The following is a 57,671-nucleotide window of genomic DNA, read 5'->3' as shown; positions in this document are numbered from 1 at the left end:
CGATAGTTTGGACATCTGCCTTGATAAAGTTCATGGTATCAACGATTGCCAAACCAGCTGATACAGACCCACCTGGTGTATTTACATAAAGGTAAATATCTTTTGTACTATCTTGGGCATCCAAGAAGAGCAATTGGGCGATGACTGAGTTTGCCATATTGTCTTCGACTGGTCCAGTCAACATGATTATACGATCTTTTAAAAGACGTGAGTAAATGTCATATGAACGTTCTCCACGACTTGTTTGTTCAATAACTACAGGAATCATTCTTTTCTCCTTCTGATTGCAATATTTCTTAGTCAAACGACTCGATACAGGATTATTATATCTTTTTGGTCAAAAAAGGTCAAATTTTTGCTCCATTCTAAAGACAGACACAAAAATTCAACCTCCTTTCGAGACTAAAACCAATGAACAGTTTTAGTGTATGCTTAGAATCTTATTTCGTACCGAACAAGCGGTCTCCAGCGTCTCCAAGACCTGGAACGATGTAACCATGTTCGTTCAAGCGTTCATCCAAAGCTGCTGTAAAGATTTCTACATCAGGGTGAGCTGCTTGAAGTGCCTTCACACCTTCTGGAGCTGATACAAGGCAGACAAACTTGATGTTTGAAGCTCCACGTTTTTTGAGGGAGTCAACAGCCAAAATCGCTGATCCACCTGTTGCAAGCATAGGGTCAACTACAAAAATTTGACGTTGGTCAATATCTTCAGGTAATTTTACTAAGTATTCTACTGGTTGAAGGGTTTCCTCGTCACGGTACATACCAATGTGCCCAACTTTGGCCGCTGGAACCAAACTCAATAGTCCATCAACCATACCAATACCTGCACGTAAGATTGGAACAATCGCTAATTTTTTACCAGCCAATTGTTTTTGAACTGTTTTTGTGATAGGTGTTTCGATTTCAACGTCTTCAAGCGGAAGATCACGAAGTACTTCATATCCCATCAACATTGCAATCTCGTTAACTAACTCACGAAAAGCTTTTGTAGAAGTGTCAGTGCGACGCAAGATTGACAATTTGTGTTGAATCAGTGGATGATTAATAACTTCAAGTTTTCCCATTTTCAGAATTCCTTCTTTCAATTTATTCTTCTTATTATATCAAAAAATGGCTTAAAAAGCTTTTTAAACCATTTATTTTTTTACAAATTCTAGATCAGGTGAGCTTCTTGGAGAGCTGCTTGCACTGTTTCAAGTGGTAAATGAGTCAACTCCGTTCCTTTTTCATGATAAAGATGCTGGGCATAGTCATCCATACGGTATTGATTGATATAAACAACACGTTCACATCCCACCTGCAACAGTTGCTTGGTACAGTTAAGGCATGGAAAATGAGTAACGTAGGCTGTAAAACCCTTTGGAACGCCACGCTCTGCCCCTTGTAAAATAGCATTTACCTCTGCATGAAGAGTGCGGACACAGTGACCTTCAATCACCAGACAATCGTGGTCAATACAATGTTCTGTTCCTGATACAGAGCCATTATAGCCTGTTGAAACAACCTTGTTATCCTTAACTAAAACGGCTCCTACTTTGGCACGCTTACAGGTTGAACGATTGGCAATCAATAGAGCTTGAGCAGCGAAATACTCATCCCAAGCTAGTCTTTTTTCTGTCATAGTTTTTCTCCTCTTAACTTATTTTTTGAAAAATGGCAAGCGTAAATCTGCAATTTTTTCAGCAGGTATCTTCATCCCATCCTTGATCCATTTTAGCAAAACCGATACGATAGCAGAACTCCAAAAAGAATGCATATAACTGCTAACACCCTTTGATTTTCCATAATATTTTTCCAAAAATTCCTGCATAGCTTGAACAAAGATTTTTTCCAGGTGATAGTCCAGGGCAAGCTGAATAACCTTGGCTTCTTTCTTAGCTTCTCTAAAGAGGTGAACCCAAACTAGATAGAGTTCCGTCTTGACATCGTAATGGCTTAGTTGCTCCATGATATTATGGACGCTTCGTTTAAAGACACTTTCTAAAATTTCTTCTTTTGAATCATAGTTTCGATAAAAAGCTGCACGAGAAACGCCAGCACGCTTGACTAACTCAGAAATGCTAATCTTAGCCAACTCCTTTTTCTCCAAGAGTTGCAAAAGAGCTGTTTCAATCGCTTCTCTGGTTAGCAAATTAGATTCTTGATTTGATTTTCTAAGGTTTTCAAGCGATTTTTCAGATATTTTTCGTTCAGACATAACAATTTCTTTCTACTTGTGACAACAGAGAGGTACTACTTTTGTTTCAAGGGCTTTCATGATATAATTGTAAAAAAAGACAGAACCTTTGTCAATGTATAAGTGATAAAGATGGAGAATTTCTATGACTTGGAAGATTGTAGCTGACTCTGGTTGTGATTATCGTCAACTGGCAAATCCTGCTTTTGATACTGAATTTGTCAGTGTCCCATTAACGATTCAAGTAGCGGACCAGGTCTTTGTCGATGATGCCAATCTGGATATTGATCAGATGATGGAAACTATGTATGCGACTTCTGAAGCTTCTAAATCAGCTTGCCCTAGTCCTGATGATTATTTACGAGCATTTGAAGGTGCCAAACATATTTTTGTAGTGACCATCACAGGAACTCTCTCTGGTAGCCACAATAGCGCGCAATTAGCTAAAAACATTTATCTCGAAGACCACCCTGACACTCAGATTCACGTTATTGATAGTTTGTCTGCTGGTGGAGAGGTAGACTTAATTGTTGAGAAAATCAATGACTTGATTGACCAAGGTCTTTCTTTTGAAGAAGTGGTTGAAGTTATTACTACTTATCAAGAAAAAACGAAGTTGTTGTTCGTTCTTGCTAAAGTTGATAACCTGGTTAAAAACGGCCGCTTGAGTAAGCTTATTGGTACAGTTGTCGGGCTCCTCAATATTCGTATGGTCGGGGAAGCTAGTGAAACCGGAACCTTGGAACTCCTCCAAAAAGCCCGTGGTGCTAAGAAATCCCTCCAAGCTGCTTATGATGAGTTGATTAAAGCCGGCTATGCTGGTGGTCGTATCATCATGGCTCACCGCAGTAATGAAAAATTCTGCCAGCAGCTCTCAGAGCTCTTGCGAGAAAAGTACCCGCAAGCTGAAATTAAAATTCTCCCTACTTCTGGTCTTTGTAGTTTTTATGCAGAAGAGGGTGGACTTCTTATGGGATATGAAATTGGCTAATCAATCAAACAAGGGATGACTTATCATCTCTTGTTTTTTTATGGTACAATACTTTTATGAAACATTTTGATACTATTGTCATCGGAGGTGGTCCTGCTGGAATGATGGCTACGATTTCCAGTAGCTTTTATGGGCAGAAAACTCTCCTTATCGAAAAAAATCGGAAACTCGGAAAAAAATTAGCTGGTACTGGTGGAGGGCGCTGTAACGTCACTAACAACGGAACTCTAGATGACCTACTAGCTGGCATTCCTGGAAATGGGCGCTTTCTATACAGCGTCTTCTCCCAGTTTGATAACCATGATATTATCAACTTTTTTACGGAAAATGGTGTCAAACTAAAGGTAGAGGATCACGGGCGTGTCTTTCCTGCTAGCGACAAATCTCGGACTATTATCGAAGCTTTAGAAAAGAAAATCTCGGAATTGGGCGGACAAGTTATGACTCAAACAGAGATTGTTTCTGTTAAAAAGATAGACGACCAGTTTGTCCTCAAGTCAGCAGACCAGACTTTCACTTGTGATAAACTCATTGTCACAACAGGTGGGAAGTCCTATCCTTCCACTGGTTCGACTGGTTTTGGCCATGAGATCGCTCGTCACTTTAAACATACCATTACCGAACTTGAAGCGGCCGAGAGTCCTTTGCTGACAGATTTTCCACACAAGGCTTTGCAGGGAATCTCACTAGACGATGTGACTCTAAGCTATGGCAAGCATGTCATTACTCATGACCTACTATTTACCCACTTTGGTTTGTCAGGTCCTGCTGCTCTACGTATGTCAAGCTTTGTCAAGGGTGGTGAAATCCTCTCTTTAGATGTCTTGCCACAACTTTCTGAAAGTGACTTAGTTAACTTTCTAGAAGAAAATCGTGAAAAATCCTTGAAAAATGCCTTGAAATCGTTATTGCCAGAACGCTTGGCAGAATTCTTGGTGCAAGGCTACCCTGAAAAAGTCAAACAGCTAACTGAAAAAGAACGAGACCAACTTATCCAGTCTATCAAGTCCCTCAAGATTCCTGTGACTGGAAAGATGTCATTGGCTAAATCCTTTGTGACCAAAGGTGGCGTTAGTCTCAAGGAAATTAATCCTAAAACTCTGGAAAGCAAACTGGTTCCTGGACTTCACTTTGCTGGCGAGGTACTGGATATTAATGCCCACACAGGTGGCTTTAACATCACTTCTGCCCTCTGTACCGGATGGGTGGCAGGAAGTCTACATTATGATTAAGAAATACGAAGGAGAAGCCTATGAACAGAAGAGAATCAGTCGAATTTGTTAACATGTGTATGATTCAAAACGGAGACAAGGTTCTAGTTCAAGACCGAGTTAATCCTGACTGGCCTGGCATTACTTTTCCTGGTGGGCATGTTGAACGTGGTGAATCCTTTGTCGATGCCGTCATTCGTGAAGTGAAAGAAGAAACTGGTCTGACCATTTCCAAACCTCAACTCTGTGGTATCAAAGACTGGTATGATGCCGATTTTCGTTATGTCGTCCTCTTATACAAAACAGAACACTTTACTGGCGAACTCCAGTCTTCAGATGAAGGAAATGTCTGGTGCGAGGATTTTGAAAATCTATCTCATCTTAAACTAGCTACTGAGGATATGTCTGATATGCTTCGTGTTTTTCTTGAAGAAGATCTAAGTGAGTTCTTTCACTACAAAGAAGGAGACAACTGGTCCTACCAACTAAAATAATAGTAGTAAATAGACGGAGCTATCTCCATCTATTTTTGCTTATTTGAAATTTCATCTTTATCTATATAAGATAGTCTTTCCTAGAAACCATGACTTATTCTTAAAAACCTTGAAGATAAATACTTCCCCAAGTCTGGCTCTTCCTTCTTCGTTTCATCATTCCAATTATCATCATCGTGGTCTTTATCACCCAATTTATGTAAATACAAAAAAGGACTTGAGAATATCTCTCAAGTCTTTTCTTTTTATGGATGACTAACAATCAATTCCAAATCTTGTCCCTCTATCGTCCAAGCTTCAACATCACTTGGTAAGATAAAGTGGCTACCTTTTTGGATTGGATATTCCTTATCGTCAACAGTCAGTTTCCCTTGACCTGCCAAGACACTCAACAAGCTATAGTCAGCTGTTTTTTCAAAGTCAACTTTTCCTGTGATTTCCCACTTGTAAACTGCAAAAAAATCATTAGATACAAGAAGAGTTGAACGCAAATCATCTGCTTTAACAGTCACAGGACGGCTATTTGCAGGCTCACCAATGTTCAAAACATCGATAGATTTTTCAAGATGAAGCTCGCGCAAATTGCCATTATCATCCTTACGGTCAAAGTCATAAACTCGGTAGGTGGTATCACTAGACTGTTGCGTTTCAAGGATTAAGATACCTGCACCGATGGCGTGCATAGTCCCACTTGGTACATAGAAGAAATCTCCAGCCTTAACCGGGACTTTGGTAAGCAAGGAATCCCAGTCCTTATCCTCGATTTGCTGACGGAGTTCTTCTTTAGACTTAGCATTGTGACCATAGATAATCTCTGAACCTTCATCTGCTGCGATAATATACCAGCACTCTGTCTTTCCAAGTTCGCCTTCATGCTCTAGTCCATAAGCATCGTCTGGGTGAACTTGAACACTGAGCCAGTCATTGGCATCGAGGATTTTAGTTAAGAGTGGAAATACTGGCTCTGGACGGTTGCCAAATAACTCACGGTGTTCCGCATACAAAGTAGCTAGGTCTGTTCCCTCAAAACGGCCATTAGCTATCTTAGAAACACCATTTGGGTGAGCTGATATTGCCCAATACTCACCAATCTTTTCGCTTGGAATGTCGTAGCCAAACTCATCACGAAGTTTAGTACCACCCCAGATTTTTTCTTGCATTACGGAATTTAAAAATAATGGTTCTGACATGTTACATCTCCTGTCTAATTTTTCACCCTCATTATAGCAAAAAAAGAGTCCTAATTGAACTCTTTTTCTTATCTTATAAAGTAGGGAGAAGATTTTATAAAAATAGTAACGATATAGACTTCTTATTATATCGAAGGACTTTAATTGACAAGATTTGGAAGAATGAACACGATAAAGAATGCCAAGGCAATCATCATAAAAACAAGGAGATAGACAGCACATTTAGTCAACCATGCATAACGACCTGGTTTTAAAGGTCTTTCTACGTAGGAATGTTTTGGTTTTTTAGGATCGTAATAAACAGTTACCTTTCCTCCAATTGGAAATCGTTCCATTAAAGGTGATTTTGTTAAAGAGATGAAACTGTTCCTATAAATCTTGTATCTTAAAACCTGAGGAATTTCCCCATCTTCAAAATTATCCATTTTGACATCAGATACGATCGAACCCAAGGGAGTACTGATTATATTTGAAATAGCCATAAGAAATTTGGGACCTACAACCTTGTATTGGTTCCCGTCAACAGTATACTCAACCACAGGGAGGCTTATCCCGTTATAAAGAGCATAAGAGTATCTAATAATAACTCCTTCGGTTTTTTCCGTACATCTCTTGGCATTTCTGAAATTACTAAAGATAAATATGTCGAACATGAAATAGGTGAAGGCAGCAAAGCCTAAACTCATTAAGCCAAATAATAGAAAGAAAGTAGTTGGCATCATTTTCTCCTTAAAATATCCTAATGAATCTATTTTAACAGAAAAGACATAAAAGAAAAAGACCGGATGACTCCGATCTTTTAATAGTTCATATGCGCACATTCTTTTTTAAGAATCATTATGGTTAACTTCAAATGACTAAGCATCCTATTTCATACGATAAAAATCAATGACTAGACCAGCAGGGCCACTTACTAGCAGGGATTCGGTTCCCCAATCAGTTACAACTGGCCCATGTAAAATCTCAATCCCTAATTCTTTCACACGCTTTTGATTCTGTTCCAAATCTTCAACTTCAATGTGTAGAATGATTCCTGACTGAAAATTTTCCAAAGGTATCAAATGATTTTGTGATAACATGAGGCAGTGACTGCCAATCGTAAACTGAGCAAAACTATCATCAACATAGTCTGCCTTTTTATCCAAGATAAGCTCAAGTTCCGCACAAACTTGGGGAACATTTGAAACGATAATATCTAATTGATTTAAATTCATTTACTATCCTCCAGAAAAAGACCGGATTGCTCCGATCTTTTAAGTTTCTCTCTAAGAAAATCAAAGAATAAACAAGGTGGAACCAAGTTTGATAGCAAATCTTTGCTCATCAAACTACGAAAAATCCTTTGGGACTTTTTCTAGACTCCACACTAGATTCCATCATTGAAATTTATGGTTTCAGTGATGGAATCGTCGGCAGTAACCTAATAAAGAAGTCTACAAATTTGTCTCTGTTTTTCGACGAGAGGAATTATTTGATTGCGCGTGATTGCAATCCTTCTTCTTCCAAGAAGAGGCGGAATGGTACGAGTTCTTCTGCTTCGTATTTTTCTTTGAAGGCTTTAATAGCTTCTTCTGAGTGTTGTTTTGGATCCAACTCAAGTACTTCTACTGGAAGTGGACGATGTGGAGTGATGTGAGCATCGATAACAACAGTTTTACCTTCTTTGTTCAATTTAACAGCTTCAGCAACGACTGCGTCGATGTCTTCGATACGGTCAACTGTAAATCCAATAGCTCCTTGAGCTTCAGCGATTTTCGCATAGTCAGCATTAGGGAAGTCACAACCAAACAAGTGTTTGTTTGTGTCTTCGTATTTGTCCTTGATGAAGGCATATTTACCATTTGAGAAGACAACGTTGATAACTGGAAGGTCGTATTGAACGTTTGTGATAACGTCTGGGTAGCACATGTTGAATGCACCGTCACCCATGATGTTCCATACTTGGCGATCTGGATTGTCTTTCTTAGCAGCGATACCACCAGGAAGGGCAATACCCATTGTCGCAAAAAGTGGAGATGTACGCCACATGTTCTTAGGTGTCATGTGAAGGTGACGAGTAGATGTCTGAGTAGTGTCACCTACGTCGATTGAATAGATAGCGTCTTGATCAGCATGTTTGTTGATTGCATTGTAAACTTGATACAATTGCAATTCACCCTCAGTTTTACCTTCGAGTTTGTTCATGTAATCACGCCAGTTTTGGTTATTCTTAACGTTTGCACGCCACCATGGAGTAGATTCAACTGGATTCACTTTGTCAAGAATCGCTTTCGCTGCTTGACCTGCATCACCAAGGATTGAAGCGTCTAGGGCATGACGTTTACCAAGTTTGTATGGGTCGATATCCACTTGGATGAATTTTTCAGTGTTCTTGAATGCTTCGTAAACTTCAGCAAATGGGAAGTTTGAACCAAGGAAAAGAACTGTGTCTGCTTCAAAGACCACTTCGTTGGCTGGTTTCCAACCAACACGGTAAGCAGAACCTGTCAAACCTTCATAGTTCCATTCGAAAGCTTCAAAGTTTTTACCAGTTGTGATGATTGGTGCTTTGATTTTACGTGACAATTCAGTGATCACTTCACCAGCTTTAACACCACCGTAACCAGCGTAGATCACTGGACGTTCAGCATTGTTCAAGATTTCAACAGCTTTGTCGATTTCAACTTCGTTCAAAGCAGGAGCGATGAATGAGCGCTCGTATGAACCTGAACCGTAGTATGAGTTTTCGTCGATTTCTTGGAAACCAAAGTTTACTGGAATTTCAACGACAGCTGGACCTTTTTTAGAAACGGCAGCACGGCAAGCTTCGTCAATCACTTTTGGCAATTGCTCTGCGTAAGCTACACGTTTGTTGTAAACAGCGATACCGTTGTACATTGGGTTTTGGTTCAATTCTTGGAAGGCATCCATGTTCAATTCGTTAACTGGACGTGATCCAAGGATAGCAAGGAATGGAGTGTTATCCATAGCTGCATCGTAAACACCGTTGATCAAGTGAGTTGCACCAGGTCCACCTGAACCAACTGCAACACCGATAGATCCGCCAAATTTAGCCTGCATAACCGCTGCAAGAGCACCTGTTTCTTCGTGGCGAACTTGCAAGAAACGGATATCTTTGTCTTCAGCCAAAGCGTCCATAAGTGAGCTGAGTGTTCCTGATGGGATACCGTAGATTGTGTCTACGCCCCATGTTTTCAATACGTTAAGCATTGCTGCAGATGCAGTGATTTTCCCTTGAGTCATAATGATAACTCTCCTTAAAGTTAATTTGATAAAAGATAAAAGCGCTTTTATATTTTTTTTGAAAACGATTCAGTAAATTTACAATCCTAATTTATCACATTTGATTTCAGATTCATAAGAATGTGCTCACAAAACTCCATTCTCTATTACAGTACAGATTGAAAACGTTTTGAAAATCTGTTTTAGAATAGCAAAAAAGCGGTTAAAACCGCCTTTTTATACTCAATGAAAATCAAAGAGCAAACTAGGAAGCTAGCCGCAGGCTGTACTTGAGTACGGCAAGGTGAAGCTGACGTGGTTTGAATTTGATTTTCGAAGAGTATTAATCGACTTTAGTAAAATTAAGCATAAGAGAGCTGATTAGAACAGAGACTGAACTAAAGGCCATGGCTAATCCTGCAAGTTCTGGATTGAGTACCAAACCAAGAACAGAAAACACTCCTGCTGCAATCGGAATACCAATGAGGTTATAGATAGAAGCCCAGAAAAGATTGAGTAGAATACGATTAAAGGTCTTCTTACTCATATCAAAAGCACGTGCCAATCCTAGTAAATTATTGGTTGTAAGGACAAGATCTGCTGATTCAATGGCAATATCTGTCCCAGAGCCCATGGCAATTCCGACATCCGCTACACTGAGGGCCGGCGCATCATTGATACCATCTCCAACAAAGGCCAATTTGCCATTCTTTTGAAGCTTGTGAATTTCATGTGCCTTTTCCTCTGGCAAGACATTTGCAATCACTTCTTCTATCCCAATTTGCTCTGCAATCGCATGGGCTACTCCAGCATTATCTCCAGTAAGCATGACCGTTCTAAGGCCACGTTTTTTCAATTTGGCAATAGCTTCTTTGGCATTTTCCTTAGGGACATCTTGCAAGGCAATTAAGCCTTTTAACTGACCATCTACGGATAGGAAGACAACTGTTTTTGCTTCTTTCTCAAGCAAATCAAATCGTTCTTGATAATCATGTGGAATAGCAAGATCATCTAAGAGTTTGGCATTCCCCAGCAAGACTTGTTTACCATTAATAATCCCAGTCACACCTTTTCCATGCAAGGCTTGGAAGTTTTCCACTGGGTAAAGGCTAATTCCTAGTTCAGATGTACGATTAACAATAGCTTGAGCTAGCGGGTGTTGAGATACATCTTCCAGTGAAGCAGCCAAACTTAGCACTTCTCTTTCATCACCAATAACATCTGTCACTACTGGCTTCCCTTCGGTCAAGGTTCCAGTCTTATCAAAAACAATGGTTTGGACTTTTTGGATTTCCTGTAAAACTGTACCATTTTTGAGAAGAATCCCCATCTTGGCACTTCGTCCTGTTCCAACCATGAGTGCTGTCGGTGTCGCGAGTCCTAGTGCACAAGGACAGGCAATTATCAAAACAGCAACTCCGTAGAGAAGTGAAGTCACAAAGCTATCTCCAAGTAAAACAAACCAGACCCAAAAAGTAAGAAGTCCTAAAATGACAACTGCTGGTACAAAAATCCCAGAAATCTTGTCTGTCAAATCTTGAATAGGAGCACGACTGGTTTGCGCTTTTTTCACAAAGTCCACAATCTGAGCCAACATAGTCTCAGAACCAACTTTTTCAGCTCTAAAGATGATCGTACCACTATTATTGATGGTTGAACCAATGACAGCATCTCCAACTGATTTATCGACTGGAATACTTTCTCCAGTCACCATTGATTCATCGATGCTGGTTTCACCTTCTAAGACAATCCCATCAACAGCTATTTTTTCACCTGGTCGAACGCGAATGAGATCCCCAACTTTGACTTGTTCTAGAGGTATTTGAACATAAACATCATCACGCAAAACCTCTGCTGTTTTTGCTTGTAGGTCTAATAATTTTTCGACTGCCTGCGAAGTATTTTTTCGCATTTTTTCCTCAAAAACTGCTCCCAAAAGAATGAAGAAGAGGATAAATGCAGCACTTTCAAAGTAAACGGGCAGACCAGTGAAGAGGGCAACTAAGCTATAGAAATAGGCCACTAGGGTTCCCAGAGCAACCAAGGTATCCATGTTGGAATTGTGCTTTTTAAAACTAGCCCAGGCGCTTCTGATATATGGAACTCCAGCTACCAGCATAATGGGTGTTGTGGCTAAAAAGGTGCCCCAACGCATGACTTGGTGACTAATTCCTCCTGTAGACATCCCAATCATGAGAATCACAAGAGGCACAGTAAAGATACTAGTAATCCAAAAACGCTGTAAAAGACTGAGAGACTTTTTAGTTTTTTCAACAACGGTGTAGGTCCCCTTTTGCATCTTCATGCCACATGAAAATTCATGTTCACCCAAGTCTTGAGGTGTAAAACGAATGATTTTTTCCTCATCTTGAGCGATTGGCTCTAGAATTCCTTCTTCTTCGAAGAGAATTTCTTTATAACAGTTTGATGGTGTCACACGGTGAAAGGTAATCTCAGCAGGAATTCCTTTTTGTAGTTGAATATGGGCTGGATGGTAGCCTTTGTCTGCCGTGATACGGATTTTTTGAACACCATTTTCAAGACTTGCTTTTACAATTTCAGTCATATCATTCTCCTATTCTACAATCATCTTACCGTGCATCATGTTCATTCCACAAGAGAAACCATATTCTCCCGCTTCTTGAGGAGTGATTTCAACCACATATTGGTCTCCCATAGGTAGGTCTGCATGCACACCAAAGTCTGGAAATACGATTTGGTCCAAGCAAGGTGAAGGATCTTTTCGATCAAAAATAATGCGAGCAGGTTGCGATTTTTTGAGGATAATGGTTTCTGGAGTATATCCTCCCATGACCTCCACTCGAATTTCTTGATAGCCATTCTTTTGTTGGGCTCTCTTAGCATCTTCTTGCGGTTTTTTGAAAAACCAAAAGAGGATAAAAGCAATCATTCCTAAAACAACAATAGATACAAATAGATTTAACATAGCGTCTCCTTTACATACAATTACATCTTACTTCTGTTACAGCACTTGCTTTTTTCTTTGAAATCACTTCTTCCAAACCTTCCAAGTCAGCTAGGGTAAAGTCACATTCTTCAATCAAATCAGCTAGCAAGAGCTTTATTCTTCGAGAACAAAGCTTGTCTTTGATATCCTGAACCATTAAGCCCCTACTATCATCTAGCGTTAAAAGGGCCGAATAGACAAAGGACTTGCCCTGTTTTTCCCGAGTCAAACATTCTTTCTCCACCAAACGAGCCAAGAGTGTCTGGATCGTGGATTTGGACCAACTGAACCTTTTCTCTAATACTTTTATGAGATCAGTACTAGTCTGTTCTCCCTGCATCCAGATAATCTTCATGACCTGCCATTCTGCATCCGAAATCTGCATTGTTATTCCTCCTAAATCTACATTTGTCAATTACAATTATCAGTATACTCTTAAAATCTACATTTGTCAATTAAAAAAACCGATGTTAAACATCGGTTAAATCATTTCACTTAAAATTTATCCTAGCCAATTTTCTTGGTCTTCTTTAAAGCGTTTGAGGAGAGCAAGTCCTTCTGGTGTGATGTAGCCTTCTTCTTGGGCTAGGTGAATGAGCTCACTGTAGTTTGAAAGAGTCACCAGTTTGACACCAGCATCCGCAAAGTTCTTATCTGCTTTTGGTAATTGATAGCTGAAAATAGCAACAACACCAAGAACATCTGCACCTTCACGTTTAGCAGCTGCTACAGCCTCAAGAACCGAACCACCAGTTGAAATCAAATCTTCCACAACGACCATCTTTTGACCTTGGGCTACACGACCTTCGATTTGGTTTCCAGCACCATGGTCTTTTGGTTTGCTACGGATATAAGCAAATGGCAGGTTCATCTTATCAGCGATGATGGCACCGTGTGGGATACCTGCAGTCGCTGTTCCTGCAATCACTTCTACCTCTGGGAATTCTGACTTGATGGCTTCTACAAAACCATTCTCAATCAAGGTACGTGTCTCTGGGTAGGCAAGTGTTACACGATTATCCGTATAAATCGGTGACTTGATACCTGATGCCCAAGTGAAAGGCTCTTCTGGTTTGAGGTAAACAGCTTGAATTTTCAATAGATGGCTAGCAATGTCTTTAGCAAGTGTCATGGGATTCTCCTTTGTATTTTATACTTTATTCTTATTTCCAGTCTTGTGTCCATTCATCCTTGATAGCATGATAAGCTACTACTGGATCAGTGGCTTGAGTGATTGGGCGACCGACAACGATGTAGTCACTACCAATATGATAAGCATCTGCAGGTGTCATCACTCGTTTTTGATCTCCAACTGCAGCCCCTGCTGGTCGAATACCTGGTGTCAGGCAAATAAATTCTGGACTGGTAGCTTCTTTGATGAGTTTTACTTCTTGAGCTGAACAAACCACACCATCTAATCCCGCTTCAGCAGTTTTCTTGGCATAGTGAATAACCGATTCTTGAAGACTGGTTTGAATATTTTGAAAGTCTCTCATCTGTTCTTCAGAAGTTGAAGTCAACTGGGTAACAGCAATCAATTTGGCTTCTTTCCCAAGACCTTCACGCGCAGCCTTCATCATCTCTACACCACCTGCGGCATGAACATTGGTCATGTCAACACCCAGATGAGACAAAACCTTCATGGCTGACTTAACCGTATTGGGAATATCATGAAGTTTGAGATCCAGAAAGACACTGTGACCTAAGTCTTTCAAATAAGAAACAATCTCCGGACCTGTGGCGTAATAGAGCTCCATACCTACCTTTAGATAGAGGCTCTCTTCTGCTGGAAATTGTGCTAAAAACTTCTTGACTGCGTCAAAGCTTGGAAAATCAAGAGCAATAACCGGACGAGATTCGCGCATACTTTTCTCCTTTTACCTTTGTCAGCGAGAGAGCATGAAAAAAGGAACCTGCCTACAGCAAGGTTCCACGAAAAATGGGTAGAATTCACCCTTTCACCGTCTAACCTTAGCTGCCTCTCTGGACTGCTTTAAAGGTTTTTTACTATTCTATTATTTAAAGCAATACTTGTCAAGTAAAAACAAGTAACTGAACAAATCATCTGAAACTTAGTGACTCTGTGTTGTTTGAGTCGTCTGTGTTGTTTGATCTTGATTTCCTTGCTCAGCTTGTTTTTTCTTCTCTTCTTCCTGCTTCTTCTTTTCCTCTTCTTTGGCTTTGACTCTTTCGTCATCCAGAGCCTTATCCACTAGACTATAGCTATAGATACCGACTTCCATGTCAATACCACTAGGAACTGTCAACTGTGGTTTTATCTTACTATAGTAAGGTAATTTCTTCCCTAGTTCTGATAATGGCACCAAAATCTCGTCTGTATCATACATGGTAATCTTTAGAAGGTCACTTGTTACCTTACTTGGTGCAAGTTCAATCTTCTCAATCTCTTGCTTAATTTCTGGACTAACTTCATTTAGCTGAGAAATCAATGTTTTTATCTGTTCCTCATCGTTAAACAAAACAGATATGTATTTCTCAGGTAAGTTGTCAGAACTAACGGCAGTTGATTCAATACTTCCGCTTGATAAGATTGGATAATAACTATCACCAGAAACAGAGTAGGCTACAATCCCAAATTCCTTCACTTCAATGGTGAAGTGAACTGGGAATTGATAAACTATCTTTGCCGATTCGATCCAGTGATTTGATTTAACCATTTCCGCATGCTTATCTTTATTTAAGAGTAAGCTGATCGTATAGTCACTGTCACGAATGCCAGACGCTTCTCTAACTTGGTCTGCACTTGTCTGAACGTTACCCATAACCTCAATATGTTTCATTGTAGCCAGAGGGCTCAGAAGATAAATAGATAAGAATAAGATTAGAAAGCTAGGAACGAGGATAGTAACTGCTCGCCAGATATGTATAGAAGGAACGGCCGGTTTTGGAGGTTTACTCTTGGTTTTTACCTTTTTCTGTTTCTTAACCTTTTCGTCAACTTTTTCTTTCTCTACTTGATCCTGACTCTTAGCGTCTTCTTGTGAAATTTTCTCCGAATCTTTCTCTTCATTTGAAGTCTCATCGCTAGTATCCGAATCCTTCTCTTCAGATTTTTCGGATTCTTGGTCTACTTCATCAGAACTTACAGATTCCTCTTCCGTTTTTTTACTCAAATACTCTTGGTTTTGTTTCTGCCATTCTGACAATTCTTGAGTATTTTCAGAAGCAGACTTTGCTGCTTGTTCTTCTTTTTCACGAGCTTCTTCCGCAGCTCGTTTTGCTTCTTCTTCAGCCTTTTTTTGAAGATATTCTTGATTTCGTTTTTGCCACTCTGACAATTCCTTGCCTTGAGTGTCCTGATTCTTTTTATCCTTTGACATCAATTTTCCTTATGATAAATCTTTTTTTAGTAGCTCATAAAAATCTGCCACAGATTTTAATTCATGAGAATTCTTCATCGTGTTTTGATAGATCTCTTTGTTGGTCAAAAGTTGATTTACTTTTTCTTCCAAAGTAGACAAGGTCAAGTCACTCTCTTGCAACTCCTCAGCATAGCCTTTCTTCACAAAATAGGCTGCATTTTCAATCTGATCTCCACGGCTAGCTTCACGACCTAGTGGCACAATGACGTGCAATTTAGCCATAGCAAGAAGTTCAAAAATAGTATTGGCACCACCACGAGTGATGACCACATCAGCCAGATTCATGAGTGGTTGATAGAGTTCCGTCGCATAGTCAACACGGTAGAGGTTTGAACTTAGTTCATTTAAACTAGCATCTCCTGTCAGGTTGATGATATTATAGCGACTAGTCAGTTCTTCCTTGTGGTCTGTAACTAGTTGGTTAAAGACTCTCGCCCCAGCAGAACCACCGACGAAAAGAAGAGTTGGTAGCTTGTCGTTGAAAGAAGTTCGGATATCCACCATTTCTTCAGGTTCTTCCATAACTGGGCCAGAAACCTTGGTCACGGCTCCAACGTGCTCTACCTTAGTGAGACTAGATGCTTGCTCAAAAGTAGAGTACATCTTAGTCGCAAACTTATAGGCAATTTTATTGGCCAAGCCCATGGTGAGGTCAGACTCGTGGATGAAGACTGGTACTCTGCATACTCGCGCTGCGATAACAGGCGGAACAGATACAAATCCACCCTTAGAAAAGAGGGCTTGTGGACGAACTCGAAGCATGATAAAGAGCGATTGAAGAATTCCAAAAGCAACCTTAAAGACGTCAACCATATTTTGCCATGAGAAATATCGACGTAATTTCCCCGTTGCAATCGAATGGAAGGTGACATCTAAACCCGACTTGAGGATTTCATGATGCTCAATCCCGTTTTTATCACCAATATAGTGGACTTCCCAGCCATCTTCGATGAACTTAGGCATTAACAAAAGGTTGAGGGTAACGTGTCCAACCGTTCCCCCACCTGTAAATACTATTTTTTTCATATTATCCCTTTAACTCCGCTACAGTGTCGATGAAAAGATCTCCACGTACTTCAAAGTTAGCATACATATCCCAGCTTGCATTAGCAGGACTGAGGAGAACCACATCTCCTTCTTCTGCAAGTTCATAAGCCTTGCGGGTTGCATCTGCAATATCAGTTGCGTCGACATAAGCCACACCAGCCTTATCCGCTGCACGTTTGACACGTTCTGCAGATTGACCAAGGATGACCATTTTCTTAAGTCCAGTAATATCAGGAACCAATTCGTCAAACTCATTGCCACGGTCCAACCCACCAGCAATCAAGATAACCTTGCTATTGTCAAATCCAGACAAGGCTTTTTGAGTTGCTAAGATATTGGTTGACTTACTATCATTGTAGAATTTCACACCCTTGATCTCGTCTACAAATTGGAGACGGTGTTTCACACCACCAAAGGCTGACAATGTTTCCTTGATGGTTTCATTGTCAACACCACGCAGTTTAGCAACAGCAATAGTTGCAAGAGCATTTTCCACATTGTGGCTACCTGGAACACCGACTTCATCAGCTGCCATGACTTTTTCACCACGGAAGTAGAGAAGACCATCTTCAAGATAAGCTCCGTCAACCTTTTCAAGTGTTGAAAATGGTACTACAGTCGCATTTGTCTTTGCCGCAAGTTCTTTGGCTAATTCCTGATTAAAGTTCAATACTAGGTAATCAGCTGCTGTCATATTGCTTTGGATATTCCACTTAGCTTCAACATAAGCTTCAAAAGAACCGTGATAGTCAATATGTGTTGGCATCAGGTTTGTGATAACAGCAATTTCAGGATGGAATTCCTGGATTCCCATTAATTGGAAAGAAGAAAGTTCCATGACAAGGGTATCCTTATCTGTCGCAGTTTGGGCCACTTGACTAGCAGGATAACCGATGTTCCCTGATAAGAGGCCATTTTGCCCAGCCGCAGTCAGAACTTCTTCAATCATGGTTGTCGTCGTTGTCTTCCCATTTGAACCAGTAATACCGACGATTGGTGCTTCTGAAATCAAGTAAGCTAACTCAACTTCAGTCAAGACTGGAATACCTTTTTCCAGTGCTTTTTCAATCATTGGATTGCTATAAGGGATTCCTGGATTTTTTACCATCAAGGCAAAATCTTCGTCCAACAATTCCAATGGATGTCCACCTGTGACAACCTTAATCCCCTCTTCTAAAAGGCTCTGAGCTGCTGGATTTTCCTCAAAAGGTTTACCATCATTAACCGTCACAATGGCACCTAGCTTGTCCAAGAGACGTGCCGCAGACTCACCAGATTTGGCTAATCCTAGGACTAATACTTTCTTATTTTTAAATTGATCAATTCGTTTCATATCTAGAACTCCATTTCTACTCTTACTATTTTACCATTTTTATGAAAATAAAAAAGCCACAAAGGGCTTTCTTATTTGTTTTTTGTTATAAAAAACCTATTCTACCGACTTGAGGGCTTCTAGCATATCGACCTTTCGGAGATAGTGATTGACAAAAAAACCGAGTATGGTCAAGATGGTACCAACAGCTAAAACTGGGATTAGATACACTTCCCAACCGACCTGTGGTTGAAAACGGAAGGTGCCCGGTGCAATCATCTGAATTAGAAATTGATGGAGATAAAAGCCTGAGACCAAACCTACAATCATTCCAACCAGTGACAGTATGATGGTCTCCCGATAGATATAAAGGGTCACTTCTTTATTGTGAAAACCAAGGACCTTTATGGTTGAGAGTTCACGAATTCGTTCAGCAACATTGATATTGGTCAGATTATAGAGAATCACAACTGCTAGAAGTACCGATACCAGAACCAAAATTGCCATGGTTTGGTTAAGGGAACTGGCAAAACTTTCAAATAGCTGAATGGTTGAAGTATTTTGAACGACACCATTGACAGCTGCCTGCTCCATAAATTCTCTTGCAACTCTTTCAGTATTGCCTTCACTTTTATCCTTGAGTTGGACTAGATAGGTATTCATCTTAGGAGTTTGACCATAAATTTTCTCATAGGTCTCCTGATTCATATAAACAAAATGGCCTACATAATGCTCCGTGATGCCACCTACTTTAAAGGTTTTTCCATCTATTGTAAAGTTTTCACCAACGGAAACTCCTGCCAACTGAGCTAATTTTTCTGTCAAGACAACTCCGTTAGATAAGTCAAGTTTTTCCCCATTTTTTTCTAAACGGACAAATGGAGCCAGGTCATCCTTATCTGTTACCATGATGGTCACTGTCTGAATTCCAGCCTTGCTCGGATACTTCTCTTCAATCTGCTTAGAAAAAATCAAACGAAAATCTTTAACTCCATCGCTTTTCAGTTTTTCTTCTAACTTGTCCTTATCAGTATCTGAAGCTCTAGTATTTACAGAGAGAACCATCTGATATTGTTGCAGGTCCTTAAACTGCCTGTCGGCCACGCCAACCACAGAGGATTGAATCCCAAGTCCTGCAAAGAGGAGGGCAACTGAACCTCCAACCCCAAAAATGGTCATTAACATACGCTGCTTATAACGAAAGATATTACGAGCAGTAACCTTTTGAGTAAAGCTCAAACGTGACCAGATAAATGTGATGCGTTCTAAGAGAATTTTAGAACCCTTGACTGGAGGCTTAGGTAATAATAATTGCGCTGCTTCTTCATGCAATTCTCTACGAGATACAAGGTAGGCTGGTAGGACGCTTGCTACTAAGCTTAGCCCCAGAGCCAAGCAACTATAGGTCCAGTAGAAATATTGCTGACTCTCACCAACAATCATTCGGCCAGTAATGATATGTGAGATTGTAGGTGCTAAGACATAATGGCCATTCAGAATCCCTAGAAGGGTTCCAATAGTACCAGCAACCAGACCATAAATCACAAACTTAGCGATGATGTCCTTGCTATGGTAGCCTAGAGCTTTGAAAATCCCTGCATTGGTTCTTTCCTCATCTACAAATCGAGTCATAGTGGTAAAGGTAACCATGGCTGCCACTGCGTAGAGAACAACTGGAAAGATATTTCCCACGGCACGAATACTCATGGCTGAGTTACTATACATCAGATAACCTTGACCAGTAGGAGAGCTTTTTCGATTGTAGACATGATAGGTTGGCTCTGTTAGAGCATTGACCTCATCCTGACTGGTCTGCCACTTAGCCTTTTCCTTAGTAAGATCTGTTTCAGCTTGGCTTGCTTTTTCTTTTTCTTGTTTTAGCTGTTCTTTAGCTTGGTCTATCTGGCTCGAAACTTGGCTCTTTTGCGGTTCTGGAAGTTGGCTTAACTGTGACTCTTGACCTTGAAGCTGAGTCTCGGTTTCTTGTAGACGTTTCTTGCCAGCTGTCAAGTTGGTTTCCGCTTCATCTAGTTTTTTCTTCCCAACATCCAATTTCTCCTGAGAATCTTCTTTTATTTTCTTCAGCCGGGCTCGACCATTATCAGCAACTAGTTCCTTTAGAGTCTCCTCTTCTTCCTCGAGTTTCTTTTCGTAATCACTAGAAAAAGGATTGACATCTGTTAGACTAGTAAAACGAAGGCGGGCAATCGTGTAAACAGAGCTCTTAAAGTTATCTTTTGTTACAACACCATAGACTGATAAGTTCCCATTACCACTGCCTGCACTCCCCATATCCGTTTTTGAGAAAATATCTGGAGAGTGAACAAAGCCTGTAATGGTATAACTATACCGCTTCAATTGAGAATTGCTACCATTCTTTTGGTTCAAATGAATGACTTGTCCAATCTGATAGCGATCTTTCCAAAAGTCCGCCAAGGCCAGTTCATCTTCTTTTTCAGGCAAACGACCTTGGGTTACTTGAAATTTTGAAATCTTTTCAGTATTTGAAAAAATTCGTACGGCATCTTCACTATCCTCTAATGTCAAATCCGTCATATAACCAAATTCAACATCTGCTCCTGATAGAGTTTGCAATTCTTCCTGGTCTGTCTGATCTAGACCATAATCTCCCATGATGGTCATATCTGCCGCATTAGTATCTTTCAGATAAGCCCAAGCTGTTCGCTCCATATTGGGACTGGCTACTTTAAGACCAACCACAGCCAAAGATCCCAACATCATCAGAGTTAGGATGGATAAAAAGCGTCCCTTTGAACCTGTGAAAGACTGGAGCAGGTCTTTCCAATATGTCTTTCTTTTCATCTTAGTACTCCAAATCATCAATATCCTGTGGTTGAGGATTGAGGACAACACTCTTGACACCAGCATCATGCATTTGAATCACCCGATCAGCTATAGGAGCTAGCGAGGCATTGTGGGTCACAATGATAACGGTAGCCCCCTTCTTACGTGACATATCTTGAAGAATCTTTAGAACCTGCTTACCAGTCTGGTAGTCCAAAGCTCCCGTTGGTTCATCACAAAGGAGAATTTTAGGATTTTTAGCCACAGCTCGAGCAATAGATACCCGTTGTTGCTCACCACCTGACAACTGGGCTGGAAAGTTATTGAGACGATTGCCTAAACCTACATCCTTGAGAACCTGCTCAGGATCTAAGGCATCTGATACAATTTCTGATGCCAACTCGACATTTTCTTTGGCAGTCAAGTTAGAAACCAAGTTATAAAATTGAAAGACGAAACCAACATCATCCCTACGATAGTTGGTTCTCTGATGGGAAGTAAAATTCGAGATATTGGTTCCGTCTATCCAGACTTGTCCTTCATCGTTTGTATCCATACCACCAAGAATATTTAAGACTGTTGACTTCCCTGCTCCAGATGAACCAAGGATAATGACCAGTTCTCCCTTTTCAATCTCGAAGTTAACATCACGATTGGCTACGATTTCTGTTTCTCCAGTATGATACCTCTTATAGCTATGTTTCATTTCAATATAGGACATCTTATTTCCTCCTTTCCTCCCCCTTATTTCACCCTTATTATAACTCTTTTAATAATAGAAAGAAAGTTAATCCCTAAATATAAAACATAAAAAAGCGGACAAGATCTAGTTCTGTTTCTTGAAACTAGTTTGTCCACTTTTTATAGTTGAGATTGTTTTCTTGTCCAATCTCTATAATCTAAATACTGTCAGATTATTTTATTCTTCGTCTTTCTTCTTTCCCATTGCAAAGAGTCCAAGAAGCGCTCCCACAACACCTGCTGTTGCAAGGGTTGCATTTTCCTTAGTACCTGTTTCAGGGAGAATATGTTGACGGCTTGCAGGCGCCTGATAAGTCTTATCTTGTGACATAGCGAGGGCTACAATCGACTGCTCATCTTTGTACTCTGGTACTTCATTGACAGCTGCTTCGGCTGCGTTCACGCCACCAGTATATTCTGAAACTTCGTGAACTGCTGCAAAGACTGCATTGGCACCACCTTTGTACTCTGGCACATCGTTAACCGCTGCTTCGACTGCATTCACACCACCAGTGTATTCTGGAACTTCGTGAACTGCTGGTTCGACTACATTCGCTCCTAAAGTATGTTCTGGTACTTCATGAACTGCTGCTTCAACTCCATTCACGCCTCCAGTGTATTCTGGAATTTCGTGAACTGCTGCTTCAACTCCATTCACGCCTCCAGTGTATTCTGGAATTTCGTGAACTGCTGCTTCAACTCCATTCACGCCGCCTGTGAACTCTGGAACTTCATGTATAGCTGGTTCTTCTCCATTCACACCACCTATGAACTCTGGAACTTCGTGTACAGCTGGTTCTGTCTTAGCGCTTTCAGCATCTGCCTTAGTCAATTGAATGCGGTATTCCTTAATATGTTTACCACTTTCTGAAACAAGATGAATCAAGACTGGAAGTTTATCATCACCACTATCAACAATAGTTGCTGCTACGTTTTCGCCAGTTTCTACTGTTACTTGAGGACGATTTCCACTGTAGGTTACTTGGTAATCCACACGATCTTCAGAGAAGTCAGCAATCTCTTTACCATTCACAAGAAGTTTTGCAGCTGTACTATCCTTAGGTTCTTCACTTGGAGCGATGAAGGCCATTTCTGTAATAGCTACACCCTTGGTATCTGCTTTTCTTTCCATGCGCCATCTCATTGCCTTAGCTTTGACTGGAGCAAAGGTTACATGGATATCGGTTCCCGCTTGAATATCTTGATCCGCACGGTATTCAACTTTCTCCCAGTTAGAAGGAGTGTTGAATGGATGTTCTGGATCGTATGGTTGGTAGTTAGAGTAGTATTCTGGTGAGGCAAATTCTGGTCCCACATAGCGCTCTAAGATTAGTTTAGAAGGTGCATCTGTTCCACCGTCTGAGAAGAATCGAATGCTTCCTTCAGCAACTGTACGTTCAACAATCTTACCAGCTTCTCTAAAGATAACCCCTACTGAAACTTCTGGATTATCAGATGGAGTTGGAGACCAGTTGGTCCAACGACGGGTTTCATCATCAGAACCATCGTTAACATAGTCCACACGGTCATGAGAATTTAGATCAATATCATTGGTTGCAGAAGCAAATGAACGGTTGCTATCGTCATCGAAGTCTGGGTTGTCTGATAGGTTTTCACCGAGTTTATCAGTCACACGTACTGCTACTTCAGCAGTTAAATCAGTACCTAAAACGCGACCATGAACTTTAAATTCACCTGCAGTTGCTAGATTTTCAGCTGGGACTGCTTCCCAATCAACAGCCAAGTCTTTCACTTCATAGTTAGATTTTCCTGTGAAGTAGACAGGAACTTTTGCTGGTAACTCAAGCGTTTGTCCTTTAGCAACCAAGCGAGAGGATTTGGCAACAGCAACAGGTTTACTTGCGAGCAAATCTTTATCATTTGTGAAGTGTAGACGATATTCACCTAGGATATCTCCGTTTTCAGCCTTGACAACAACACGAACTGGATCTCCTTCACCTACGCTTGGTACAACTGTTGCAATACCATTTTCAGTGACACTTGCTGTTACAGTTGGAGCTTTTCCTTGGCTTGCTTCTAGATAGTAGTCAGTCAAGCCTGGGTTAAAGTTTGGCAAATCTTTTCCATCTACTTGAATTTGCGCTTGAGCTTTCTTAGCTGCAGCTACTTGTTTAGAGAAGATTTGAATTTCTGTAATAGAAGTGCCCCATTTACCATCTGGTCTAACCATACGGATACGAACCGCATAGGTATTGACTTTATCAAAGCTAAAGTGAGTCATTTCTCCAGCTCTCACTTGATCTGGAGCTTTAAGATTTGTCACTTGTTTCCAATTATTGTCATCGTTAAAGACGTGGTCTTCACTAGCTACAAAGCTTGGGTTCTTAGGCACTGTTGGAACATCTTTACCTACATAGTATTCGATGACATAAGACTTAGGTGCACCAACACCGTGATCTTCGTGGAAGGCAACATTGAGGTTGTCAACCGAACGTTTAGATAGGATACCCGAATCACCAAAGAGAATACCTACTGACGCTTCACTTGTACGGTTCCAGTTTGTCCAACGGTTAGCTGGTTGGTTGTTGTATGAGATTAGTTTATCATTAACATTTGCTACTGAGTCACTTGGATTTGAGTCTGAAGCAAAGGCAAGTGGCAACTCTGAACCTGTCCATTGGTCAGAAATGTTAGCACCAGTTTCTGTCTGATCAGACACACGAACATGAAGTTTTGTTGGTAACTGAGTCCCTTCGACATGCCCTGTCACTGTAAAGCTACCTTCATTTGCATATTGACTTGGGTCAATAGCATCCCAAGTCACTTTAGCTGAAGATACTTGGCCGTTTGAGTGGTAAGTACGAACACTTTCTGGTAATTGAGGAGCTTCTGAAACTGGAGTTGTTGTAGTCACTTCTTCGACTGCAATGATACCTTCTACAGAAACTTTAGCATGAGCTTCGTTTTCAATTCCTTCTACTTTACCTAGAACATCAAAGCTGTGGTATTTAGCAAGGTCTTCCTTAGCAACTGCTTGCCAAGTCACCTTGTGAACTTTTGGAAATCCTTTATCGTACTCTACGGTTACAGTATCAGGGAGACTTGGTTCTTGGTTCAAACCTGTCACGACGCTAACTGGACGAATGGCTTTGACAACTTTATTTTCAGTATTTGCCTGAATGTTCAAGTCAATCTGACCTTCAGCTCCTTCAAATTGAGCTTTCAGAGTTACTTGACCAGGTTTGTGCAATTCAAGCATGCCTTTACGAACAGCTACGTCTCCTTCACCTGTAGTTGAGAAGGTCACCTTATCGGCTTTCAAGACTGCCTGAGTACCATCTTGATAGTGAGCAAATACCTTGATACCAACTGTTTGGTCTTCTTTCAGAGCATCTGCATTTTCAACTTCTAGGCTCAAACGTTCAATCTGCGGAGCTTCTTGTAAGAATTGGATAGCATATGTTTGAACAGCTCCACCATCATTTGGTTGAATATAAATGCTTGCACGCATACCATTTGCTTCGTTAGCTTGAATAACTGTTACTTGAGCATTTTCAGCTAAAGCTTTGACTTCAGGTAAAGCAGTTCCATAAGCAAGTTTATGGTATAGAACTGGATGGTCAGTTGAGAGACCTTCTACAGCTTTGTCTGCTACTGTTACAGTCGGTACTACTGGACCAGCAGCTTGACCTTCGGCAACTACGAATGTAGCAGCGATTTCATCATCACCTGAAATTCCTTTAACTTGAATGCGAGAACCTGGGATAGCTAGTTTAGCTTGATCTTCAGCTGCAACTTCCCACTTATCAACGTCATAGCTTCCTACAGTACCATCTGACAACACATAGGTAACAGATTTGTCAACTTTACTTAGATCTGTAGTTGGTGCAATTCTCTTAACTACAGGTAATTCTGTTTCGAGTGCCAAGACTTCAACACGCGCTTCTACATCGCGACCATCTGCCACACCTTTAACAGTAAAAATACCAGGTTGGTTGACATCAACTGCTGACCATTCTACTGGAAGTTTTGCACGGCTGCCATCACTGTAGATAAATCCTACTTTTGAAGGCATTTTCGCTGCTTGACCGATTACTGTACGTACTTTAGGCACCTCTGTACCTAAAACAGTCTTTTCCTCTTGGTCTTTCTTACCTGTGAAGATAGTTGTTTGACCAGATTTCAAGAAATCAGAGTGAGCAGTCAAGGTGAATTTACCTGCTTGCTCAGTTGATTTGACAATCACAACACCCTTACCATTAAAGGCTTTGCGAATCCATGAACCGTCTGCTTGTTCTTTGTAACGTTCACGACTAGCTTGTTCTCCGTTGTCTACACCGACAATCTGACCTTGTCCATGCAACTGGAAGCGAACAAGGTTATTGGCTGTAGGAACTACGTTACCTTTACTGTCAACAATTTCGTAGTAGATATAAGTGAGGTCTTTTCCGTCAGCTGCGATAGCATTTTCTTCTTTGACCAAACGAACCCCTGCAGGTTCGCCAGCAGTCACAATCTTATCACGAGCAATAATATTTCCAGCTTCATCACGAGCTACTGCTTCTAATGTACCTGGTTCAAAAGCAACCTTCCATTCAAGGTAGAGCTCATTCGCATTAGCACCTTCTTGGTAAGTACGGCCATCGCTTGTTTGTTTTTTAGTAAATGTCTTCTTGCCTAGAGTTTCACCATTCAAGTATAGTTCTACACTTGCAGCGTTAGAATAGGCACGTACTGGAATCTTACCATCTGCATCCGCTACATTCGCTTTTAGAGTAGGATTTTCCCAGTTCCAGTGAGGAAGCAAGTGAACCATTGGTTTCTTCTGAGCAGAAACCCATTGGCTTTGGTACAAGTAGTAATCATTCTTTGGAATACCAGCTGTATCTACGATACCAAAGTAAGAACTCTTAACTGGAGTTTGGTTTTGGTTGTGCCATGGAGTAGGTTCACCTATATAGTCAGTACCTGTCCAGATGAACTGACCTGCATAGCCAGCATTGTCACGGTCAAAAGTCCAAGAAGCAGTAGCTGTTTTACCCCAACCAACACGGTCGTTACCGTAGTCTGATTGCTCATAATGACGGTAAGCTTGATTGCTATGTACCAATTCACGTTCTGGGCGGAAATAACTTCCACGTGTACGAGTAGCTGAAGACGTTTCAGATCCGTAAATCAACCAATTTGGATGTTTCGCACGAAGTTTCTTGTAGTTATCTTCTGAATAGTTAAATCCAACCGCGTCAAGTTCATTGGCAATCTTTTCATGGTCACCACTACCATCACCAAAGCGGAACTTATCTGCTCCCATAGTGACATAGCGTGTCTTATCAACAGCCTTAATAACTTGAACCAAGCGTTTAACAGTTGCTAAAGAACGAGGTTTCCCGTCTGCTTCACCGATTTCATTACCGATAGACCACATAACGATAGCAGGGTTGTTCTTTCCTCGTTCAACCATGGTACGAAGGTCAAAATCAGACCATTTTTCACCTTTCTTAGCATCTGGGTGAGTAGCATCTTTATCAAAGAAGCGACCGTAGTCATACTGTTTCTTACCACCGTACCAAGTATCGAAGGCTTCTTCTTGGACCAACAAACCAAGCTCTGCGGCGATCTGTAAAGTTTGCTCACTAGCTGGGTTGTGAGTTGTACGGATAGAGTTGACACCCATATCCTTCATTTGTTTCAGACGACGGTATTCAGCCTTATAGTTTTCTTCAGCACCTAGAGCCCCGTGGTCATGGTGAAGAGAAACCCCATGGAATTTAATGCGTTCACCATTCAAAGAGAAGCCTTCATTTGGTGTCCAATTGTAATAACGGTAACCAAACAAATCTTTCTTAGCATCGACCAATTGACCATCACGATAGACACGAGTCACCAATTCGTAAAGAGCTGGTTGGTCGCTATGTACTGTCCAAAGTTTTGGCTTATCAACTTGCAAAATAGCATTCAAGCTAGCTGATTGATGAGCTTTCAATACTTGACTAGCTGTACGTACTAGCTCAGTTACAGCTTGACCATTACGTTCGATAATTTGGTATTCAGCAAGAATTTCATGATCTTTATCATCAGTATTGACAATCTTACTGGTTACATGAGTATCAACCTTGCCGTTCTGTTGTTTTTCAAGGTCTGGTGTTAAGATAGTTGTTCCATTTTTCTCAGTATGGACCTTATCTGTGACTTGAAGAGTAACATCACGGTAAATTCCACTTCCTGAGTACCAACGGCTACTTGGTTGTTTATTAATGGCATGCACTGCTACGACATTTTCGCGACCGTCTTTATGGAGATAGTCAGTGATGTCATATGAGAATTGGTTGTAACCATTTGGATAGTGACCAACTAGCTGTCCATTTACATAAACCTGAGAATCCATGTAAACCCCATCAAATGTGATACGAACATTCTTATTGAGGTCTTCTTCATCGAGTTTAAAGGTCTTACGGTACCAAGCATCACCACCATTGAGTTGGCCACCTTCGTTTTGGGCAGGTGAGTCATGGTCAAAGTCATTGTAGATACTCCAGTCATGAGGAAGGTCTAATTTCTTCCAACTAGAAACATTGGCATCTGGCTTGACCGCATCTTTAGCATTGGCATTGAGCTTGAAATGCCAGTTTTGATTGAATTCTACTTTTCTATCCTCAATCAACTGTTTTACCTCATCATTAGTTGCAGGTTTGAGCTCTGGTTTTTCTGTTTGAGCAGATTGATCCTGAGTCACAGCTGGAGCTTGCTTTTCTACATCAGAGATTTCTTTTTTCTCAGGAGTAGTCTCAGTAGTTGGGGCTTCCTCTTTTTTATCTACTTCATGATTAGTTTCTACTGCTTCACTGGTAACAGTTTCTGTTGTTACAGGTTGTTCAAAAGCTTTTGAATCTACAGCCTCCTCTTTAGGAGTTTCTTTCTCCACTTTTTCTGTAGCAACTGCAATTGGAGTTTCATCAGCTGAAACTGGGGTTGCACTAGCTACACTTGCTCCAAATAAGACTGAGCATGTCCCGATAAGCACTGAGCATGTCCCGACCGTGAATTTACGGATGCTATAGACACTTTTACGATTCCAATGATCTTTTCCCATAGGGTTCTCCTTATTAAGTAACCGCTTCCATTTTTGTCAAAAGCGCTTTACTTTTGTTGTATTTATTACTTCTATTCTATAAAATAATATAGGAAACATCAATAGAATCTCTATAAAAATCATACTTTTGATTCTTTTTTCTATAATTTGTAGAAAACTTTGAAAATCTGAATGTACATTTAGAAAAATACATTAAAACAGCTGTTTCACTTATAGAAACAGCTGTTACTGAAAAACTATTCTGAATTTACCTTCGATTACTGACTATTCTTCTTTTAACATGTTTAGCATTTCATTTTTACGTTCTTCTAGCTCTGCAATTTGCTGGAGTAAAAGTCCCGAAAAATCACAATTAAGCTCTGCCGTTTCTCCACTGTTATACCAATCCAAAGCTACTATGTGATTGTCCTTATCAAAGCAGAAAATTACATCTCCATCCCCGATGACAGACAGAAATGGAATATAATCCTCAAAGCCCAGAGCGTGTAATTCCTTGGTTTTAATTCGAATATCTAAGAAATCTGGGATGCCATTTGCAATTCCAAAAACCTTAATACCTCGGCAGAAGGTCCAAAAAGGGGCTACATCGTAAGCCTTGGCTCTTGGCCATAGCTCTTCCCTGACTTCCATAAAGAGACCTCCCAGAGCTGACATGGTGAATTCTCTGAAATCTTCTGGAAGACGAATGCCATATTGAGTTTCAAAATCCTGAACATCTTCTTCCGATGGTTCATTGCCCATGCAAGCGACAACTTGATAAGTGTCCTTATCATAGTGACGAAAATAATCATAAACTTCCTTGAGTGCCATTATTTTAATCCTTTTTTACTCAGAAATATAGACTACAAATCCATCTGGTAAGATGATTTGTTGTCCTTCCTTAACCTGACAATGACTCGCTAAATCAACTGAATATCTATCCAAGACAAAATTTTCCTTAGACTGATTAAAGATAGCCTGAACTTCTTTTCCTTCGTGGCTCCACTTCAAGGAAAGAATATCTGGTTTCACTTCTTCTAGCTTATTGATTCCATATTGAATAATGCTTGAAATTTCCTTACGGACCTTGATTAATTTCTTCATGAAATTCAGCATATCATTGTCCCCAGAAACACGATCCCATGGCATGACACGACGGCAATCGGGATCTGGTCCACCTTTAAGTGCCAGCTCTGTTCCATAATAGATACAAGGAGCCCCTTTTTGAAGATAGAGGAAGGCGAGAGCAGCTTTGACATGCTGGATATTTCCTTTAGCGGTCGTGAGGATCCGCTCTGTATCATGAGAATCTAAAAGGTTAAACATCACTTCCGAGATTTGTTGCTTGTAGTACATAGACTGGCTATTGATTTCTGAAATGAACTGCTCCGTCTTTTTAGTCTGACGCAAGAAATAGTCCTTGATACTTTCAGAAAGAGGGTAGTTCATGACAGCATGGAACTCATCCCCTTTTAGCCAAGGCTGAGACGTATGCCAGATTTCACCTAAAATATACAAATCAGGTTTTTTAGCCAGAACTGCCTTTCTGAAATCTCTCCAGAACTGGTGGTCAATTTCATTGGCAACGTCCAAGCGCCAAGCATCAATATCAAAATTCTCAATCCAATAGGTCGCAACACTTAAAAGAAATTCTTTAACTTCCGGGTTGGCTGTATTTAACTTAGGCATATAGCTAGCAAAGGCAAAGGTATGATAAGGTAATTCTCTGGCCTTCTTAAGCTTATCCTCAGTAATTGGAAATTCTTGAATATGGAACCAATCCTTATAAGCTGACTTTTCTCCATTCTTCAGAACATCTTGCCACTGAGCCGACTGATAACCGATATGATTAAACACCGCATCTAGCATAATCTTGATGTCACGTTTATGAGCTTCATCGACTAGATTACGAAAGACTTCCTTGTCTCCAAAGTGACGGTCAATTTCAAAATAATCCGTCGTATCATATTTGTGGTTGGTCGTAGCTTCAAAAATCGGACAGAGATAAAGCCCAGTGATTCCCAAATCTTTTAGATAGTCTAGATGATCGATAATCCCTTGCAAGTCTCCACCAAAAAAGTCATCTCTTTCAGGTGCAATCTCTGCATCCCACTCTCGAGCTCCATCTGGAGTTAGGTTTGGATTTCCATTAGCAAAGCGTTCTGGAAAAATCTGATACCAAACAGTATTTGAAACCCAACTTGGAACCTGACAACCATCGATTTCGTGAATGTAAGGAAGCTTGAAACCATTACCTTCAGCATCCAAGTTTTCCTGAGTATATTCTACACATCCCTTATCACCGTAATAAACACCTTGACCTTCTTTATCAAGGAGCTCAAAGAGATATTGAATGCGTGCAAAATCAACGGAGACCGTGACCTGCCAATAATCAAATAAAGCATCCGAGGTTACTTTAGTCATTTCTTTCTTGGCTTCATACTTATCCTCGATGAAGATAAAGGGATCTCCATAATGTAAAATGACCTGCTGGACATCATCTTTCTTGGTTCTGATTCGGATATGTAGCTGACCTTCTTTGTAAAGATAAGCATACTCTGATTCTGGTCTATGATAAATGGCTGTTAATTCCATGTCTTGTCTCCTATAATCAATAAAAACGCAAACGTTTTCATAAACGATATTTCTAGTATACTATTTTACAAGTTAAATTGCAATACTGGGTCAAGTTTCACAAGAAAACAGCTCAAATTAGATACTGTAGACTAATCAAGAAATTTCAGCACCTATCAATAAAAAGCTCCCAAACTCAGCCTCACAGCCTAGTCAATCTGACAAAGAGCAAGTTCTTTTAATCCTCTGTCGTACAGGAAGGTTAAACAAAAGTTGTCTGTTATATTTTGAACCTTGTGTTTACTCATTCCTCTAGGCAAGGCTATATCGCACAATTCTCTTGTTGCCAGAGAAAATAGCTTTTGCTTGCCCTTCCAGTCATCATTTTTAAATAGGGGGCTCAGGATAAGATAAGGCGAATCCGTAAAAATTCCATTGACACCAGCTTTTTTGCCTAAAGCCTTTAAATGTTCAGATTCTAATAACTTTTCGATAATACGACCATCACTAGAGATTTTAACTAGGGCATAATAGTCCATGCCCCATTTATTGACAGAGGTTTGACTTTCTCCAGAGCTAAAGGCATAAAGCTCTTGCTGCCAATATTTCAGACTATCGATTTTAGGACAAGCATCAGAGTTCGTGTCGTGGTAGTTTAAAGCTTTTTTATCAATATGCGAATAAGTGGTCCACTTCGCCTGCTTGTTCTCTCTATCAAATTCTAAAAGGGCAAAGTTTCTTGCCTGATTTGTATAAACTTGATCTTCAAAACACACGGGTATCTGGTCGCTATCTGATACTATTTGAAAATATCTCTCTTGTGCCTTTTTAGGAAGTATACTTTGCGAATCCTTTATGGCAATGATTCCTGGATGAGAAAAATCACCAGTATAATAGACTATTTCCTTGCCAGCCTTGATGATGCCAATATTTTGTCCATCTGTATAGAGTAGAGGCTCTTCCTCCCAAACATGGTTACAAGCCCAAGCATCTATCTCCTTGACTCCCAAAGGAGACACTTCTAGCAGACAGTAGCGATTAAAAGCTTCCTTCTCACTGGTCAATACAAAGGCTCTACCATCATGTAACATGACAGAATTGAAAACACTATTGTAGTCCTTGTCTAGTTCCCATTTGTTCAATAGGCTTAACTTTAACTTCCCCATTTTCTTCCTCCTAATACTCAATGAACATCAAAGAGCAAACTAGGAAGCTAGCCAAAGGCTGTACTCGAATACGGCAAGGCGAAGCTGACGTGGTTTGAATTTGATTTTTGAAGAGTATAAACAATCACCAGTCATTGATGGCAAATAGAATGGCTAATCGAATATTTCTGAGCAACTGATCCGAAAGTTCATCGTATACTTGACCCAGTCCTTTATCTTGTGCAAGCCAGCCAGGTTCATCATTCCAGGAGCCCATTGCTCCAAAAACATCCGCTGCACTTGCAGCTCTAAATATGCTTAGATGTTGCGGTGGAATTTGAGGTTCTGCCAGTCCTTTACCAGATTCTGGGTCTAGCAAAAAGTTTCTGGCAGAGTGAAAGACTTTTGCAAAGTTCTCACATTCAATTTTACTTGCTAGATTTTCTATACGAGTCAATATGTCCTTAAATTCTTCCATATTATTTTCATAGTGGGGAAGGTCTTGAAAAGGCCTTTCCCATTCATACTCGGTATAGGTAACATCCCAGCCCTTGCCTGGGGAAGCAACGTCCCAATTTGGTAGGAAATAACTTGCCTTCCCATCTTTATAAAAACAGAGAATTGAACTCTGTGTTGTATTGGAAAATCCTAAAATACCTCTGTCTTCAACTGAAATAGGACAAAATAATTTTAAGTCCTTCAAACCTTTTTCCTTAAGGTTTTCAAACCAATCAGATACAGAAAGTTCTGTAGCTTCCCCATTTTCTGACGGCAAAATTTGAAAGCTCAACTTATTTGTATATTTTTCAGGCTTATAGCATATTTCTTTGCCACTTTTTAAAGCCTTCCTAGCGGCTGCTACGATACAGGCTATTTGATACATTTGTCCGTTCATACGATCTCATCCATTATCCCTTCAATCAGATTTGTAAGGCTTTTAGCCGCATAGATCACCTGGTCAGGATCATGGATGTAGCAAATAACCTGTCCTTCCTGACCCTCCTGGTCTGGATCAAAATCCAGCATAAGATAACAAGAGTCACAATACTGAGCAAAAGGAAGCCATTTTTTATTAAAAAGATAAGACTTAATTCTACTATCATGCATGTTTTCTAGGTCTTGACTAGAAAAATAGTCGGGAAATTCTGTTAACAGAGCATCTCTATTTTGAAAGTACTTTTTACATGCCTCAATTTCCTGTAGACTCATGAGAGAAAAAGTCAGCTCTCTCTGGTCAATCACACAAGGTAAAATAGAGAAGTATTTACTCCCATTTTTGTAGCTATAAAGCTCTTTGAAGTCACTAGGTAGACGAATACCAAGTCTTTCCTCAAAAGCTTGAAGCTCTTCCTCGGAAGCACCAGAATTTTTTTGATAATCAGCCGGGTATTCCTCTTCCGCAGGATCATCCAAATCCCAGTCTTCAAAATACTCACAAATATAAGTTTCTATTTTTTTAACTTTGTCAATTAGTTGCATAAGAGCCCCCCTTTTTGATTTCTCTTAACCTTCAAGAATTTCTTGTAAGTGTCTAGACATATTGCAGATAAATTCTTTAAAGCTACAAATATCACTTATAGTTTCGTGTTCCTCATCGTAAAAAGCTACTTTATTTGTCTTTGGATGCCAAATGATATAGATATGAGTATAATCTCCGGTTGACCGTGAAATACGGAGAAATTTTTTACGACCTTTTTTTAAGGGAATTGTTTGCATGAGAGGGAAAAACTCTATCCACTTAAAATCACAGTTAGTAAGTTCAAAATATAAGTCTTGACTCATAAGAAAATCGGTAAGTTCCCGAGGCAGTTTAAATGGTTTTAGTTCATCCAATTTATTGCGTAAATTATGAAATTCTACTGGCTCTAGTTTTTGAAAGTATTCTGCCATCTCTTGATCCCCCTTTTCGATAGCGATACTATAAGGTCTCATACCATCTTTTTCAGTGAGAGTCACGTCCGCCCCGTGCTCTACAAGGTATTTACACATATCTAGGTCAACATATCTTGCAGCTACACAGAGAGGCGTTGGCTTAAAGGGATAAACCGAGTCGGAGGCATTATAGTTTATATCAACTCCATTTTTAATAAAAAAATCTAGCACCTGATAATTTCTATCTGCAACGGCTCTCCTAAATGCTTTTCCGCCATATTTTTCGACACTATGTCCTAATGCATGGATAATAGCTAGATTATCAAACTTATTTCCAAATAAGGCTTCTTGAAAGGCTTCCGACTTTACAGCATTTACACTATGAATCTTTGCTCCATGTTCCATAAGATACTTGATGAACGTACCATCACAATACCTGACAGCCAACAAAAATGAAGGGTTATTTTTTACATTTAAATTAGCCCCCTTTTCCACTAGCCATTTTAGGGAGTCAAAATTTCCTGTAATCAAGGATAAATCAATTGGGCTTAGAGAGGTATACTTGCTGATTTCTATTTCTTGGTCAATATCCCAACCACTTGCAAGATATTGGTCTAAGGCCAAGGTGTCTCCCTCTATGATGTCCTTAACAAGTTGTGGAACCGATTTAAATTCTCCAATATTTTTTAATGTAATCATTGTCAAACTCTTATTCTTTTTACCGATTATAACTTGGTTCTTTTAGGTCAATTGGGTTAGGATTTTGCTTAATCCAAGCAAGAGCCAATTGGCAGAGACGGTCTAGACTGGCTTCATCATCATTCTCTTTGCTATGGATTTGCGCAATGACTTGCTTGATTTCTTCCAATTCTTGATCTGAAAGAGAGCTTCCTAAAGACAGGTAGTGAGGCATAGCCTGTAGCATCTTGCGGTAATCCCTGTCCCAGTTTGCCCCACCATTGCGATCCAGTTCATCTCGAACTCTGCCTGGTATACGGATAACTTCCCCCTGAACAGTTTTGGCTGCTCCACTTGAAGGAATCAAGAAGGACCATAGTTCCTCATATTGCTCCTCCCAAATTCCTTCTTTGACCAAGATTGGTTCACTGCCATCATGGGTTATTCGTTTGGCGACTGGCTTAACATCAAACAAAGCATAAAGTTTTTCTAGACCCTGATCTGCTGCTTCTAGATAGTCGGGATTGATTCCTTCTCTATGAAACTCAAAATCCTTGCCGATTTGCTCAACTCTTTCCTTCATTTTAGAGGTTTTCTTAGCACCAGCATCCAGAAGCATAGATGCGATTTCAGCAGTTTGGGCAATATAGATCCCCCGACAAACCATCAAGACTGAAGCTAGTGGGGTTCTTCCCATATCATTTTTAGCATTGACATTTGCTCCCTTGTCAATTAAAAATTTGACTGTTCTAGGATGAAAAAATTCAGCTGCCATATGTAGAGGGGTATCGCCATAGTTATTGGGCTTTTCAATGTCTGCCCCCAATTCACACAAGAGTTTTACTGTATCTCTCCCCAAGATTGCTTGACGGTATAAAGGAGTCGCTCCATAATAATCAGGGATATTGATATCTAAGCCTTGTTCGATAAGCCAAATAACCAATTCATCCGGGACTCCTCCCATATGAAGTGGTGTACATAAGCTAAATCTTCCATCATGTGCGGTTAATTCACAACGATTATAGACTGCTTTAAGGGCTTCAATATTTCCTTCATCCATTAAATCATTAAACTCTTTTGGTAATGTAACTCTTTTCTTTGCCATCTTTAGTTCCTTTCTTCTGATACATCATCTAGGGCAAGCCAATGAAGATTGTCAACAGTTTTCAAATTCAGGACTTGTCCATCATAATCATTTTTCAACTCAAGACCGTCTTGCTCAATAGATATATTATTGTACCAGTGGTCTAGGCTGGCGTATTTCCCCATATGAATGTTGATGAGTATACTGGTTATCGGATCCCACGTTCCTTTCTTAACAGTTTCAGCTAAAAGATAGTAAGCGTCTAAAAATATGAGATTTCTCCCATAGATCCAAAAGGGCAGTTCAAGTTCTAACAAAGGCAACTTGGCAGAAAAAATCTCATCCCCGTGGGGTGGCACGGTTTCATAATGAAATTCTATCTCACTGCCATAATAGGCAATCAAGGTTCCCTGACATCCAATATTTTGAGGAATTCCCTCCTCAGCTACTATAAATTCCATGACCTGCTCCTTCTATTTTCAATCATAAAATCCGACCAGACTCTGCCAGAATATCAAACTGGACGCATGGCCTATTCTAGTCATCAAGTGGATGAAGTCACTTTCACAACCCTTCCAAACTGCAGATTGAGCCGTTCCCATGGCTCTAACAAATGCTAGAAAATCTGGTGCCAGCCATATTTTTTCATCATAGGTCATCTCTGCATCAACAGCATAGACCGCCCCAGATTGATAATCCAGCAAAATAGTGTAGGGATCTCCATTTGCAATGATGATCAAGCTGCTTTCTTGTAGAGTTGAGTAATCATAGTATTCCAAATTGCGAATGATCAGCCAAGTAAGACTAGTGCCGTCCCCATATCCAAATTGGTAACTTAAAAAACCTATCTGCCCCCAGTTATAGGCCAGAATATACTTCCTAAAAATCGGATTCAAATCTTGGATTTGAAGTTGGCTTTTCAAACGATCCAGTTCAGACACTGGCAAATCTGTTTTATTCAGGACAATCCCTTCTCTTATCTCAGGGTCCAGTCCTTGTGTTTCTTCTTGGGTAAGGGAAATGATTTGGTCAATTGTCAATAATTCCATTGTCGACCTCCGACTATATATAGGTCATTATCTAGGGTAAGTTAGCTGGTTTGGGACTTCATTTTTCTAATGAACTTTCTTATCTCTATTATACCTCAAAGCTATCTAATAAGGGAAAACTACCAGTATTTTCAGGGATTATTTTTGATGAATAGTCGCCCAAAGTTATAGAAAAAAACCATTCCTCAAGGGAACAGCTTCATCACTTATAATTAAAGGTCTCTCCAGCCAATTTATCTGCTAACTTGGGAAAGAGAATATAAAACTTATGGGCTAAATTTAGCAAGGCTGGGAGATTGAGCTCGCGTTTGTTTTTTCCTATGGTCTTAACAATTTTTTTAGCTACTGCATCTGGCTCGAGTAGGAAGCGGTCGACCGATTTGAGGTAGGTCCCATCTGGGTCTGCCTGGTCAAAAAATCCTGTACGGATAGGTCCAGGATTAACCGTCGTCACATAAACACCATGGGGCATGAGTTCAAGACGCAAAGCATTTGAAAAACCGATGGCCGCAAACTTAGTCGCTGAGTAAAGACTGGACTTGCCAGTCGCTATCAATCCTGCCATACTAACGATATTGATGATATGGCCTTTTCGTGTCTCCTTCATACGAACTCCAACCAAACGAGACAGATTCATTAAAGCAAAGGTGTTAACCTCAAACATCTGATGAATATCTTGATCAGAAATCTTGTCAAAATCTTCAAAGATCCCGTAGCCAGCGTTGTTAATCAAGACATCAATCTTGCCATAACGCTGATAGAGCTCGGCTACTAGGCCTTCTAGGGCTTGAGCATCGGTAATATCCATCTCGACCAATTCTGCATGTGGATGATTCCCGTATAGCTGAACTAGTTTTTCCTTATTTCTGCCGAGTAAGATGAGTTGGTCATCTGGTAAGAGTTTGACCATTTCTTGGGCTAGACCTCCGCTAGCTCCTGTTATGAGAACAGTACGCATACTTTTCCTTTCTCAATCTTCTAGATTTCCACTTCTTCCAAATCTTTAACTACATGGACATTTTCAAAAATTGTTGCCGCATCTTTCTTAAGCTGGCTAATGTCTTTTGAGAGGAAGCGTGCACTGATATGGTTGAGCAAGAGTCGTTTGGCTCCTGCTTCTGTTGCAACCTGCGCAGCTTGCATATTTGTTGAGTGACCGTGATTGTGGGCAATCTTCTCATCACCCTTGCCATAAGTTGATTCATGGACAAGAACATCTGCATTGACAGCTAGACGCACACTGGCATTGGTCTTTCTAGTATCACCTAAAATGGTGATAATCTTACCAGGTCGCGGTGCTGAGATATAGTCTGCTGCCTTGATCTCGGTGCCGTCTTCTAGGACAACATCCTGACCGTTTTTGATTTTTCCAAAGAGTGGTCCAAAAGGTACACCAGCAGCCTTGAGCTTCTCAGCATCCAGAGTGCCTTCTAGGTCTTTTTGCATGACACGGTAGCCCACACAGAAAATAGTGTGATCCAACTCTTCCGCATACACCGTGAATTTATCTGTTTCGAGAATTTTCCCTAGAGAATCTTGGTCAAACTCATGGAAATGAATACGGTAAGGCAAACGAGAGCCTGACACACGAAGGCTGGTCAAGACGAAAGACTTAATGCCTTGGGGACCATAGATTTCTAAATCTGTCTGCTCTTCATTTGCTTGAAAGGCACGGCTAGAAAGAAATCCAGGTAAACCAAAGATATGGTCTCCATGCAAGTGAGTGATAAAAATTTTGCTGACCTTCCGTGGTCGAATCGTAGTTTCCAGAATGCGATTTTGCGTTCCTTCTCCACAGTCAAAGAGCCAAACTTCGTTAATCTCGTCCAAGAGTTTCAGGGCAAGGCTTGAAACGTTGCGGGCTTTAGAGGGCTGACCAGCCCCCGTTCCTAAAAATTGAATATCCATTCGATACTTTCTAATTAATCAATATATAACATAGCGGTACGGTTTTCCGAGCGATAATAAAGCTTACCAGAAAAAGCTCTAGCTTCTTGCAGTAAATCCTCTTGGCTATATCCCTTAAGTCGCTTTCTTCCATCTGCTAAATTTTCCAAATCTGTCAAAGCTGTGAGATTTTCCAGGCTGACTACTTCCTCTTCTCCGATTGCCTTCATGTAAATTTTCCCAGACTCCTCAAAAACTAGCTGATGGGGAAAAATTTGCGCAATCTCAAAAAGTAACTCATCCGTAATTGCTTCCTCGTTCTCTGAGAAAACCCTTCCCAGTCCTTCACTCTCGTAGCAAAATCCAAAGGATTTACCAGATAGGTTAAGGCGAATAAAAGGCTTATTCTCTATGGTAAAACTTGGCTCAGCATTGTAGAGGTTCAGTTCTTGGCTGACTTCTGCAAAATAATCGGTCGCAGCCTCTGGGCTCTTTTTCTGGTAGAGCTCGGCAAAGTAGGCATTCACTACGCTAGGTGGAGGTGTAATGAGAGCTAGTTGCTCCTCTTCAGACCTACCAGCTAAAAGTTGGTCCAGATAGACCTTGTCTAGACTTGTATAGCCACCATACTTGAGAGCTAATGTTTTGATATCAGTCATAAAATTCCTCTAATCTCCATTTGTTTCTATCTGCAATGTAGCCAGTGATGACCTCACAGTCATCTTGGTAGTCACGCTCTTCTAGAATCGCAACACTTTCCAAATCATGAATCTTATAAGACTTAGAAAAAGACACGCGCAGAGTAAAGGGTTCAAAAATTTCCTTAATCTTATCCAGCAATAAAGCTTGCAACTGTTCGCGACTATCCGCAGACTTGGCAGAAATCAATGCATATGGGGTTTGAGTTGGTGTGAAATTCTCTACTAAATCCGCTTTATTATAAAGGGTCAGGCGAGGAATATCCTCCATATCCAAATCTTTCATGATAGACAGAACTGTTTTTTCATGTTCCTCGTGATAAGGATTGCTGGCATCAATAACATGGACCAAGAGGTCTACATGCTTGCTTTCTTCCAAGGTCGACTTGAAACTAGATACCAACTCTGTCGGCAGATCTTGAATAAATCCAACGGTATCAGTTAAAGTCACCTGAAGATTGCCCCCCAGATGGATGCTTTTAGTTGTTGCATCTAGAGTTGCAAAAAGCTCATCTGCTTCATACTGGGTCTTGCTGGTCAAAGTGTTCATAATAGTTGACTTCCCAGCATTGGTGTAACCAATCAAACCAATCTTAAAGGTGCTTGACTCCAATCGTTTTTCTCGAACTGTCGCTCGATTTTTCTCAACCACCTTGAGCTGACGCTCGATATCTGTAATCTGGTTGCGAACGCTTCGACGGTTAAGCTCCAGCTGACTTTCACCAGGTCCACGGGAACCAATACCCCCTGCCTGACGGCTGAGCATAATCCCCTGACCAACTAGACGAGGTAGGAGGTATTTAAGCTGTGCCAGATGAACTTGGAGCTTCCCTTCATGACTGCGAGCTCGCATGGCAAAAATATCCAAAATCAACTGCATCCGGTCAATGACCTTGACCCCTAGAACTTCCTCTAAATTGACATTTTGTCGAGGAGTCAGACGGTTGTTGACGATGACAGTCGTGATTTCCTCTGCGTCCACCATTTGAGCTATTTCTTCTAACTTACCAGAACCGACGAAGGTCTTAGAATCATACTTTTCACGTTTTTGTCTGTAGCTATCCACTACAACTGCTCCAGCCGTCTTGGCCAAACTAGCCAGTTCTTCCATGGAGAGGTCAAAATTATCCATGCCTTGGAGTTCAACACCAATCAGTAGGACTCGCTCCTCTTTTTTTTCCGTTTCAATCATTTAAAAACTCCTCAATCTGGTTTAAAATACGGTCTTTCACACCAGATTCTCCTATCTGATAAAAGGTGACCTGCATGCGATTACGGAACCAGGTTAGCTGACGCTTGGCAAAACGGCGTGTCGCCTGTTTGAGACTCTCGCTAGCCTCCTCCAAACTTTGCTCCCCTCGAAAATAAGGAAATAGTTCCTTGTAGCCAATACCTTTAGCAGCCTGCACATCTGGATAATGCTCAAACAACCACTTGGCTTCATCCAATAATCCAGCTTCAAACATCAAATCCACACGATGGTTAATCCGTTCATACAATTGACTGCGCTCATCATCCAAGCAAATAATCAGTGGCTCATATAAAGTCTCTTGATTTTCCAAATCTTGAGCAAAATGGGCAATTTCCAAGGCACGCATGGCACGACGACGGTTAAACTGGGGAATTTCAAGGCCTGCTTGATCCACCAAATGGGCTAACTCCTCATCCGAAAAAGGCTCTAGACTAGCGCGATAGGCTAAAATATCCTCATGTGGTGTCTCTCCACCTAAATGATATCCTTCTAGCAGACTTTGGATATAAAGTCCTGTCCCACCAGCAATAATAGCAAGTTTCCCACGACTTTGAATGTCCTCAATGGCTACCTTAGCTTCTGAAACAAAATCAAAAGCCGAGTAAGACTCGGTTACATCTCTCACATCGATTAAATGATGAGGGACAGTTGCCTGCTCCTCTGGACTAGCCTTGGCAGTCCCAATATCTAGGCCTCGGTAGACTTGTTGGCTATCTCCACTAACTACTTCGCCGTTAAATCGCTGAGCAACTTCAATGGCAAGTGCAGTCTTTCCAACAGCTGTTGGACCAACAATCACAATTATTTTTGTTTTCATCGTTTTTCCTTGAAAAATTCCCATTTTTTCGTTACTATTATTATATCACAAAATGGACAGGCAGAAAAATGCTATATCTTGAGCTATTTCCGTCTGATTTATAAATAAAAGGAGGAAGACTCATGGCTAAAGGATTTGCTAAAGGTCTCGTAACAGGTGTTGCAGGAACTGTTGCTGCTGTTGCAGGTGCAGTATACGCATTCAAAAAGAAAGTGATTGAACCAGAAGAACAAAAAGCAGCTTTCATCGAAGAAAACCGTAAAAAAGCAGCTCGCCGTCGCGTATCACGTTAATAAACAAAAAAGAAGTTGGTTTTTCCAACTTCTTTTTATGTTCTTAAATAGCTAGGTCAAACTTCAACTGCGGCTTTACTGGATCATAATCAACCAACTCAAAATCTTCTGCTTTAATATCAAAGAAGTTGGTCTTATCTGGTACATTTAAGACCAAACGTGGTTGGCAATTTGAAGGTTCACGGCGAAGCAATTCCTCCGCTTGTTCAAATTGATTATCGTAGATATGAAGGTTATTGATAAAGTAGAAAAATTTCCCAACCTTCCAACCAAAGTGTTTAGCAATCATCATTTGAAGCGCCACATACTGCATAGCATTGATGTGATGAGCGACAAGCATATCGTTAGAGCGTTGAGTCAAGGTTGCATCCAAATAGATTTCCCCATCTACACGACGGACATCAAACATGGTTTGAAAGGCACAAGGAAGAAGGCCATCTGTTTCCTCAAAAGCTTGGTAATCCCAAAGTGAGATGATATTGCGACGATTCCAAGGATTGGCTTCCAGCTGTTTGAGAATTTTATTGATGATGTCGTGCTTCTTAACCACAGCCCCATAACGCTCCCCAATAGTACCAGTGTCTCCCACTTCCCAATCATTCCAGTAGTGAACATTGTACTTGTCATTGAGAACTTCTAGGCTATTTGATTGATCTTGGTAAATCCAAAGCACTTCTTTAATAGCCGATTTGATAGCGATAGGACGCAAGGTCGTGATTGGAAATTCACCCTTGGATAAATCATACTCTGCAAAAGCACCTGTGATGTACTTGGAATTAGCCACTGTTCCATCCTTATACTTGGGACGAGCTTGTTCTGAAAAGACACCTTCATTGAGAATTCGTTCAATGTTTTCTTTAAAAATCTTATCTGCTTTTGTCATTTACTCTCTCCTCAACGTTTATTCTTAACTAGTATAGCATAAAAAAAGAAAGGAGGAAAATCACTCGCTTCAAGAAAGTGATTTTCTCCTTTTTATTTCTTATTGCAATACAAGAGATGCTGCTCCGATAACTCCAGCATCATTTCCTAAAGTTGCAAGAGCTAGCTTAGTTGTTGTGCGAACTTGTGGGAAGGTATTTTCATCGTAAACCTTTTGCACGCCTTGAAGAAGGAAGTCTCCTGCAGCTGATACCCCTCCACCGATAACGATAGTTGATGGGTTTAGGATAGAACCGATGTTGGCACATGCAATACCCAAGTAACGTGAGAAGTTACGGTAAACGATCAAGGCAAGATCATCCCCTTCTTTTGCCAAGTCAAAGACAGTTTTAGCAGTTACTTCTTCACCGTCGTCAATCAAGCGTTTCAACTCTGCATCACCTTCATACTCATCTGCATAACGACGAGTCAAGTTGACAATACCTGTTGCTGAAGCTACTGTCTCAAGACAGCCTTTTTTACCACAAGTACATGCGATTGGTTGGTCAAAGTCAACTGTGATGTGTCCAAGTTCACCTGCAGCACCTGCAACACCGTGCAGCAATTTACCTTCTGCCACGATACCGCCACCAACACCTGTACCAAGTGTCATAAAGACAACGTCTGGTTGGTTTTCACCAGCACCCATCCAACGTTCACCAAGAGCAGCTACGTTGGCATCGTTGTCGATAAAGAATGGAATTTCCAAGGCTGCTTCCATTTTTTCTTTGATTGGTTGAAGAGTTTTCCAGTTGAGGTTATAGGCACCGATAACAGTTCCTTTTTCACGGTCAACCACACCAGGTGAACCCATACCAATTCCACGAAAATCTTCAGCAGATAATCCAAGTAAGCCCAAACGGTGTTGAATCGATTCAATCATATCGTCTACGATATGGCTTCCTTCATCCAAAATGTTAGTCTTGATAGACCATTTTTCTTGGATTTCTCCTTCTAGCGTTAAAATAGCAAACTTGATAGATGTCCCACCAAGGTCAATCCCAATAATCTTTTGACTCATCTTTTTCTCCTTTATGATAATATCAACTTCCATATTATTTTATCAAACTTATTTCAGCAATTCAAGAAAACTTCTAGTTATTTCTGCAAACTCTTTTGGTTTAGCCCTATTCAGAACATGAGGTCCATCAGGAATAATCTGAAACTGAGAATTTGGAATCAGTTGTTGCAGACCTTTCATAGACTTTAGATTAGGCTTATCCTGACTACCACAGATTAACAAAGTTGGATATGAACAATTTTTTGCAATCTCTCTTAAATCAAGTGTTTTTAATTCTTCAGATACTCCAACTAAAAGCGATTTGTCTGCTCCCTGCTTCTCAAATATCCTTTTTGGGAGTAGTTTAAATATCAGAGATTGAATATAAAAAGGGATGTTTCCCGCTAATTTCAATGGACAACCTGATAAAACCAAGGCCTGAAGATTTGGCAGATCGTAACTTGACAATTCTAATGCAAGTGCAGCCCCTAAAGACAAACCGACTAGGACAAAAGGTTCTGTCTCCTCTGATAAGTGCTGATAAATGCGCTCTTTGGCTTCTTGGTAGGTCCCAACTCCTGAAGGAAATAAGTCCAGTGCTTCAGAGGGATAATCTGCCAGCAAATCCTGAACTTCTTTCCAACTATCTGCTGACTGTCCCAAACCGTGTAAAAATATGAGTTTCAATTAGTTCTCCTTTACTGACAATTCATACAAGCCCCTAACCGCATTGCAGGCATAAATAACTTCTGCTTCTTTCAAATCTGATAAAGTTAAGACCTTCTCTTCTACTTGCCCATTTTCAAGCAAGTGTTGACGATAAATCCCTGGTAACAGGGCTAGCTGACTAGGTGGAGTATAGAGCTTACCATCCATTTTTAAGACCAGATTCCCAATAGAGGTTTCAAGCAATTTTCCATCAGCAGTGTGATAGATGATTTCCTGATTTCCCATTGTCAAATGTGGTCGGTATGTCGTCTTAAAGTAGGTAAAGGCCTGCTCCAAATCAGCTTCTTGCAGACAAAGTTTAGCCTGACAAAAACTAGAGTTAAGTGGTGTCAATACTTGTCGTTCAATTTCAATCTCTCCAGATTTGCTGAGACTGATTCGTATCCGATAATCTTGACGGATATCACAAGACTGGTACTCCTTCTCTATTTTTTGTCTCAAAACTTCTTGGTCAAATGGAAAGGCAAAATAACGACTAGCCTTTTGCAATCTTTCTAGATGTTGCTTTTCAAAAAGCAATTTTTTCTGGCTGATTTTCCCTGTCGTAATCAGCTGAAAACGAGGTTGTTTTCGGTAAAGAACCGCTGCTTTTTGCTGGACTTCACGGTATTCTGCTTCCCAAGTACTATCCCAAGTGATGCCTCCACCGACTCCATAGATGGCTTGCCCTCCATGCAGTTGAATGGTTCGAATAGCTACGTTGAAAATCCGTCGTCCATTGGGAAGTAAGAGTCCAACAGTTCCACAGTAAACTCCTCTTGGTTGGGGCTCGAGGTTCTTGATAATTTCCATAGTCGCTATCTTGGGAGCTCCTGTAATAGAACCACATGGAAAGAGTGAACGGAAGATCTCAACTAGGTCAACATCAGTTCTCAACTGACTCTTGATAGTCGAAGTCATCTGCCACACTGTAGAATACTGCTCCACTTGGCATAAACACTCCACATGCTCACTACCAACCTCAGAAATATGATTCATGTCATTGCGCAAGAGGTCCACTATCATCATGTTTTCTGAACGATTTTTGGGATCCTGCTCCAACCAAGCGGCCTCTTTCAAGTCATCATGGTCGTTCAGACCCCGTTTAGTTGTTCCCTTCATAGGGCGAGTCGTCAACTCACGACCATTTTGCTCAAAAAAGAGTTCTGGACTCATGGAAATAACTGCCATGTCGTCATGCTCTATGTAAGCATTGTATCCTGCTTCCTGCTCCACCACCATACGATTGTAGATAGCAAAAGGATTGGCAGACAACTCCTGCTTGAGTTGGACAGTATAATTGACCTGATAAGTATCCCCTTGTCTTAAATGATGGTGAATCTGTTCAATTGCCTTTTCATAGTCCTCCGCAGATGTTACTTCCTGCCAGTTTGATGGCAACTCCACCTCCTCATAAGTCAGAGGAATGTTAGATGTTTCAACACTGTTATGAACAGTGAAGTAAAGCAAATACTCTCCTAACAAGGGACCCTCGTGAACCGCTAACTTCTTCTCAAAAGCAGGTGCAGCCTCATAGCTGACATAACCCACCACATAATAGCCCTGTTCTTGGTAGCTTTCTACTTGTGCTAGCAAGTCTGTCACTTCTGCTAAATCTCTGGTTTTTAACTCTTTAATAGGCTGGGTAAAGGTGTATCTCTCACCCAAAACCCTAAAATCAATCACTGTTTTTCTATGCATATCCTAAGTATACCATAAAAGCCAGACCCCAACAGGAGATCCGACTTTTTTTCTGATATGATTGAAAAAATTTACTCAACATAATCCAACAAATAACCATAACCCTTTTCTTCCATTTGATCTTTAGGAATAAAGCGAATGGACAGACTATTGATACAATAGCGAAGCCCTCCCTTGTCCTGAGGTCCATCTGTAAAGACATGTCCTAGGTGAGAATCCCCTGTTCTACTTCTGACTTCTGTTCTGACCATATTATAAGACTTGTCTTCCTTATAGGTAGCAACATCTGGACTGATAGGCTGGGTAAAACTAGGCCAACCACAGCCCGATTCAAATTTATCTTTCGAAGAAAAGAGAGGTTCTCCAGTTGCTACATCCACATAAATACCTGCTTCAAACTTATCCCAGTAACGATTTGAAAAGGCCCGTTCGGTTTGACTATTTTGAGTCACTGCATACTCTTCAGGAGAGAGGAGTTTTTTCAATTCATCGTCACTTGGTTTTGGATACTTACTAGAATCAATGACAGGATAGGCTGCTTGATTGACATTGATATGACAATATCCATTAGGGTTTTTCTGGAGATAATCTTGGTGGTAGTCCTCAGCCACAATAAAGTTTCTTAAGGCTTCCTTTTCAACCGCTAGAGGCTGGTCATACTTCTTAGAAACTTGATCAAAGAATTGATTGATGACTTCTAAATCTTTCTCATCTGTATAGTAAACTCCTGTTCTGTACTGAGTCCCCACATCATTTCCCTGCTTATTCTTACTGATTGGATTGATAATGCGGAAATAATGGAGCAAAATTTCTTTTAAAGAGATTTGATTGGCATCATAGGTCACATGAACAGTCTCAGCATGCCCCGTTTGGCCGATCAATTCATACTGGGTTGTTTCTCCTCTACCATTTGCATAGCCAGAAACAGCATCTGTCACACCTGATACTCGTGAAAAATACTCTTCTACTCCCCAGAAACAACCTCCCGCTAGATAGATATCATGTAAGTCAGCATCTTTACTTGAATCAGTTTTTTTCTTGGCCTTTTGTCCTTGACTAACTGCTGCCTTCTCAATTTGAGAGGTATCAGTGTAGCTAGCGCTTCTTTTTTCCCAAAGAAATAAAACTCCTAAAATAAGAAAAATGATGATTCCAATGAATACAATTATTTTTAATTTATCATTCATGATGAGCCTCTAATCTATGCTTTTTAGCGTCTGTAAAATAGTTTCTTTGTCCATAAAACCTGGCTGGGTCTTGACTAGTTTGCCTTCTTTATCGATAAAAGCCTGAGTCGGATAAGAACGAACTCCGTAACTCGCTAAAAGTTGTCCCGAAGGGTCTAGCAATACTGGTAAATCTTTATAGTCCAAACCCTGATACCATTTTTTAAAGGCTTCTTCTGACTGCTCTCCTTTTTGACCAGGAGAAACCACTGTCAAGATGACATAGTCATCACTTGCTTCTTTTGCAAGTTCATCTGTATCAGGAAGGCTGGCTAGACAGATAGAACACCAAGATGCCCAAAATTTGAGATAGACCTTTTTACCCTTATAATCAGATAGACGGTAGTTTTTCCCATCAACTCCCGTGAGTTCAAAATCTGTAACTGCTTCTCCTTTTTTTACAGTTTGAGAGCTAACTTGCGCTTGTTTGTCTGCATTTTGCTTGTCAGTTTCGCTTGTTGTCTGATTTTTACAAGCCGATAGACAAAACAGACTAGTGCAGACCAATACAGTTGCTTCCATGTTTTCATCTTCATCACCTTCTTTTTTGTCATATGAATATAGATATTCACTTTGTAGTTCTATTATATACCTACCTTGCTAAAAATACTTGGAATCTGTTTGGAAAATTCTTAAAACCCTTGGGAACCAAAAAACTCTCACCTGCTTAGCAGATGAGAGTCAATTGATTATTTAAAGATAGAAGTTTTAAAGCTATCTGTTTGTTGAAGAAGTTTCTTAAAGAGTTTTTCTTTCAAAGTGACAGTATTGTCAAATTTAACAGAACCATTCTTCAAGCTTACCTTATCTTTTTCAACAGCAGCAGCAAATGCTTGTTTCAAGTCCTCATAAGAGTTATACGTTGTACCATCAATTTCAATAGATTGAATTCCATGTTTGGCACTTGTCACAACTTCATTGAAGTAAGCTTTCTTCCAATCTTCAAGATTGTTGAATTTTCCTTCAGAAATCTTGTTGATGATGAAATCGTCACCTAGGGTCTCTTTACCAGCTTTCTTAGATTCAGCTTTTAGCATGTTAGAAGCATAGTTTAGGAAGCCTTTTTCGTAGCCATAGTAACCCCAGATTCTGAAAGTATTGTGTTTGAAGGACATAGCTCCAGGAGCACCTTCACTAGTATTCCCACCGTAGATACCAGACATCATTGGAACCGTGACATAAGCAGAATCAAAGTCAGATGGATTATAAACCCTGTTACCTGGGCCACGGTTGGTCATGAAGTTGTTAGTTACTAGGTCATCTACTGTACGTAATGGAATAGCCTTTTCCTCATCACTCAAAGGTCGCACCTTATCGAATTGATTCTTGGTGTTATTTCCTCGGTATTGTTTGTCTACTTTCTTGAACCAAGCGTTGTTTAAATCTTGATTTGCTTTATTGAGGACAGCTTCTCCTTCAAGATAATCCAGAAGCATGAGCGTATCATTATAGCCCTTCATGTAACGATCAATTTCGTCACGTGATTTAAGGTCATTTGGATTAGTGTTATACCATTGATTTCCATCATTTGGACGTTCATAAGCCATGTTGAGACCTAGGGCTTTGTACTCACCATTTGGATTTGATACTGACGGAGTTTGTAACATTCCTTGAGCAAATGCTTCAAGATCTGTTCCTTCACGGTGTCTTGAGCCACCTAGGTAAACCATTCGGTCATTTACGTGAGTTGTTTCATGAGTAAAGGCAGACACCCCAAAATCACTAATCATGTCCGTCACCATAAAGAAGACAGAATCATCCTTATATGGATTCGCATAAACGCGAGCCACAGCTCCCATACGCCAATCAGTCGCATGGTAACGGTCGGTCGGACCATACAATTCACGGATAGGTGCCACATCTTTACCACCATTTGTATGACCATAACGGTCGGTACTGATACCTTTATAGTTTTGGTTATCAAGTACAGGTGTTGGAACCATGTTATTACTCTTCAAGAGTTGATTACGGACTTTATCTAAAGATAGACGTGACCAGAAATCCAGGTAATTCTGTTGACCTTTCGCAACCTTGTCAATTTCAGCTTTGAAGGCATTACGCTCTGCTTCAGTGTTCTTACCATATTTTTCAAATGAACTATAGGCCATGGTGTTGTATGTTGAAATCAAGAACATGTGAGCATCTTTTAAGTTCAAGAGTGGTAAGATCATCTTGCCGTGCACATCGTTATTTAAGCCTTCGTATGCTCGATGTTTCTTATTTGCAAAATCAGGATTTGTTGTTTTTGGTTCCACGATATAGACATTATCTTTAGTTGCTTTTATAAACCAATCATTCAAGTCTGTATCTTTTGTGAAGAGTTCCATGTTATATTTGAGGAAGTCATTTAAATTGCCTGATAGAGTATGTTTAGTAACTACTTCACGGAAGGCATCATGTGTGCGAGTTCCTTTTACATAGTCTTCTTTTGAACCAATTTCAATCAAACGGTCTAATACATTGACGTTCTTACCATAGAAGTCTGGCTTGAACAACATGAGTTGCTTGATATTGAAATCATCAAACTTCACCCCGTAATAACGGTTAAGGTAAGAAAGGCCAAGGAGAAGCGCTGCCTTGTTGTCATCAATTTTCTTAATCAAAGCACGTTTAGCAGCTTCATCTGTGTTTAATTGATGATCCTCATTTTCAACCAACTGTTTCACAAATTTAGTAAGATTATCCTTAACTTCTTTGAAGGTTTCTTCAAGATAAAGGTTCTTAATCGCATTAACTTTGTTTGGACCAGTTCTACCAAGGTGTGTATAGATTGGATCAGATTGCAATTCTACAGGACTCAATTTTTCAACAATAGTATTGATGAGATCACTACGGTCTTTGTCAACCATGTTTGGAGTGTAAACAACTTCACCAAGTTCTGCAATACCATACTCTTTCACTTGTTTGACTTTAGAGTCTTTCGGCGTAATGCTGAAGACATCTTTTGTCTTATCTGCATAGTGGATCATAATATGATCAGCATCAGCTAATTCCGTCACAAAGGTATTGCCCCTCATGGCAGTGACAGACAATACTTCTTTAGTTAGGAGAGGACTTCCTGCAGCAAGTTTATTACCTTGGTCGACAATCCACTCTTTATTATAGAAAGGTTGAAGTTTTGCGATATTACGGTAAGCTAGCTCCCGAGTCGCATCATAACTATCAATTGCTTTGTATTGATCGTCTTTGTTAAGACTATTATTAAGCTTGTCTTCAATAGGTTTGCTGCTGGTAAATTTATCAGCAGTGATTCCCATCGCTTCAATTTTCTGCTCAGCTTCTGCCAGTGAGATACTTGGAATTTTACGTGAATTGTTAAAGGATTTCTTACCTTCACTCACGCCATCAACACTATAATTACGTTTGGTTCTTGAATAGGTGAAGTAATCGTCAGCATCAATATCTGAGTGACCAAATACCATCTCACCTGTTTTGACTTTCATCATAGTGATGTTGTCTTCAATAGTACCCAAGGCCCAGTTGGTACCCAGCAATCCACCAGATTGAACAGCTTCTTTCAGTTCGATAGAACCTTTAGCAACTGAATTTCTAAGGACACCTTCTTTACCGACCGTGTAGTTGTTAGCACCATTTTGAGATGAATAAACTAAACCTGCAGCTTTTGCTTTATTACCAGTAATTTCAGCATCAACGTAGGCTTTTTCAACGATACCCTTCCAGTTTTCACCAAGAACACCAGCTAAATAACCTCCTCTACTACCAGCAGCGTGAAGTTTACCGATAAAGGCGACATTACTTACTTTTCCACTACCATCAATTTTATTGATAATACCAGCTACATCATTATTACCGACAACACTTCCTGTTACTTTGACATTTTCGATAGTCGCATTGTTTTTGATGACATTAGCAATTGGAGCTACTCGATCAACTCCGGACATATCAATGTTGACATTTTCTAGTATGAGATCCTTAACTGAACCACCTTCAATGTTTCCAAATAATGGTTTAGTGATATTATGAATAGCAAATTTATTACCTTCAGTACTTCCCAACGAACCTTTAAAGGCATTGGTTACATAAGATTTGCCAGCAGCTGGTACATTATTAGCATTCATATTGCTACCAAGCTTGAATGTACCAGTCGGATTAGCTTGCATAGCTTTTACAAGTTCATTAAAGTCGTAGTAAACATCACCTTCATGAGCTTTAGGTTTAGGTAAATAGTGTATATACTCTTCAGTGAAACGATTCTCTGCAGTACGTTGAATCAAATCTGGTGCTTTAGCAGTTACTTTGTAAAGTTTATTTCCATCTACAGTAACTTCTTCGATTTTATCAACAGCTAGTTTCGTAACCTTGTTATCGTAAGTGGTAACTTTTAAGTAGTAAGGCTTAACATTCGATGGTTTCTCGGACAAGAGACTACTATCGGTCTCATTTCCTTGGTCATCTACACTGATTAAGCTTGTTTCCTTAATATTTTTGACTTCAACTTTTTTAAGGTCGATTCTCAATGGTTCTTCCTTAAGAACTTCTTCCTCGTCACCATTGCCACGATCATACACCATGGTCGTCGCAAGTGTATAATCCTTGTAATAATCTAAATCAGCTAAAGCTGTCGCAAGATTTGACTCTGAAAGACTAAAGGTCTTAATAACTTGATCGCCTTTTTTCAATACTGCTTGAATAGACTTAATCGTCACACCATCTGGTTTCTTAAGGTTATAAGTTGCTTTTGCACTGCGACTCAATTCTTCTGTATCAACTTTAGTTAATGTCAGAGTAGGTTTTTCTAATTCCTTAGTACCTGTTTTGATAATGTGGTCTTGTGCCTGTTCAAGAACTTCTTCTGAAACAGTAGGGGCATCTGCAGTTCTCACACCCTTGATAGTCTTGTAGACTTTGGTAATTTTCTTCTTACCATTCTTACCTACTTGAGCAACCGTTTCTGTTCCCTTCAGATGATCAGAGTCTTCTTCAACTATCGTCTTATAAGGAATTTCTTCGAAAGAAACTTCTTCCTCTTGACCTTCAATTGCTTTTGTGCCTCGGCTAATTTTTTCAGCTACAGGAGCTTTAACAACTTCCGTACTAGTGGTGATAGCTTCGCCAACTTTCTCCCCATCTACAGTTTTATAGACACGATGTATGAGTTGACTACCAGCTTCACCCTTTTGAACAACACTTTCTTCGTCTGTATAACGATTAGAATCCGATAGGTATTCTGTAGAATATGGAATTGTAACAGTTTCTGTTTCCGTCACAGTTGACTCTGTCACATTGTATTCTGGCAAGCTCGGTTGAATGAGAGATTCACCCACATGACCTTCTTCTCGAGTGCCCTTAGCTGTCACTTCGCCTGTATATTCTGGAAGTTCAGGTTGGATTGGAGATTCGCCTACATGACCTTCCTCTTGAGTGCCCTTAGCTGTCACTTCGCCTGTATATTCTGGAAGTTCAGGTTGGATTGGAGATTCGCCTACATGACCTTCCTCTTGGGTACCCTTGGCTGTCACTTCGCCTGTATATTCTGGAAGTTCAGGTTGGATTGGAGATTCGCCTACATGGCCTTCTTCTTGAGTTCCTTTAGCTGTAGTTTCCTCGGTTTGAGCGGGTTGATTCGGTTGAACAAGAGGCTCACCTTCATGAGTTTCTTCTTGTGTTACTTGACCTGTAGTCAATTTTTCATCATGAGTATTATCTGGGATAGAGACTTTCAAGTCTGCTTCTTTGAAGTACCCAATGTAGTCATACCCATCAATTTGAATAACTCCATTCGCTAAATCTTCTTTACTACATGAAGAGAGTGTCTGATTATAAGATTGTAGGACCTGATTTTCAAAAGCCTTAGCAGTAAGAGGAATAAAGTAACTACCTCCAAGGGCACCAATCAGTAGGATTCCAACTACCTTATTGCGATATTTCTTAGATATTAAGAGGACCGCTAAAGAAGCAGTTGCAAAACCGAGCCCCGCTAGCGCTAATTCTTTAGTTCCAGTACTTGGTAACTGCTGGCTTCCAACTTCTTTTTTTCTATAAACAAGATAAACAATATCATCTTGTTCTAAATTCGACGGAAGCTCTCTATGAATAAGGGCTTTTTCAGCTTCTGTCAGCTCTTGCTCTGCCAAATAGCGATAGTGTACCTGATTTGGCTCACAAACTTCATTAGCTGCTACTTGATCAAGCAAGAGGTTATTAGCACCAAAAAGCAAGGCCCCGATGATAGCAGAACCCACTCCAACAGAGAACTTTCTAATAGAATATTTTATAACCTTTTCAACTTGTTTCTTTTCCATTTTACGATTTCCTAATAGCATCTTGTGGGTATTGAGCACGCGCCCCTCCAATCAGTTTTGGACGACTAGCGAGCGCAGTTACGTGGGCATGGCCGATTGTTTTTAGAACTGGACGTATAGGTACTTGAACATGCTTGATATGCATCCCAATAGCCGTATCTCCAATATCAAGGCCTGCATCAGCTTTGATAAATTCGACCTCAACTGGGTCTTTCATATAGCGAAAGGCCGCCAATTGACCAGAACCTCCAGCATGCAAAGTCGGTAGGACACTAACAATCTCGAGATTGTTTTTGATAGCAACCTCTCGTTCTACTACCAAGGCCCGGTTGACATGTTCACATCCCTGAACTGCTAGATGGATACCTCTTGATGACAAGATTTCTAAGATTTTTTGAACAATTAATTCTCCAATTTCTTGACTAGAAGCTTTCCCAATATGTCCTCCTATCACCTCACTGGACGATAAGCCCAAAACAAAGAGAGCCCCCTCATGGAGAGAAGCCTTTGTTAGCACATCTTCTAGGATTTCCTCTACCTCTTTTTGTAAATATCCTTGGTCCATACTTTACCTCGCTTATTTCTTTCTATGATATCGTTTTTTCATCATTTTAGCAAGCTAAGTGACGTGATAGAAAGTATTTATCTATAGCACCTCAATTGAGTTTACAAAAATTATCGTATAGTCTAAGACTAAGCAAATCCAAATCCAAATCTAAAACGAAAAAGACAGAGAATTCTATTTCTCTGTCTTTTTTCAAATACTTCAAACTTTTTTGAGTCCTTGTACAGCATCATGGTTGATGATGACTTGACCATATTCTTGTAGAACTGAACGGCTGATATCACTATCATCTGCAAATTCACGCATACGAGCTAATAACCAAGCTGGATAAAGACTCGGATGATCCTCTACATCAACCAAGACTGTTAGATAGTATTGGTCATTCATTTTGTAGAGTTCTGAAGTCTCCATTTGGTAATCAACGGTTTTAGCAAAAGAAACCAAACTAGTTAAGTCATCAAAGCGTAAGATGTAGTAGATATAAGGTTCCCTTTTCCCTTCATCCACCTCAGCAATTTCATCAATTGTCGCTTCCTCTTCTTTTTCAACCTGTTCTAAAGATTGAATGGCTTCAATATCCTCTTTGTTTTTTTCTGCCATGGTTTTCTCCAAGGTTTTTAAAAATTCATCTGGAGACATTTTTGCTAGTTCATCCATATCAGGAAGGTCTGCCAAATCCTCAAAATCCAAATTTTGGTCAATCTTAGATTTCGTCACAAAGACATCAACCTTATCAGGCTTCGGTGTCACTCGGAAGCTAAGCATTCCTGTATCCAAAAAACTGTCTGGCATTTCTAGCTCATCCAAAATAGCATAGAAAAACTCTTCTGTTTTTTCCTGTGGAACGAGAAAGTCTGCGATTTCCATTCCACGATCCATCAAATCTTCTAAAGACATCGTGATTTTTAGTGTGGTATCACTGATTTGTTTCATTTTCATAGTTCGTAACCTCATACTTTCAGTTCTATCTATTATACAAGATTTAAATGATTTTATCAAAAGAATGGCGTTGGAATGTGATATAATACTAGTATCTATTTTAGAATGTAAGAAAGAAAGTTTCATGAAAAATATAAAAGTTAACGCTTTGGCTAGCTTGCTGGTCAATATTTTAAATATCGTTTTTCCCTTGATTACTAACCCCTATCTAACACGGATACTTAGTAAATCAAATTATGGTTATTTTAATACAGCTAACACCTGGGCGAGCTTTGTCATTCCACTAGCTGCCTTTGGGATTTACAATTATGGGATTCGAGCAATTAGTAAAGTAAAGGATGACAAAAATAAGATTAATTATGTCTTTTCTAAGTTGTTCTATATTTCGCTCATTACTTCTGTTGTAACAACAGCTATCTATTTCCTCTTTATTTATTTCGATACTAGTATTGTCAATCTAAAAATACTTTATTATATCCTTGGAATCCAAGCTCTTTTCCAATTCCTAAATATCGAGTGGATGAATGAAGCCTATGAGAACTATTCATTTATCCTTTATAAAACACTAGTTATTCGTATTGGAATGTTGATTGCTATCTTTGCTTTCGTTAAGACTCCTGATGATATTGTTCCCTATGCTACAATCATGAGTGCGACAACTATTATCAACTATCTACTCAGCTTCCTATGGATTAAACGAGAGGTTTCCTTTGTCAAGATTCAAGTCATTGAACTCATCAAAGCATCTAAGCCTCTTCTGACCATGCTACTCCTTGCAAATGCCAATATGCTTTACACCTTGCTGGACCGTATGTTCATTACCAAAGGACCTGATGAGAATTACATCTCCTACTACACTATTGCCTCGAGTATTGTTATGCTGATTGCTAGTGTCCTGAGTGGAGCTATCAATGTCAGCATACCTCGACTTGGTTACTATTTAGGAAAAAAAGATTACACTTCATACAAGTATCTGGTCAATCAAGGTGCATCTCTCTTTTTCTTCCTCATGATTCCGACTAGTATCGGGATTATGGTTTTAGGAACTTATGCGACTGTTATCTACTCTTCTGAAAAGTACATAGAAGCGGGAATTGTAACAAGCGTCTTTGCCTTTCGAACCATTATTTGGGCTATTGAATTAATCCTTGGAAAACAGATTATCTTTATCAATGACCACGAAAATCGTTTGACAGCTTTATACTTTATCGGTGGCGGTGTCAATGTCATCCTAAACTTTCTACTCCTTTTCAACAACATCTATACTCCTGCCTACTACATCGGGACAACGATTATTGCCGAAGCAATCGTAGTTCTACTTGAAATCCGATTTATTCAGAAACATAAACTCTTGGATTTGAAAGAAATCTTTGGAACATTAGCTCGCTACACAATTGTGTCATTAGGCTTTATCCCAATTTACTATATCTGTAAAATTCTCTTCCAAGTTCATTCATACACAGTGAATATGGCTATGCTCAGTATGGTGGTATCTACAATCGCCGGTTGTGCTATCTATTACGCTTTCGCTCTCTTTGTGATTAAGGATAAAACCCTTCACTATGCACTAGATTTAGTTCGCGCTAAAATCAAACGAAGTTAACAAAAGACCAATAAAGCTTAAGCTTTATTGGTCTTTTTATTGCAGAAAAATTTAATTAAAAATCAGTTAGAAACTTAGTTCTTTTCTTGGCTCGTTTGTGTCTTAGGTTCAGTGGATTGATTATTTTCCTCAGACGTAACAGATGAGCTTTCTGTTTGTTGAGTTTTCTTTACTTCTGTTGTTTCGAAAATATTCCCCTGACTATTTGCTACCGTTTGTTCCTGAGTTGTTTCCTCGGTTGTAGCAGTCGTCCAAATTCCATCTCGATTAACCTTATAGCCATCAGGTGTTGTACCATTTCTCAAGAGAGAACCATTTGTTTGGAAATAATACCAGTTACCATTCAGTTGTTTCCAACCAGTTTCCATGGCACCACTTGCATTGAGATAATAGCCGGCTCCATTAATATCTTGAAGACCTGTTAACATGACACCTTCCTCTGGATTGAGGTAGTACCAAAGACCTTTATCTTTGAACCAACCCGTCTTCATAGTGCCGCTACTTGCGAAGTAATAATAATGGTTATCGAGCCATTTCCAACCTGTCTGCATAGCTCCGCTTGCATTTAGATAATAACGAGAACCATCGATTTCTTGGAAGCCTGTTAACATGACACCCTCTTTATCTAGATAATACCAGATGTCCTTATCTTTGAGCCAACCTGTCTTCATCGCACCACTGCTTACGAAGTAGTAATAATGGTTATCGAGCCATTTCCAACCTGTCTGCATAGCTCCGCTTGCATTTAGATAATAACGAGAACCATCGATTTCTTGGAAGCCTGTTAACATGACACCCTCTTTATCTAGATAATACCAGA

47 protein-coding genes and 1 pseudogene (1 of these 48 running past the window's edge) are annotated in these 57,671 nt (G+C 40.1%); 5 read left to right on the top strand and 43 right to left on the bottom strand.

Annotated features, from left to right (window positions below):
• The 4 genes from clpP to QM810_RS00225 form a co-directional block, all read right to left on the bottom strand.
• On the bottom strand, positions 1–304 hold the beginning of the coding sequence (gene clpP, locus QM810_RS00240; protein WP_414253423.1) for an ATP-dependent Clp protease proteolytic subunit ClpP. The gene continues 323 nt to the left of window position 1, outside the view; the window shows 304 of its 627 coding nt (coding positions 1–304); its start codon is at positions 302–304; its stop codon lies off the left edge, out of view.
• A 136-nt stretch (positions 305–440) separates the two neighbouring features.
• Complete coding sequence (gene upp / locus QM810_RS00235) at positions 441–1,070, bottom strand: uracil phosphoribosyltransferase (RefSeq protein ID WP_414253422.1); 630 nt, start codon at positions 1,068–1,070, stop codon at positions 441–443.
• Positions 1,071–1,159: 89 nt separating this feature from the next.
• Positions 1,160–1,627 carry a deoxycytidylate deaminase gene (locus tag QM810_RS00230; protein WP_414253421.1) on the bottom strand — a complete coding sequence of 156 codons (468 nt, stop codon included), beginning with the start codon at positions 1,625–1,627 and terminating at the stop codon, positions 1,160–1,162.
• 18 nt (positions 1,628–1,645) lie between these two features.
• On the bottom strand, positions 1,646–2,203 hold the full coding sequence (locus tag QM810_RS00225; protein WP_414253420.1) for a TetR/AcrR family transcriptional regulator: 558 nt from the start codon (positions 2,201–2,203) through the stop codon (positions 1,646–1,648).
• Positions 2,204–2,327: 124 nt separating this feature from the next.
• Here QM810_RS00225 and QM810_RS00220 point away from each other — a divergent pair, with 124 nt between their 5' ends.
• The 3 genes from QM810_RS00220 to QM810_RS00210 are packed head-to-tail and all read left to right on the top strand — an operon-like array spanning position 2,328 to position 4,878.
• Entirely contained in the window at positions 2,328–3,173 is an 846-nt protein-coding gene (locus QM810_RS00220) for a DegV family protein (RefSeq protein ID WP_414253419.1), read from the top strand.
• Positions 3,174–3,229: 56 nt separating this feature from the next.
• On the top strand, positions 3,230–4,405 hold the full coding sequence (locus QM810_RS00215; protein ID WP_414253418.1) for an NAD(P)/FAD-dependent oxidoreductase: 1,176 nt from the start codon (positions 3,230–3,232) through the stop codon (positions 4,403–4,405).
• Between the two features lie 20 nt (positions 4,406–4,425).
• Positions 4,426–4,878: an 8-oxo-dGTP diphosphatase gene (locus QM810_RS00210; protein WP_414253417.1), complete on the top strand. Its 453-nt coding sequence runs from the start codon at positions 4,426–4,428 to the stop codon at positions 4,876–4,878.
• A gap of 245 nt (positions 4,879–5,123) precedes the next feature.
• On the opposite strand, the gene manA is transcribed toward QM810_RS00210, so the two are convergent.
• From manA to miaA, 29 genes are all read right to left on the bottom strand, one after another.
• On the bottom strand, positions 5,124–6,068 hold the full coding sequence (gene manA, locus QM810_RS00205; RefSeq protein WP_414253416.1) for a mannose-6-phosphate isomerase, class I: 945 nt from the start codon (positions 6,066–6,068) through the stop codon (positions 5,124–5,126).
• A 140-nt stretch (positions 6,069–6,208) separates the two neighbouring features.
• On the bottom strand, positions 6,209–6,787 hold the full coding sequence (locus QM810_RS00200; protein ID WP_414253415.1) for a DUF3592 domain-containing protein: 579 nt from the start codon (positions 6,785–6,787) through the stop codon (positions 6,209–6,211).
• A 147-nt stretch (positions 6,788–6,934) separates the two neighbouring features.
• Positions 6,935–7,282 (bottom strand): VOC family protein, encoded by a 348-nt coding sequence (locus tag QM810_RS00195; RefSeq protein ID WP_414253414.1) that lies wholly within the window; start codon positions 7,280–7,282, stop codon positions 6,935–6,937.
• A gap of 253 nt (positions 7,283–7,535) precedes the next feature.
• A complete protein-coding gene (spxB, locus tag QM810_RS00190) occupies positions 7,536–9,311 on the bottom strand; it encodes a pyruvate oxidase (protein WP_048688661.1) in 1,776 nt (591 codons plus the stop codon).
• A 322-nt stretch (positions 9,312–9,633) separates the two neighbouring features.
• Entirely contained in the window at positions 9,634–11,856 is a 2,223-nt protein-coding gene (locus QM810_RS00185) for a heavy metal translocating P-type ATPase (protein WP_414253413.1), read from the bottom strand.
• Between the two features lie 9 nt (positions 11,857–11,865).
• The gene (locus tag QM810_RS00180) at positions 11,866–12,237 is read right to left on the bottom strand and encodes a cupredoxin domain-containing protein (protein WP_414253412.1); all 372 of its coding nucleotides are present in this window, start codon (positions 12,235–12,237) and stop codon (positions 11,866–11,868) included.
• A 10-nt stretch (positions 12,238–12,247) separates the two neighbouring features.
• Complete coding sequence (locus QM810_RS00175; RefSeq protein ID WP_045763230.1) at positions 12,248–12,643, bottom strand: CopY/TcrY family copper transport repressor; 396 nt, start codon at positions 12,641–12,643, stop codon at positions 12,248–12,250.
• Positions 12,644–12,760: 117 nt separating this feature from the next.
• Positions 12,761–13,390 carry an orotate phosphoribosyltransferase gene (gene pyrE, locus QM810_RS00170; protein WP_414253411.1) on the bottom strand — a complete coding sequence of 210 codons (630 nt, stop codon included), beginning with the start codon at positions 13,388–13,390 and terminating at the stop codon, positions 12,761–12,763.
• 31 nt (positions 13,391–13,421) lie between these two features.
• Complete coding sequence (pyrF, locus tag QM810_RS00165; RefSeq protein ID WP_414253410.1) at positions 13,422–14,123, bottom strand: orotidine-5'-phosphate decarboxylase; 702 nt, start codon at positions 14,121–14,123, stop codon at positions 13,422–13,424.
• A gap of 207 nt (positions 14,124–14,330) precedes the next feature.
• Positions 14,331–15,599 carry a cell division protein FtsQ/DivIB gene (locus tag QM810_RS00160; protein WP_414253409.1) on the bottom strand — a complete coding sequence of 423 codons (1,269 nt, stop codon included), beginning with the start codon at positions 15,597–15,599 and terminating at the stop codon, positions 14,331–14,333.
• A gap of 9 nt (positions 15,600–15,608) precedes the next feature.
• On the bottom strand, positions 15,609–16,667 hold the full coding sequence (locus QM810_RS00155) for a UDP-N-acetylglucosamine--N-acetylmuramyl-(pentapeptide) pyrophosphoryl-undecaprenol N-acetylglucosamine transferase (RefSeq protein ID WP_414253408.1): 1,059 nt from the start codon (positions 16,665–16,667) through the stop codon (positions 15,609–15,611).
• A 1-nt stretch (position 16,668) separates the two neighbouring features.
• Positions 16,669–18,021: a UDP-N-acetylmuramoyl-L-alanine--D-glutamate ligase gene (gene murD, locus QM810_RS00150; RefSeq protein ID WP_414253407.1), complete on the bottom strand. Its 1,353-nt coding sequence runs from the start codon at positions 18,019–18,021 to the stop codon at positions 16,669–16,671.
• A 96-nt stretch (positions 18,022–18,117) separates the two neighbouring features.
• Entirely contained in the window at positions 18,118–20,823 is a 2,706-nt protein-coding gene (locus QM810_RS00145; protein WP_414253406.1) for an FtsX-like permease family protein, read from the bottom strand.
• A 1-nt stretch (position 20,824) separates the two neighbouring features.
• Positions 20,825–21,526 (bottom strand): ABC transporter ATP-binding protein, encoded by a 702-nt coding sequence (locus QM810_RS00140; RefSeq protein WP_178895275.1) that lies wholly within the window; start codon positions 21,524–21,526, stop codon positions 20,825–20,827.
• A 198-nt stretch (positions 21,527–21,724) separates the two neighbouring features.
• Positions 21,725–28,597: an LPXTG-anchored adhesin/beta-galactosidase BgaA gene (gene bgaA / locus QM810_RS00135; protein ID WP_414253405.1), complete on the bottom strand. Its 6,873-nt coding sequence runs from the start codon at positions 28,595–28,597 to the stop codon at positions 21,725–21,727.
• 264 nt (positions 28,598–28,861) lie between these two features.
• Positions 28,862–29,407 (bottom strand): SMI1/KNR4 family protein, encoded by a 546-nt coding sequence (locus QM810_RS00130; RefSeq protein ID WP_414253404.1) that lies wholly within the window; start codon positions 29,405–29,407, stop codon positions 28,862–28,864.
• Between the two features lie 15 nt (positions 29,408–29,422).
• The gene (locus QM810_RS00125) at positions 29,423–31,171 is read right to left on the bottom strand and encodes a glycoside hydrolase family 13 protein (protein ID WP_414253403.1); all 1,749 of its coding nucleotides are present in this window, start codon (positions 31,169–31,171) and stop codon (positions 29,423–29,425) included.
• 188 nt (positions 31,172–31,359) lie between these two features.
• Positions 31,360–32,316: a hypothetical protein gene (locus QM810_RS00120; protein ID WP_414253402.1), complete on the bottom strand. Its 957-nt coding sequence runs from the start codon at positions 32,314–32,316 to the stop codon at positions 31,360–31,362.
• A 124-nt stretch (positions 32,317–32,440) separates the two neighbouring features.
• On the bottom strand, positions 32,441–33,190 hold the full coding sequence (locus tag QM810_RS00115; RefSeq protein WP_414253401.1) for a hypothetical protein: 750 nt from the start codon (positions 33,188–33,190) through the stop codon (positions 32,441–32,443).
• A complete protein-coding gene (locus QM810_RS00110; protein ID WP_414253400.1) occupies positions 33,187–33,774 on the bottom strand; it encodes an SMI1/KNR4 family protein in 588 nt (195 codons plus the stop codon). Before QM810_RS00110 ends, QM810_RS00115 begins: the two co-directional genes overlap by 4 nt.
• Before the next feature lie 24 nt (positions 33,775–33,798).
• Complete coding sequence (locus QM810_RS00105; protein ID WP_414253399.1) at positions 33,799–34,866, bottom strand: ankyrin repeat domain-containing protein; 1,068 nt, start codon at positions 34,864–34,866, stop codon at positions 33,799–33,801.
• 19 nt (positions 34,867–34,885) lie between these two features.
• Positions 34,886–35,950: an ankyrin repeat domain-containing protein gene (locus tag QM810_RS00100; RefSeq protein WP_414253398.1), complete on the bottom strand. Its 1,065-nt coding sequence runs from the start codon at positions 35,948–35,950 to the stop codon at positions 34,886–34,888.
• A 2-nt stretch (positions 35,951–35,952) separates the two neighbouring features.
• The gene (locus QM810_RS00095; protein WP_414253397.1) at positions 35,953–36,390 is read right to left on the bottom strand and encodes a hypothetical protein; all 438 of its coding nucleotides are present in this window, start codon (positions 36,388–36,390) and stop codon (positions 35,953–35,955) included.
• A gap of 18 nt (positions 36,391–36,408) precedes the next feature.
• On the bottom strand, positions 36,409–36,978 hold the full coding sequence (locus QM810_RS00090) for an SMI1/KNR4 family protein (RefSeq protein WP_414253396.1): 570 nt from the start codon (positions 36,976–36,978) through the stop codon (positions 36,409–36,411).
• 202 nt (positions 36,979–37,180) lie between these two features.
• Positions 37,181–37,936 carry an SDR family NAD(P)-dependent oxidoreductase gene (locus QM810_RS00085; protein WP_414253395.1) on the bottom strand — a complete coding sequence of 252 codons (756 nt, stop codon included), beginning with the start codon at positions 37,934–37,936 and terminating at the stop codon, positions 37,181–37,183.
• 20 nt (positions 37,937–37,956) lie between these two features.
• Positions 37,957–38,886 carry a ribonuclease Z gene (gene rnz, locus QM810_RS00080; RefSeq protein ID WP_414253394.1) on the bottom strand — a complete coding sequence of 310 codons (930 nt, stop codon included), beginning with the start codon at positions 38,884–38,886 and terminating at the stop codon, positions 37,957–37,959.
• Positions 38,887–38,900: 14 nt separating this feature from the next.
• Positions 38,901–39,524, bottom strand: coding sequence for a cystathionine beta-lyase (locus QM810_RS00075; protein ID WP_414253393.1), 624 nt, complete (start codon positions 39,522–39,524; stop codon positions 38,901–38,903).
• The gene (gene hflX / locus QM810_RS00070; RefSeq protein WP_414253392.1) at positions 39,517–40,755 is read right to left on the bottom strand and encodes a GTPase HflX; all 1,239 of its coding nucleotides are present in this window, start codon (positions 40,753–40,755) and stop codon (positions 39,517–39,519) included. Before hflX ends, QM810_RS00075 begins: the two co-directional genes overlap by 8 nt.
• Positions 40,748–41,632, bottom strand: coding sequence for a tRNA (adenosine(37)-N6)-dimethylallyltransferase MiaA (miaA, locus tag QM810_RS00065; protein ID WP_414253391.1), 885 nt, complete (start codon positions 41,630–41,632; stop codon positions 40,748–40,750). Before miaA ends, hflX begins: the two co-directional genes overlap by 8 nt.
• Positions 41,633–41,754: 122 nt before the next feature.
• Between miaA and QM810_RS00060 the strand changes: the two genes are divergently transcribed.
• On the top strand, positions 41,755–41,925 hold the full coding sequence (locus QM810_RS00060; protein WP_001051780.1) for a DUF3042 family protein: 171 nt from the start codon (positions 41,755–41,757) through the stop codon (positions 41,923–41,925).
• 43 nt (positions 41,926–41,968) lie between these two features.
• Here the strand turns inward: QM810_RS00060 and QM810_RS00055 are convergent, their stop codons facing one another.
• From QM810_RS00055 to mecA, 9 genes are all read right to left on the bottom strand, one after another.
• Positions 41,969–42,808 carry a thymidylate synthase gene (locus tag QM810_RS00055; RefSeq protein ID WP_414253390.1) on the bottom strand — a complete coding sequence of 280 codons (840 nt, stop codon included), beginning with the start codon at positions 42,806–42,808 and terminating at the stop codon, positions 41,969–41,971.
• 99 nt (positions 42,809–42,907) lie between these two features.
• Positions 42,908–43,867 carry an ROK family glucokinase gene (locus QM810_RS00050; RefSeq protein WP_414253389.1) on the bottom strand — a complete coding sequence of 320 codons (960 nt, stop codon included), beginning with the start codon at positions 43,865–43,867 and terminating at the stop codon, positions 42,908–42,910.
• Between the two features lie 48 nt (positions 43,868–43,915).
• Entirely contained in the window at positions 43,916–44,533 is a 618-nt protein-coding gene (locus QM810_RS00045) for an alpha/beta fold hydrolase (RefSeq protein WP_303404280.1), read from the bottom strand.
• Positions 44,534–46,255 carry an aminodeoxychorismate synthase component I gene (gene pabB, locus QM810_RS00040; RefSeq protein WP_414253388.1) on the bottom strand — a complete coding sequence of 574 codons (1,722 nt, stop codon included), beginning with the start codon at positions 46,253–46,255 and terminating at the stop codon, positions 44,534–44,536.
• Between the two features lie 71 nt (positions 46,256–46,326).
• Positions 46,327–47,442 (bottom strand): peptide-methionine (R)-S-oxide reductase MsrB, encoded by a 1,116-nt coding sequence (gene msrB, locus QM810_RS00035; RefSeq protein WP_414253387.1) that lies wholly within the window; start codon positions 47,440–47,442, stop codon positions 46,327–46,329.
• Positions 47,443–47,451: 9 nt separating this feature from the next.
• The gene (locus QM810_RS00030; RefSeq protein ID WP_414253386.1) at positions 47,452–48,003 is read right to left on the bottom strand and encodes a TlpA family protein disulfide reductase; all 552 of its coding nucleotides are present in this window, start codon (positions 48,001–48,003) and stop codon (positions 47,452–47,454) included.
• Positions 48,004–48,170: 167 nt separating this feature from the next.
• On the bottom strand, positions 48,171–53,744 hold the full coding sequence (locus tag QM810_RS00025; RefSeq protein WP_414253385.1) for a ZmpA/ZmpB/ZmpC family metallo-endopeptidase: 5,574 nt from the start codon (positions 53,742–53,744) through the stop codon (positions 48,171–48,173).
• Position 53,745: 1 nt separating this feature from the next.
• On the bottom strand, positions 53,746–54,309 hold the full coding sequence (locus QM810_RS00020) for a TIGR01440 family protein (RefSeq protein ID WP_414253384.1): 564 nt from the start codon (positions 54,307–54,309) through the stop codon (positions 53,746–53,748).
• 201 nt (positions 54,310–54,510) lie between these two features.
• The gene (gene mecA / locus QM810_RS00015) at positions 54,511–55,248 is read right to left on the bottom strand and encodes an adaptor protein MecA (RefSeq protein ID WP_414253383.1); all 738 of its coding nucleotides are present in this window, start codon (positions 55,246–55,248) and stop codon (positions 54,511–54,513) included.
• Positions 55,249–55,372: 124 nt separating this feature from the next.
• Between mecA and QM810_RS00010 the strand changes: the two genes are divergently transcribed.
• On the top strand, positions 55,373–56,851 hold the full coding sequence (locus QM810_RS00010; protein ID WP_414253382.1) for an oligosaccharide flippase family protein: 1,479 nt from the start codon (positions 55,373–55,375) through the stop codon (positions 56,849–56,851).
• Between the two features lie 74 nt (positions 56,852–56,925).
• Here the strand turns inward: QM810_RS00010 and QM810_RS00005 are convergent.
• A pseudogene (locus QM810_RS00005) lies at positions 56,926–57,671 on the bottom strand (MBL fold metallo-hydrolase); the annotation flags it as partial.

Source organism: Streptococcus infantis, assembly GCF_047464155.1.
Lineage (GTDB): Bacteria > Bacillota > Bacilli > Lactobacillales > Streptococcaceae > Streptococcus > Streptococcus infantis_U.
The sequence above is the reverse complement of the archived record's forward strand: the minus strand, read 5'-3'. Positions and strand labels throughout refer to the sequence as shown.

What these genes read in the sequence shown, in the direction of transcription:
- QM810_RS00195 (WP_414253414.1), bottom strand. Translation starts at nt 7,282, where the DNA reads ATGAATTTAAATCAATTAGATATTATCGTTTCAAATGTTCCCCAAGTT.
- QM810_RS00180 (WP_414253412.1), bottom strand. Translation starts at nt 12,237, where the DNA reads ATGTTAAATCTATTTGTATCTATTGTTGTTTTAGGAATGATTGCTTTT.
- spxB (WP_048688661.1), bottom strand. Translation starts at nt 9,311, where the DNA reads ATGACTCAAGGGAAAATCACTGCATCTGCAGCAATGCTTAACGTATTG.
- QM810_RS00085 (WP_414253395.1), bottom strand. Translation starts at nt 37,936, where the DNA reads ATGCGTACTGTTCTCATAACAGGAGCTAGCGGAGGTCTAGCCCAAGAA.
- pabB (WP_414253388.1), bottom strand. Translation starts at nt 46,255, where the DNA reads ATGCATAGAAAAACAGTGATTGATTTTAGGGTTTTGGGTGAGAGATAC.
- QM810_RS00200 (WP_414253415.1), bottom strand. Translation starts at nt 6,787, where the DNA reads ATGCCAACTACTTTCTTTCTATTATTTGGCTTAATGAGTTTAGGCTTT.
- QM810_RS00090 (WP_414253396.1), bottom strand. Translation starts at nt 36,978, where the DNA reads ATGGAATTATTGACAATTGACCAAATCATTTCCCTTACCCAAGAAGAA.
- QM810_RS00185 (WP_414253413.1), bottom strand. Translation starts at nt 11,856, where the DNA reads ATGACTGAAATTGTAAAAGCAAGTCTTGAAAATGGTGTTCAAAAAATC.
- QM810_RS00230 (WP_414253421.1), bottom strand. Translation starts at nt 1,627, where the DNA reads ATGACAGAAAAAAGACTAGCTTGGGATGAGTATTTCGCTGCTCAAGCT.
- QM810_RS00155 (WP_414253408.1), bottom strand. Translation starts at nt 16,667, where the DNA reads ATGAAAAAAATAGTATTTACAGGTGGGGGAACGGTTGGACACGTTACC.
- QM810_RS00050 (WP_414253389.1), bottom strand. Translation starts at nt 43,867, where the DNA reads ATGAGTCAAAAGATTATTGGGATTGACCTTGGTGGGACATCTATCAAG.
- QM810_RS00120 (WP_414253402.1), bottom strand. Translation starts at nt 32,316, where the DNA reads ATGGGGAAGTTAAAGTTAAGCCTATTGAACAAATGGGAACTAGACAAG.
- QM810_RS00105 (WP_414253399.1), bottom strand. Translation starts at nt 34,866, where the DNA reads ATGATTACATTAAAAAATATTGGAGAATTTAAATCGGTTCCACAACTT.
- QM810_RS00010 (WP_414253382.1), top strand. Translation starts at nt 55,373, where the DNA reads ATGAAAAATATAAAAGTTAACGCTTTGGCTAGCTTGCTGGTCAATATT.
- manA (WP_414253416.1), bottom strand. Translation starts at nt 6,068, where the DNA reads ATGTCAGAACCATTATTTTTAAATTCCGTAATGCAAGAAAAAATCTGG.
- QM810_RS00020 (WP_414253384.1), bottom strand. Translation starts at nt 54,309, where the DNA reads ATGGACCAAGGATATTTACAAAAAGAGGTAGAGGAAATCCTAGAAGAT.
- QM810_RS00115 (WP_414253401.1), bottom strand. Translation starts at nt 33,190, where the DNA reads ATGAACGGACAAATGTATCAAATAGCCTGTATCGTAGCAGCCGCTAGG.
- QM810_RS00160 (WP_414253409.1), bottom strand. Translation starts at nt 15,599, where the DNA reads ATGTCAAAGGATAAAAAGAATCAGGACACTCAAGGCAAGGAATTGTCA.
- QM810_RS00175 (WP_045763230.1), bottom strand. Translation starts at nt 12,643, where the DNA reads ATGCAGATTTCGGATGCAGAATGGCAGGTCATGAAGATTATCTGGATG.
- miaA (WP_414253391.1), bottom strand. Translation starts at nt 41,632, where the DNA reads ATGAAAACAAAAATAATTGTGATTGTTGGTCCAACAGCTGTTGGAAAG.
- upp (WP_414253422.1), bottom strand. Translation starts at nt 1,070, where the DNA reads ATGGGAAAACTTGAAGTTATTAATCATCCACTGATTCAACACAAATTG.
- pyrF (WP_414253410.1), bottom strand. Translation starts at nt 14,123, where the DNA reads ATGCGCGAATCTCGTCCGGTTATTGCTCTTGATTTTCCAAGCTTTGAC.
- QM810_RS00215 (WP_414253418.1), top strand. Translation starts at nt 3,230, where the DNA reads ATGAAACATTTTGATACTATTGTCATCGGAGGTGGTCCTGCTGGAATG.
- hflX (WP_414253392.1), bottom strand. Translation starts at nt 40,755, where the DNA reads ATGATTGAAACGGAAAAAAAAGAGGAGCGAGTCCTACTGATTGGTGTT.
- QM810_RS00095 (WP_414253397.1), bottom strand. Translation starts at nt 36,390, where the DNA reads ATGGAATTTATAGTAGCTGAGGAGGGAATTCCTCAAAATATTGGATGT.
- QM810_RS00125 (WP_414253403.1), bottom strand. Translation starts at nt 31,171, where the DNA reads ATGGAATTAACAGCCATTTATCATAGACCAGAATCAGAGTATGCTTAT.
- murD (WP_414253407.1), bottom strand. Translation starts at nt 18,021, where the DNA reads ATGAAACGAATTGATCAATTTAAAAATAAGAAAGTATTAGTCCTAGGA.
- bgaA (WP_414253405.1), bottom strand. Translation starts at nt 28,597, where the DNA reads ATGGGAAAAGATCATTGGAATCGTAAAAGTGTCTATAGCATCCGTAAA.
- QM810_RS00220 (WP_414253419.1), top strand. Translation starts at nt 2,328, where the DNA reads ATGACTTGGAAGATTGTAGCTGACTCTGGTTGTGATTATCGTCAACTG.
- msrB (WP_414253387.1), bottom strand. Translation starts at nt 47,442, where the DNA reads ATGAATGATAAATTAAAAATAATTGTATTCATTGGAATCATCATTTTT.
- QM810_RS00025 (WP_414253385.1), bottom strand. Translation starts at nt 53,744, where the DNA reads ATGGAAAAGAAACAAGTTGAAAAGGTTATAAAATATTCTATTAGAAAG.
- QM810_RS00210 (WP_414253417.1), top strand. Translation starts at nt 4,426, where the DNA reads ATGAACAGAAGAGAATCAGTCGAATTTGTTAACATGTGTATGATTCAA.
- QM810_RS00145 (WP_414253406.1), bottom strand. Translation starts at nt 20,823, where the DNA reads ATGAAAAGAAAGACATATTGGAAAGACCTGCTCCAGTCTTTCACAGGT.
- QM810_RS00055 (WP_414253390.1), bottom strand. Translation starts at nt 42,808, where the DNA reads ATGACAAAAGCAGATAAGATTTTTAAAGAAAACATTGAACGAATTCTC.
- QM810_RS00130 (WP_414253404.1), bottom strand. Translation starts at nt 29,407, where the DNA reads ATGGCACTCAAGGAAGTTTATGATTATTTTCGTCACTATGATAAGGAC.
- QM810_RS00030 (WP_414253386.1), bottom strand. Translation starts at nt 48,003, where the DNA reads ATGGAAGCAACTGTATTGGTCTGCACTAGTCTGTTTTGTCTATCGGCT.
- QM810_RS00075 (WP_414253393.1), bottom strand. Translation starts at nt 39,524, where the DNA reads ATGACTGATATCAAAACATTAGCTCTCAAGTATGGTGGCTATACAAGT.
- QM810_RS00225 (WP_414253420.1), bottom strand. Translation starts at nt 2,203, where the DNA reads ATGTCTGAACGAAAAATATCTGAAAAATCGCTTGAAAACCTTAGAAAA.
- QM810_RS00060 (WP_001051780.1), top strand. Translation starts at nt 41,755, where the DNA reads ATGGCTAAAGGATTTGCTAAAGGTCTCGTAACAGGTGTTGCAGGAACT.
- mecA (WP_414253383.1), bottom strand. Translation starts at nt 55,248, where the DNA reads ATGAAAATGAAACAAATCAGTGATACCACACTAAAAATCACGATGTCT.
- QM810_RS00100 (WP_414253398.1), bottom strand. Translation starts at nt 35,950, where the DNA reads ATGGCAAAGAAAAGAGTTACATTACCAAAAGAGTTTAATGATTTAATG.
- QM810_RS00140 (WP_178895275.1), bottom strand. Translation starts at nt 21,526, where the DNA reads ATGTCCTATATTGAAATGAAACATAGCTATAAGAGGTATCATACTGGA.
- pyrE (WP_414253411.1), bottom strand. Translation starts at nt 13,390, where the DNA reads ATGACACTTGCTAAAGACATTGCTAGCCATCTATTGAAAATTCAAGCT.
- QM810_RS00110 (WP_414253400.1), bottom strand. Translation starts at nt 33,774, where the DNA reads ATGCAACTAATTGACAAAGTTAAAAAAATAGAAACTTATATTTGTGAG.
- rnz (WP_414253394.1), bottom strand. Translation starts at nt 38,886, where the DNA reads ATGGATATTCAATTTTTAGGAACGGGGGCTGGTCAGCCCTCTAAAGCC.